This window comes from Hymenobacter armeniacus (genome assembly GCF_014699055.1).
Classification (GTDB): Bacteria; Bacteroidota; Bacteroidia; order Cytophagales; family Hymenobacteraceae; genus Hymenobacter; species Hymenobacter armeniacus.
Window position 1 is genome coordinate 1 of the sequence record NZ_JACXAC010000001.1, and the last position, 56,607, is coordinate 56,607.

Annotated in this window: 52 protein-coding genes (1 of these 52 only partly in view); 26 read left to right on the forward strand and 26 right to left on the reverse strand. The window is 63.9% G+C overall.

What is annotated here, in order from left to right:
• Positions 1–311: 311 nt before the first annotated feature.
• The 6 genes from IC234_RS00005 (at position 312) to IC234_RS00030 (ending at position 6,157) form a co-directional block, all read left to right on the forward strand.
• A complete protein-coding gene (locus IC234_RS00005) occupies positions 312–2,369 on the forward strand; it encodes a BatA domain-containing protein (RefSeq protein WP_190921789.1) in 2,058 nt (685 codons plus the stop codon).
• 75 nt (positions 2,370–2,444) lie between these two features.
• On the forward strand, positions 2,445–3,002 hold the full coding sequence (locus IC234_RS00010) for a DUF4199 domain-containing protein (RefSeq protein WP_190921790.1): 558 nt from the start codon (positions 2,445–2,447) through the stop codon (positions 3,000–3,002).
• A 37-nt stretch (positions 3,003–3,039) separates the two neighbouring features.
• Positions 3,040–3,564: a DUF4199 domain-containing protein gene (locus IC234_RS00015; RefSeq protein ID WP_190921791.1), complete on the forward strand. Its 525-nt coding sequence runs from the start codon at positions 3,040–3,042 to the stop codon at positions 3,562–3,564.
• Positions 3,557–4,537 (forward strand): glycosyltransferase family 2 protein, encoded by a 981-nt coding sequence (locus IC234_RS00020; RefSeq protein ID WP_198979138.1) that lies wholly within the window; start codon positions 3,557–3,559, stop codon positions 4,535–4,537. Before IC234_RS00015 ends, IC234_RS00020 begins: the two co-directional genes overlap by 8 nt.
• A 39-nt stretch (positions 4,538–4,576) precedes the next feature.
• Positions 4,577–5,713, forward strand: coding sequence for a glycosyltransferase (locus IC234_RS00025; RefSeq protein ID WP_190921792.1), 1,137 nt, complete (start codon positions 4,577–4,579; stop codon positions 5,711–5,713).
• A 24-nt stretch (positions 5,714–5,737) separates the two neighbouring features.
• Entirely contained in the window at positions 5,738–6,157 is a 420-nt protein-coding gene (locus IC234_RS00030; RefSeq protein WP_190921793.1) for a DUF1801 domain-containing protein, read from the forward strand.
• On the opposite strand, the gene IC234_RS00035 is transcribed toward IC234_RS00030, so the two are convergent.
• Genes IC234_RS00035 through purB form a run of 3 tightly spaced genes read right to left on the reverse strand, consistent with a single transcriptional unit; the run spans position 6,154 to position 9,194 of the window.
• On the reverse strand, positions 6,154–7,299 hold the full coding sequence (locus IC234_RS00035) for a glycosyltransferase family 9 protein (protein ID WP_190921794.1): 1,146 nt from the start codon (positions 7,297–7,299) through the stop codon (positions 6,154–6,156). The genes IC234_RS00030 and IC234_RS00035 overlap by 4 nt on opposite strands.
• 17 nt (positions 7,300–7,316) lie before the next feature.
• Positions 7,317–7,805, reverse strand: a complete 489-nt coding sequence (locus tag IC234_RS00040; protein WP_190921795.1) for a DUF6252 family protein — start codon at positions 7,803–7,805, stop codon at positions 7,317–7,319.
• Positions 7,806–7,853: 48 nt separating this feature from the next.
• Positions 7,854–9,194: an adenylosuccinate lyase gene (gene purB / locus IC234_RS00045; protein ID WP_190921796.1), complete on the reverse strand. Its 1,341-nt coding sequence runs from the start codon at positions 9,192–9,194 to the stop codon at positions 7,854–7,856.
• A 334-nt stretch (positions 9,195–9,528) separates the two neighbouring features.
• Between purB and IC234_RS22095 the strand changes: the two genes are divergently transcribed.
• Entirely contained in the window at positions 9,529–11,655 is a 2,127-nt protein-coding gene (locus tag IC234_RS22095; protein WP_190921797.1) for a transglycosylase domain-containing protein, read from the forward strand.
• 73 nt (positions 11,656–11,728) lie between these two features.
• Here IC234_RS22095 and IC234_RS00055 read toward each other — a convergent pair whose 3' ends face one another.
• The 4 genes from IC234_RS00055 to hemG all read right to left on the reverse strand — a co-directional run bounded on the left by IC234_RS00055 (position 11,729) and on the right by hemG (position 17,534).
• A complete protein-coding gene (locus IC234_RS00055) occupies positions 11,729–14,296 on the reverse strand; it encodes a T9SS type A sorting domain-containing protein (protein ID WP_190921798.1) in 2,568 nt (855 codons plus the stop codon).
• Between the two features lie 67 nt (positions 14,297–14,363).
• On the reverse strand, positions 14,364–15,284 hold the full coding sequence (locus IC234_RS00060) for a TerC family protein (RefSeq protein ID WP_190921799.1): 921 nt from the start codon (positions 15,282–15,284) through the stop codon (positions 14,364–14,366).
• A 36-nt stretch (positions 15,285–15,320) separates the two neighbouring features.
• On the reverse strand, positions 15,321–16,064 hold the full coding sequence (locus IC234_RS00065) for a polyprenol monophosphomannose synthase (protein ID WP_190921800.1): 744 nt from the start codon (positions 16,062–16,064) through the stop codon (positions 15,321–15,323).
• 132 nt (positions 16,065–16,196) lie between these two features.
• Complete coding sequence (gene hemG, locus IC234_RS00070) at positions 16,197–17,534, reverse strand: protoporphyrinogen oxidase (RefSeq protein WP_190921801.1); 1,338 nt, start codon at positions 17,532–17,534, stop codon at positions 16,197–16,199.
• Positions 17,535–17,584: 50 nt separating this feature from the next.
• On the opposite strand from hemG, the gene IC234_RS00075 reads away from it, so the two are divergent.
• Positions 17,585–18,103, forward strand: coding sequence for a D-glycero-alpha-D-manno-heptose-1,7-bisphosphate 7-phosphatase (locus IC234_RS00075; protein ID WP_190921802.1), 519 nt, complete (start codon positions 17,585–17,587; stop codon positions 18,101–18,103).
• Positions 18,104–18,205: 102 nt separating this feature from the next.
• Here the strand turns inward: IC234_RS00075 and IC234_RS00080 are convergent, their stop codons facing one another.
• Positions 18,206–18,361: a hypothetical protein gene (locus IC234_RS00080; protein ID WP_190921803.1), complete on the reverse strand. Its 156-nt coding sequence runs from the start codon at positions 18,359–18,361 to the stop codon at positions 18,206–18,208.
• Positions 18,362–18,457: 96 nt separating this feature from the next.
• Positions 18,458–19,855, reverse strand: a complete 1,398-nt coding sequence (locus tag IC234_RS00085; protein ID WP_190921804.1) for a type III PLP-dependent enzyme domain-containing protein — start codon at positions 19,853–19,855, stop codon at positions 18,458–18,460.
• A gap of 314 nt (positions 19,856–20,169) precedes the next feature.
• Between IC234_RS00085 and IC234_RS00090 the strand changes: the two genes are divergently transcribed.
• From IC234_RS00090 to IC234_RS00110, 5 genes are all read left to right on the forward strand, one after another.
• Positions 20,170–21,144, forward strand: coding sequence for an arginase (locus IC234_RS00090; protein WP_190921805.1), 975 nt, complete (start codon positions 20,170–20,172; stop codon positions 21,142–21,144).
• Between the two features lie 135 nt (positions 21,145–21,279).
• Entirely contained in the window at positions 21,280–23,073 is a 1,794-nt protein-coding gene (gene argS / locus IC234_RS00095) for an arginine--tRNA ligase (protein ID WP_190921806.1), read from the forward strand.
• A gap of 132 nt (positions 23,074–23,205) precedes the next feature.
• The gene (locus tag IC234_RS00100) at positions 23,206–23,787 is read left to right on the forward strand and encodes an LOG family protein (protein WP_190921807.1); all 582 of its coding nucleotides are present in this window, start codon (positions 23,206–23,208) and stop codon (positions 23,785–23,787) included.
• A gap of 130 nt (positions 23,788–23,917) precedes the next feature.
• Positions 23,918–24,505 carry a glutathione peroxidase gene (locus tag IC234_RS00105; protein ID WP_190921808.1) on the forward strand — a complete coding sequence of 196 codons (588 nt, stop codon included), beginning with the start codon at positions 23,918–23,920 and terminating at the stop codon, positions 24,503–24,505.
• A 174-nt stretch (positions 24,506–24,679) separates the two neighbouring features.
• Positions 24,680–25,576: a 1,4-dihydroxy-2-naphthoate polyprenyltransferase gene (locus IC234_RS00110; protein ID WP_190921809.1), complete on the forward strand. Its 897-nt coding sequence runs from the start codon at positions 24,680–24,682 to the stop codon at positions 25,574–25,576.
• Positions 25,577–25,655: 79 nt separating this feature from the next.
• Here the strand turns inward: IC234_RS00110 and IC234_RS00115 are convergent, their stop codons facing one another.
• Positions 25,656–26,999: a carboxylesterase family protein gene (locus tag IC234_RS00115; protein WP_190921810.1), complete on the reverse strand. Its 1,344-nt coding sequence runs from the start codon at positions 26,997–26,999 to the stop codon at positions 25,656–25,658.
• 110 nt (positions 27,000–27,109) lie between these two features.
• Complete coding sequence (locus IC234_RS00120; protein ID WP_394354863.1) at positions 27,110–28,813, reverse strand: DEAD/DEAH box helicase; 1,704 nt, start codon at positions 28,811–28,813, stop codon at positions 27,110–27,112.
• 161 nt (positions 28,814–28,974) lie between these two features.
• Here IC234_RS00120 and IC234_RS00125 point away from each other — a divergent pair, with 161 nt between their 5' ends.
• The 5 genes from IC234_RS00125 (at position 28,975) to IC234_RS00145 (ending at position 33,016) form a co-directional block, all read left to right on the forward strand.
• Entirely contained in the window at positions 28,975–29,715 is a 741-nt protein-coding gene (locus IC234_RS00125) for a class I SAM-dependent methyltransferase (RefSeq protein WP_317173301.1), read from the forward strand.
• Between the two features lie 42 nt (positions 29,716–29,757).
• Positions 29,758–30,090 (forward strand): hypothetical protein, encoded by a 333-nt coding sequence (locus tag IC234_RS00130; RefSeq protein WP_190921812.1) that lies wholly within the window; start codon positions 29,758–29,760, stop codon positions 30,088–30,090.
• Positions 30,087–30,776, forward strand: coding sequence for an ATP-binding cassette domain-containing protein (locus IC234_RS00135; RefSeq protein ID WP_190921813.1), 690 nt, complete (start codon positions 30,087–30,089; stop codon positions 30,774–30,776). The genes IC234_RS00130 and IC234_RS00135 overlap by 4 nt, the downstream gene beginning before the upstream one ends.
• A 54-nt stretch (positions 30,777–30,830) precedes the next feature.
• Positions 30,831–31,985: a CaiB/BaiF CoA transferase family protein gene (locus IC234_RS00140; RefSeq protein WP_223827406.1), complete on the forward strand. Its 1,155-nt coding sequence runs from the start codon at positions 30,831–30,833 to the stop codon at positions 31,983–31,985.
• Between the two features lie 122 nt (positions 31,986–32,107).
• Positions 32,108–33,016, forward strand: coding sequence for a hypothetical protein (locus IC234_RS00145; protein WP_223827407.1), 909 nt, complete (start codon positions 32,108–32,110; stop codon positions 33,014–33,016).
• A gap of 43 nt (positions 33,017–33,059) precedes the next feature.
• Here IC234_RS00145 and trpS read toward each other — a convergent pair whose 3' ends face one another.
• From trpS to IC234_RS00180, 7 genes are all read right to left on the reverse strand, one after another.
• A complete protein-coding gene (trpS, locus tag IC234_RS00150; RefSeq protein ID WP_190921814.1) occupies positions 33,060–34,034 on the reverse strand; it encodes a tryptophan--tRNA ligase in 975 nt (324 codons plus the stop codon).
• Positions 34,035–34,135: 101 nt separating this feature from the next.
• A complete protein-coding gene (locus IC234_RS00155; RefSeq protein WP_190921815.1) occupies positions 34,136–34,882 on the reverse strand; it encodes a queuosine precursor transporter in 747 nt (248 codons plus the stop codon).
• A 38-nt stretch (positions 34,883–34,920) separates the two neighbouring features.
• On the reverse strand, positions 34,921–35,832 hold the full coding sequence (locus IC234_RS00160; RefSeq protein WP_190921816.1) for a ribonuclease Z: 912 nt from the start codon (positions 35,830–35,832) through the stop codon (positions 34,921–34,923).
• 138 nt (positions 35,833–35,970) lie between these two features.
• The gene (locus tag IC234_RS00165; protein WP_046246220.1) at positions 35,971–36,345 is read right to left on the reverse strand and encodes an STAS domain-containing protein; all 375 of its coding nucleotides are present in this window, start codon (positions 36,343–36,345) and stop codon (positions 35,971–35,973) included.
• A 70-nt stretch (positions 36,346–36,415) separates the two neighbouring features.
• Positions 36,416–37,285 (reverse strand): DUF4198 domain-containing protein, encoded by an 870-nt coding sequence (locus IC234_RS00170; protein ID WP_190921817.1) that lies wholly within the window; start codon positions 37,283–37,285, stop codon positions 36,416–36,418.
• Between the two features lie 3 nt (positions 37,286–37,288).
• A complete protein-coding gene (locus tag IC234_RS00175) occupies positions 37,289–38,047 on the reverse strand; it encodes a hypothetical protein (protein WP_190921818.1) in 759 nt (252 codons plus the stop codon).
• Between the two features lie 30 nt (positions 38,048–38,077).
• Positions 38,078–39,916, reverse strand: coding sequence for a glycosyltransferase (locus IC234_RS00180; protein WP_190921819.1), 1,839 nt, complete (start codon positions 39,914–39,916; stop codon positions 38,078–38,080).
• Between the two features lie 175 nt (positions 39,917–40,091).
• On the opposite strand from IC234_RS00180, the gene IC234_RS00185 reads away from it, so the two are divergent.
• Positions 40,092–40,721 (forward strand): nitroreductase family protein, encoded by a 630-nt coding sequence (locus IC234_RS00185; protein WP_190921820.1) that lies wholly within the window; start codon positions 40,092–40,094, stop codon positions 40,719–40,721.
• Between the two features lie 95 nt (positions 40,722–40,816).
• Here IC234_RS00185 and IC234_RS00190 read toward each other — a convergent pair whose 3' ends face one another.
• On the reverse strand, positions 40,817–41,704 hold the full coding sequence (locus tag IC234_RS00190; RefSeq protein ID WP_190921821.1) for a YitT family protein: 888 nt from the start codon (positions 41,702–41,704) through the stop codon (positions 40,817–40,819).
• A gap of 168 nt (positions 41,705–41,872) precedes the next feature.
• Positions 41,873–43,744 carry an alpha-amylase family glycosyl hydrolase gene (locus IC234_RS00195; protein WP_223827408.1) on the reverse strand — a complete coding sequence of 624 codons (1,872 nt, stop codon included), beginning with the start codon at positions 43,742–43,744 and terminating at the stop codon, positions 41,873–41,875.
• 192 nt (positions 43,745–43,936) lie between these two features.
• On the opposite strand from IC234_RS00195, the gene IC234_RS00200 reads away from it, so the two are divergent.
• Together IC234_RS00200 and IC234_RS00205 are read left to right on the forward strand one after the other, a co-directional pair.
• A complete protein-coding gene (locus IC234_RS00200) occupies positions 43,937–44,626 on the forward strand; it encodes a hypothetical protein (RefSeq protein ID WP_190921822.1) in 690 nt (229 codons plus the stop codon).
• Positions 44,627–44,701: 75 nt separating this feature from the next.
• Entirely contained in the window at positions 44,702–45,109 is a 408-nt protein-coding gene (locus tag IC234_RS00205; RefSeq protein WP_190921823.1) for a DUF6960 family protein, read from the forward strand.
• 171 nt (positions 45,110–45,280) lie between these two features.
• Here IC234_RS00205 and IC234_RS00210 read toward each other — a convergent pair whose 3' ends face one another.
• The gene (locus tag IC234_RS00210; protein ID WP_190921824.1) at positions 45,281–46,627 is read right to left on the reverse strand and encodes a YfcC family protein; all 1,347 of its coding nucleotides are present in this window, start codon (positions 46,625–46,627) and stop codon (positions 45,281–45,283) included.
• 56 nt (positions 46,628–46,683) lie between these two features.
• Here IC234_RS00210 and IC234_RS00215 point away from each other — a divergent pair, with 56 nt between their 5' ends.
• Positions 46,684–46,929: a hypothetical protein gene (locus IC234_RS00215; protein ID WP_190921825.1), complete on the forward strand. Its 246-nt coding sequence runs from the start codon at positions 46,684–46,686 to the stop codon at positions 46,927–46,929.
• A 51-nt stretch (positions 46,930–46,980) separates the two neighbouring features.
• Positions 46,981–47,979, forward strand: coding sequence for an alpha/beta hydrolase family protein (locus IC234_RS00220; protein ID WP_190921826.1), 999 nt, complete (start codon positions 46,981–46,983; stop codon positions 47,977–47,979).
• 393 nt (positions 47,980–48,372) lie between these two features.
• Here the strand turns inward: IC234_RS00220 and IC234_RS00225 are convergent, their stop codons facing one another.
• The 3 genes from IC234_RS00225 to IC234_RS00235 form a co-directional block, all read right to left on the reverse strand.
• A complete protein-coding gene (locus tag IC234_RS00225; RefSeq protein WP_190921827.1) occupies positions 48,373–48,861 on the reverse strand; it encodes a hypothetical protein in 489 nt (162 codons plus the stop codon).
• A 226-nt stretch (positions 48,862–49,087) separates the two neighbouring features.
• Positions 49,088–49,351, reverse strand: coding sequence for a hypothetical protein (locus tag IC234_RS00230; protein ID WP_190921828.1), 264 nt, complete (start codon positions 49,349–49,351; stop codon positions 49,088–49,090).
• Positions 49,352–49,387: 36 nt separating this feature from the next.
• A complete protein-coding gene (locus IC234_RS00235) occupies positions 49,388–49,942 on the reverse strand; it encodes a DUF6252 family protein (RefSeq protein WP_190921829.1) in 555 nt (184 codons plus the stop codon).
• A 651-nt stretch (positions 49,943–50,593) separates the two neighbouring features.
• Here IC234_RS00235 and IC234_RS00240 point away from each other — a divergent pair.
• Entirely contained in the window at positions 50,594–52,132 is a 1,539-nt protein-coding gene (locus IC234_RS00240; RefSeq protein WP_190921830.1) for a glycosyltransferase family 39 protein, read from the forward strand.
• 19 nt (positions 52,133–52,151) lie between these two features.
• On the opposite strand, the gene IC234_RS00245 is transcribed toward IC234_RS00240, so the two are convergent.
• The gene (locus IC234_RS00245) at positions 52,152–52,673 is read right to left on the reverse strand and encodes a 2'-5' RNA ligase family protein (protein ID WP_190921831.1); all 522 of its coding nucleotides are present in this window, start codon (positions 52,671–52,673) and stop codon (positions 52,152–52,154) included.
• A gap of 192 nt (positions 52,674–52,865) precedes the next feature.
• On the opposite strand from IC234_RS00245, the gene IC234_RS00250 reads away from it, so the two are divergent.
• Both IC234_RS00250 and hutI read left to right on the forward strand, forming a co-directional pair.
• On the forward strand, positions 52,866–53,993 hold the full coding sequence (locus tag IC234_RS00250; RefSeq protein ID WP_223827409.1) for a spore photoproduct lyase family protein: 1,128 nt from the start codon (positions 52,866–52,868) through the stop codon (positions 53,991–53,993).
• 84 nt (positions 53,994–54,077) lie between these two features.
• A complete protein-coding gene (gene hutI, locus IC234_RS00255; protein WP_190921832.1) occupies positions 54,078–55,340 on the forward strand; it encodes an imidazolonepropionase in 1,263 nt (420 codons plus the stop codon).
• Positions 55,341–55,415: 75 nt separating this feature from the next.
• On the opposite strand, the gene IC234_RS00260 is transcribed toward hutI, so the two are convergent.
• A protein-coding gene (locus IC234_RS00260) for a hypothetical protein (RefSeq protein WP_190921833.1) crosses the window boundary here: on the reverse strand, positions 55,416–56,607 show its 3' portion. The gene runs 542 nt beyond the window's last position; only the last 1,192 of its 1,734 coding nucleotides appear in the window; its start codon lies beyond the right edge, outside the window — the gene reads right to left on this strand; the stop codon is at positions 55,416–55,418.

Genomic DNA, 56,607 nt, shown 5'->3' on the forward strand with positions numbered 1-56,607 from the left:
GCCGCCAACCTTTTCCTTGCCCGTCCCCGCGCCGCTTTCCCCAGCGGCCCGGGGACGGTTGCGTTTCCGCCCACCCCCACCCCCACCCGCCGCGGCCCGAAAGGCCCGGGAAGGCCTGCCCGCTTTTCGCCCCGCGCCGGCCGGGGAACTATACTACCCTGCTCCTACGCTGCCTAGCGCCCTACGGCATTTTGGAAACTGGACAATAATTTCGAGAAAAGAATGAGGAGATTCTTTTGCAGTATGTTTGGTCAGGTGCAGTTCATTTGTAAATGATTCACTGTTTTACCAAAGTACTTTAGGAATATATCATGCAGTTATTATATCCGTGGTTTTTGTTGGGGCTGGGAGCGACTATTATTCCGATTATTATTCATTTGCTGCAGTTGCGAAAGCCGCAACGAGTTCTTTTCACCAATATTGCGATTATCCGAGATGTTGAACTCACGACGGTTCGTCACCGGCGGGTTCAACAACTACTGATTCTATTGGCCAGGATATTGGCTATATCTGCTCTGGTGGTGGCGTTTTGTCAGCCTATACTGCCGGTAAGGGACGAGGGGCGCGGAGCAGTGAGTCAATCAGTTGCTATTTGGATAGATAACTCTTTTAGCATGCAGGCGCCGCAAGCCGCTGGTGAGCGGTTGTTTGATGGCGCGGTGGGCCAAGCCAAGATATTGGGTCAAGCGCTTGGTCAGTCAGGAAATATTCGACTCAAGCAAGCAGGTAGGAGGACGTTATCTAAAGATGCTTATTTGGATGAGCTTGCTAATCTGCGTTTAAGCGGAAAGACGATTCGTGCTAATTCAGGGGATAATTCTGAGGGTAGCGTTTACATCTTTTCAGATTTTCAGCGCAACCAGTTTAGTGCTAAAAATATAGAGGCATTAGCGGAAGGAAAACAAACGTTGTTGGTGCCCATGGTGGCTGAGCCAACGGGCAATGTTTATGTTGACAGTTTGTGGGTAGAAGACGCTTTTGTGCGAATGCGTACCAACGTGGGGATGCACATCAGAGTCAGAAATGGCGGGAATGCTGCGGTGAATGACTGCCCGGTGAAGGTATACCTTGGGGCAAAGCAGGTGGCAGCTTTTCGGGTGGCCGTTGAGCCTGGGAAGTCGGCGGTGACGGTGGTGCAGGTTCAGTTGGCAGATGCCGGGACCGCGCTGGGGCGCGTGGTGATTGAAGAGCAGCCCGTGACTTTTGATAATACTTATTATTTTACTCTACAGCCAGCTGCTGCTATTCGGGTGGTCGAGATTGGGGAGGAACCCGCTACTGAACAGGCCTACGGTAACGAACCCTTGTTTGCCTATGTCTTCGCAAAAGCCGGGAGGGTGGATTTCGGTGTGTTGAAGCAGGCTAACTTGGTTATTGTGCGTGAGCTGGGGGGGATAGATGCCGGATTACGTGAAGCGTTGGGCCAAGTGGTGAGGCGTGGAGGAAGCGTGGTGGTAGTACCTACGTCGGGCAAAACGGCGAGAAACTCATACCAAGCCTTGTTTAAGGAACTTGGGATTGGGGAGGCGCAGTGGGAGAATGGCGCTGCAGTGCCTGAATTGCGGGAAGTGGCTATGCCGAGCGGTCAGGAACCGTTTTTTCGAAACGTATTCGGGGCGCAGCCGCGGGCGGTGACCATGCCCCGCGTTGCGCCGGTATTGCGATGGGCGCGAACGGGCACTGACATTCTGCGGATGCGGGACGGGGAAAGTTATCTGGCAGAATTTGCGACGGGCAAGGGAAAAGCATACGTGTTTTCGGCACCACTGGCGCGCCCTTATTCGGACTTTGCAGAGCACACGCTGTTTGTCCCGGTAATGTACCGGCTGGCGATGTTGAGCTACCGTAACGAGCAGTTGCCTGCTTATCGGTTGACGCAGCCTGGACTGAACCTGCAACTGCCGGAGCAGTCGACAGTGGCCAAGGGGGCCGGTTCTGCTGCGGATGAAGCGGGCATCCGGCTAGTGAAGGATAGCCTGGTGCTCATTCCCGGACAGCGTCGGCAGGGCAATGAGGTGCGCTTGGAATTACCGGCAGGCATGGACATGCCCGGGTTTTACCAAGTGCGGCGCGGGGAGAAGGTGCTGACGACTTTGGCATTTAATGCCGACAAGGCAGAATCTGAGCTGGCGGCATACTCGGCAGATGAGTTGCGTCAGCTGATTGGGCCCAACCACCCGAACATTCGCGTGGTGGAAAGCGGCGCCGACGGTGCTGGCTTGCGGGCACTGCAGGCCGAGCAAACGGGCACCCCGCTGTGGCGGTATTGGGTGCTGCTGGCGTTGCTGGCGCTGCTGGCGGAGGTGCTGCTGGTACGCTTCGGGCGGCGTGGAAACGGGGCACTGGCTCGTCCGGCTGCGGCGGCATAGCGCGGCGGGCACGATGGCCGGGTGCGGCGAACCTGCGCACGCGCGTAACTTGCCGCTTCAATCAACTGGTGACTCATGGCCGTTTCCTCCCCTGAACCTGCTTCTCTCTACAGCCCCAATCCGGGCAGGCTGGTTGTTGGCTTGGCGCTTCGCTTCGGCATTGGGGTAGGGCTGCTGTGTGTGCTGTGGATGGTGGGGCTGCAACTAACTGGCAACAACGGCTTTGGCCCCAAGCAGTTGCTGGCCCAACTGCTCGTGCCGATGGTGGCCGTGGCCAGCCAATGGATGCTGCGCCGCACGGTGAAACCTAGCAAGCCTGGTTTGGGCCGTTCCCTGGGCGTGGGCGTGCTGACGGTGCTGCTGGCGGCGGTGGTTTCGGCCGTGGGCACGCTGGCGTTGGCCGCGGGGGCCGGACCAACGGCCGTGGCCCGGCACCGCGCCGAGGTGAAGGAAATTGTGCAGGCGCAACAACGGCTGGCCGACAAAGGAACGTTGACGGCTGCGCAGCGTGCACAGCAACTGCAAAAGGTGGATGGGCTGACCGTGGGCGACATGGCCAGCAGCAATTTCCTGCAGGTGCTGGTGCTGGGGCTGGTGCTGGCGGTGCCGGCGGGGATATTTCTGCGAGAATAATTCTTTTTACCTTTCGCCTCACATTTAACTCACTGCCATGGAAGCCAATTCTACGCCCGTTACCACCACCTCCGTTGCCCTGCGTTACGGGCTGCTCACAGGGTTGGTAAGCATTATTGTGTCGTTTGCGCTCAACGTGCTGCACCTGGAGCAAAGCCCTGCCCGCTGGTTGTCGCTGTTGATACTGGCCGGCGGTATCTGGCTGGCGCAACACTTTTATAAGCAGCACAACGGCGGCTACATGAGCTACGGCGAGGGCATGGGCATCGGCATGCTGCTGGCGTTGGTGTCGAGCGTAATCGGCGCCATTTTCTCCTACATCTACGTCAGCTTTGTGGACAACGACGCGATTACGCGGATGCTGGACAAGGCCCGCGCCGACATGGAGAGCCGGGGCGGCGTATCGGACGAGCAAATCGACCAAGCCATGCAAATGACGGCTAAGTTTATGACGCCGGGATTCATCGCGCTATTTGTGGTGCTGTTTTCGCTGCTGTTTGGACTGGGTCTTTCGCTGGTGATTTCGGCTATCGTTAAAAATTCCAAACCCGAGTTTGAATAAATCAGCCACTGCTGCCTTTCCGGTGGAGATATCCATCGTGATTCCGCTGCTCAACGAAGCAGAATCTTTGCCGGAACTAACCCGTTGGATTGCGCAGGTGCTGCGCCCGCGCGGGCTGACCTATGAGGTGATTTTGATTGACGACGGGTCGACGGATACTTCTTGGGAAGTGATTGAGGCGCTGGCGGCCGACGATGCGGCGCTGCGGGGCATTCGATTCAACCGCAACTACGGGAAGTCGGCGGCGCTGAACGTGGGGTTTGAGGCGGCGCGGGGCCGGGTAGTGTGCACCATGGACGCCGACCTGCAGGACTCGCCCGAGGAGTTGCCCGAACTGTACCGCATGATTGTGGAAGACAAGTTCGACCTCGTGAGCGGGTGGAAGCAGAAGCGGTACGACCCGCTGTCGAAAACCATTCCGACCAAGCTCTTCAACGGCGCCACGCGGCTGATGTCGGGCATCCAGCTGCACGATTTCAACTGCGGGCTGAAGTCGTACGATTCGCGCGTGGTGAAGAGCATCGAGGTGTACGGCGAGATGCACCGCTACATTCCCGTGATTGCCAAGTGGAACGGCTTCCGCAAGATTGGCGAGAAGGTGGTGCAGCACCAGGAACGCAAGTACGGCTACACCAAATTTGGCCTGGAGCGGTTCATCTTCGGGTTTCTGGACCTGCTGAGCATCACGTTTGTGGGGCGCTTCCGGCGGGCACCGATGCACTTTTTTGGCACCCTGGGCACGTTGTCGTTCATGCTTGGGCTGTTGATAACCTTGTGGCTGACGGGCGAAAAGGTGTGGCTTTCGCTGCACAACCTGAAGGCGCGGCAGGTGACGGAGCAGCCGCTTTTCTTTCTGGCCCTGACGGCCGTGGTGGTGGGCGTGGTGCTGTTTGTGGCGGGCTTTCTGGGCGAGATGATACAGCTCAACGGACCACGCCGCAACGATTATCTGGTGCGCGAAACCGTGAATTGATTTTTTCACCTGGCGCGCCGGAGGGTAGCAAGCTGGCTTATGAGAGTAGTGATAATTGGGCCGGCGTACCCGCTGCGGGGCGGGCTGGCAACGTACAACGAGCGCCTGGCGCGGGCGTTTAAGCAGGCCGGCGACGAGGCGCGCATCGTGACGTTTTCCCTCCAATACCCGGACTTTCTGTTTCCCGGCCAAACCCAGTTCAGCACCGAGCCCGGCCCGTCCGATTTGGAGATTGAAGTCAGCCTGAACTCGGTGAACCCGCTTTCGTGGTGGCGCGTGGGCCGGAAATTGCGGTCCGAGCGCCCCGACGTGGTGATTTTTCGGTTTTGGCTGCCCTTTATGGGGCCGGCGCTGGGCACGGTGGCGCGGCTGGTGCGCGGCAACGGCCATACCCGCGTGGTGGCCATCACCGACAACGTGATTCCGCACGAGAAGCGGCCGGGCGATGGGCCCCTGACGCGCTACTTCCTGAGCGCCTGCCACGGCTTTGTGACCATGAGCCGCAGCGTGCTCGACGACCTGCGCGGGCTGGGCTTCGGCACGAAGCCGGCCCTGTACCGGCCGCACCCGCTCTACGACAACTTCGGGCCGATTAAGCCCAAAGCGGAAGCCTTGGCCGCTTTGCACCTGGCCGACACAGTGGGGTATGTGTTGTTCTTCGGCTTTATCAGGGCCTACAAAGGGCTGGATATTTTGCTCGAAGCCTGGGCCGATGCCCGCGTGGCGGCGCTCCCCATTAAACTGATTATTGCCGGCGAATTTTACGAAGACGCCGCGCCGTACGAGGCGCTCATCCGGCAGCATGGTCTTGAAGGCCGGATTGTGCGCGCCACCGATTTTATTCCAAACGAAAAGGTGGTGGATTATTTCTGCGCGGCCGACCTGGTGCTACAGCCCTATAAAAATGCCACGCAAAGCGGCGTGTCGCAGATTGCCTACCATTTTGAGCGGCCCATGCTGGTAACCGATGTGGGCGGCCTGGCCGAGCTGATTCCGGCCGGCGTGGTGGGCTACGTGGTGCCGCCCACCCCAACCGCCATTGCCGATGCCATCGTGGATTTTTACGCCAACCGGCGCGAAGCCACCTTCACCGCTGGCGTGCGCGAGCAGAAGAAGCAGTTTTCGTGGCCGGTGATGGTGGCGGCGCTGAAAGAAGTGGCGGGCAAGCAGAGGTAATTCACTCCATAAACTACGTTGCTCATGAACGCTGCCACGCCAACCGATTCTTTCGAAGCATTCATTGCCGCCCTGCCGGCTGAGCGGCAGGAACCGGCGCGCCAGCTGTGGCAGCTGGTGCGCGCCACTGTGCCGGCGGGCTACACCGAACACATTGGCCGGAAATTCCTGGAGTTTCGGGCGGGCAAGGAAATGTGCTTGGCCTTGGCCAACCAAAAGAGCTACCTCAGCCTGCACGTGATACCCGTGTACATGATGCCGGGCTTGCGCGAGCGGTTGCTGGCCGCCGCGCCGAAGCTAAAAATGGGCAAGGGCTGCCTGAACTTCAAACGCCTGGAGGAACTGCCGACGGCGGCGCTGGCCGAAGTCATCGCGGCTACCTCGATGGCTGATTTTCTGGCGCAGATGCAGGCGGCGCGCAGTGCCGGGCGTGCAACAAGCTAGGCGGCGGCCGTCTTGAGCGGCACGCTTTCGCGCACGGCGGCCAGCACCTTTTCGGCCGGCAAATCCTCCATGCAACTGGTGCCCAGGCGGCAGGTGCCGCGGTAGAAGCACACACACTGCTTGTCGGGGCCCACGAGTTGGCCGCGGCCGTACAGGTCGAATTCGTGGGAGTTGAAGATGTTGTTCATCAAGATGGTGGGCTTGCGCAGGGCAATGCTGATGTGCATGCCCATGGTGACCTGCGTCACGATGCCGTCCATCTGGTGCATCAGGTTGATGAACTGGGGGAGGGGGAAGGTGCCCAGGTAGGCCGCGCCCGTGGCGGCGTGCAGCTCGCGGTTGCGGGCGTCCTCGGCCTCGCCGCCCAGCAGCACGGGCGTGTAGCCGGCCGCCTGCAGGCCGTGGATGAGCTCAATCCACTTTTCGGTACTCCAGAGGCGGGTGGTCCACCGGTCGCCGCAGCCGGTGTTGAGGCCGATGCGGGGGCGGGCGGCGGGCAACGCAGCCCAGTAGTAGCCTTTGTCCTCGTGGGTGTCGAACACGTATTCTTCGCCGCGGAAATCGAAGCCGCAGAGCTCGAAGATTTCCTGCACGTAGGGCTTGGTGTTGGCCAGGCTGGTTTGGTCGAACACGCCGGTGAGGAATTTGTGCTCGGCCAGCTCGTTCACGGGCCAGGCCACGCCGTCGTAAGGGCGCAGGGCGTAGCCGTATTTCTCTTTGGCCTCGATGGTGTTCAGCAGCACGCAGGCTTCCTTTTCCTTGTCGAGGTTGATGACAACGTCGAACTGGCGGCCCTGCAGCTGCAGCGCGCTGGCGAAATCGAACTTCAGAATCTCCTCAATCTCGCCCTGGGGCAGAATGGCCGGCGTATGCGTGAGCCAGGTGATGTAGCAGCCCGGCCGCTCCTGCCGCAGGCGCCGCAGCAGCGGCGTAGTCCGGATGACGTCGCCGATGGCCCCGAGCTTGATGATGAGCACGCGGCTGGTCACGGGCGCATACACGGGGCAGCCCTCGCACACGTAGCCGTCGGTTTTGTTGGGACGGCAGGGCAGGTCGCCGCGGAAATGGCGGCAGTCGGGGTTGACCAAGGTGTGGTGCAGCAAGTGGGGCACGGCGGCGAGGGGCAGGAGATGAAAGGGCAAAAGTAGCCCGACGGGGCTTACAAGCCCACGCTGAATTTGCCGTTGCTGACCGACTTGGAAGCCCCCGTATTCGGATTAATGCCCGTGAACGTGAACGTGCCGGTCACCTCGGTAGCCGACAGCGCCGTGACCACAATGGTGCCCGCCCCCGTCACCGTGCCCGAGCCCGTGGCACCGGCAAAATACACGCCCACCGTGCCGCCCGAGCTGGCGGTGTAAGCGGCCGTGGCGCTCGAATTAGGTCCGAACGTGTAGGTGCCCACGGCGTTGGGGAATTCCAGCGAAAGAAAGGTGGCACTGCCCGGGACGGTGCCCGACACCGAGAGCGTGTTTGAGAACTTCTGCGACTGCAGGGTGGTGGTTTTTAGCGTGGCGCCGTCGGCGGTCCAGCTCATTTCGCGGGTGGGTGCGGCCGCCGGGTCGTCTTTCTTGGAAGAAGAGCAGGCCGCAAGTGAAGTGAGCGCCACTAGCAGGGCCGCACGGCTGAAAAAGGAGCGTAGGAACATCGGCGTTGGGAAGGGAATAGAGGAAGTGGTAGTTAATGCAAATTGCCGCTACCGGCCCACGTAGCTGTGCGGGGTCACGCCTCGCAGCTCGGCCCTCACGCTCTCGCTCACGTCGAGCCCGTTGATGAACTCGCCGATGCTGGCGGCCGAAATAGCCTCGCCGGTGCGGGTGAGGGCCTTGAGGGCGTTGTAGGGGTCGGGGTAGGCTTCGCGGCGCAGGATGGTCTGGATGCCTTCGGCTACCACGGCCCAGTTGGCTTCAAGGTCGCGGTGCAGGGCCGTTTCGTCGAGGGCCAGCTTGCCCAGGCCGCGCTGCAGGGCGCCCAGCGCGATGAGGATGTGGCCCAGCGGCACGCCCAGGTTGCGCAGCACCGTGGAGTCGGTGAGGTCGCGCTGCAGGCGCGAGATGGGCAGCTTGGCCGCAAAGTGTTCGAGCAGGGCGTTGGCCACGCCCAGGTTGCCCTCAGCGTTTTCGAAGTCGATGGGGTTGACCTTGTGGGGCATGGCTGACGAGCCCACTTCGCCCGCCTTGATGGTTTGCTTGAAATAGCCCAGCGAGATGTATTGCCACACGTCGCGGGCCAGGTCCATCAAGATGGTGTTGAGGCGCTTGAGGGCGTCGCAATGGGCGGCCAGGTGGTCGTAGTGCTCAATCTGGGTGGTGGGGAAAGAGCGGGCCAGGCCGAGCCGGTCGTTTACAAACGTAGTGGCGAAAGCGTGCCAGTCGGTGCCCGGGTAGGCCACGGCGTGCGCATTAAAATTGCCGGTGGCCCCGCCAAACTTGGCCCCGAACGGAATCTGGGCCAGTAGGGCCACCTGGGCGTCGAGCCGGGCCACAAACACGGCAATTTCCTTGCCCAGGCGGGTGGGCGAGGCGGGCTGGCCGTGGGTGCGGGCCAGCATGGGCACGGCGTCCCACTCCTGAGCGCGGGCGGCCAGGGCGTTGCGTACCTGGGCGTAGGCCGGCAGCAGTACGCCCATCAGCGCGTCGCGGAAGCTGAGCGGAATGGCTGTGTTGTTGATGTCCTGCGACGTAAGGCCGAAGTGGATAAATTCGACAAACGCGCCCAGACCGAGCTTGGCAAACTCGTCGCGCAGCCAGTACTCCACCGCTTTCACGTCGTGGTTGGTCACGGCTTCGTGGGCTTTCACCGCTTCCGCGTCGGCTTCGCTGAAGCCCTCGTAGAGGCGCCGCAGGCCCGGGAAAGCGTCGGCCGGCACGGCTTGCAGCTGGGGCAGCGGCAGCTCGGCCAGGGCGATGAAATACTCGACTTCGACCAGCACGCGGTAGCGGATGAGGGCCATTTCGGAGAAGCGCGTGGCCAGGGGAGCCGTGGCGCGGGCGTAGCGCCCGTCGAGGGGCGAGAGGGCGGTGAGGGGGCTGGGCATGGCGCAAAAGTACGGGCCAGAAGAGCGGTGCCGCGCGGCTGGCTCCCCATTGCCAGAGAAGAGGCGTTGCCGCGGCGGCAGCTGGCGCCGCCGGGCAGGGCGAGAGCCCATTGAACGATACGCAGGCAGTTTGCATTTCATCCTTTCGGCCCGATTATCCGACCCGTCGAGGGCCGGCAACCGGGGCTAAGCCCCTCAGCCGTTGCGGAAACGGCGGCGCCCCCGGCTTTGTGGGTAGCCGAGCCGTCCGTTCCGGCGTCGCAGCCGTATTCCTGCTACGCCTGCGTTTTCCTTACCTTTGGCGTTGGCTAAGCCGCCCACTTTATTGATTTCCGTGCGCATTTCCCCTTCCACCAAACGACTTGTATTCGGCATTTTAGGCGGCCTAGCGGTGCTGCTGCTGCTGGCATTTGCCGTGTTTCAGTGGAAGCGCCAGCAGCTGCTGGACTACGCGCTGAAAGAGGTTAAGGCCAAAATTGAGCGCAAATACCCGGTCATTCTCACGCTGGGGCCGGCCAAGTTCGCGGGCTTCAAAACCGTTGAAATCGCGGGCCTGGGCCTGGTGCCCACCGCCAACCCCACCGATACCCTGCTCACCGCCCGCCGCCTGCAGGCCAGCCTGAGCGTGCGCTCGCTCTTCGCCGGCCGCCCGGTGTTCAGCGACCTGCAAATCATCACGGCCCGCCTCACGCCCCACAAAACGGCCACCGCCGATAACTACGGCTTCCTGATTAAGAAACAGAAGCCCAGCGCCGCCCCGCGCGACACCACCAAAGGCACCAACTACGGCCTGCTGCTGAACCAGGCCCTCGAAACGGTGTTCGACAACGTGCCCGGCGAAGCCAATTTCAAGGATTTCACGGTGAGCTACGCCAGCCTGCGCCACACAGCCATGCTGCGCCTGCCCGAGCTCAAGATTCAGGACGGCGACATCAGCGGCAGCCTCACGGCTACCATCGACTCGGTGGCCAACCAGCTGGGCATCAGCGGGCACATCGAGCCCGGCGACTATGCGCTGAACGCCAAGGTGTTCGGGATAGGGGGCTCGGTGCAGCTGCCCTACGTGCCCCGCCGCTTCGGGGCCCTGGTGAGCTTCGACACGGTGCAGGTGCGCCTGGACAGCAAGGATTTTGACGACGACGACACCGGCGGCACGCTCACGGTGCGCGGCTCCCTGGCCGCCCGCAATTTTAGCCTCTACCACCCCAAGCTGGCGGCCAACGAAATTGAGGTGAAGCGCGGCGGGCTCGACTTCGTGGCCAAATTGGGCCGTGGCACCGCCGCCCTGGAAAAAGGCAGCCAGATTACGGTGAACAAAATCGTGCTCTACCCCGAAATCAGCGTGCGCATGAAGCCCAGCCGGGCCGTAAGCATCAACGTGACGTCGGCCGAGACGGAAGCCAACGACTTCTTTGCCTCGCTGCCCACCGGCATTTTCGACGAGGTGCGCGGCACCCAGGGCACCGGCACGCTCACCTACCGCATGAGCGGCAGCCTCGACATGGCCCAGGTCGACAGCCTGAAGTTCGATTCCAGCCTCAAGGGCAAGAATTTCAAGCTCACCAGCTTCGGCGAAGAAGACCTCAACAAGCTGAATACGCCCTTTGTGCAAACGGTGTACAACGACAAGGGCGACTCGGTGCGCACCTTCGTGGTGGGCCCGCCCAACCCCGATTTTGTGCCCTACAACGAGGTGTCGCCCTACCTCATTCACGCCATCACCACGGCCGAAGACCCGCGCTTCTTCACGCACAAAGGCTTCATGGAGAAGGCGTTTGTGAAATCGGCCATCCAGAACATTAAGGAGAAGCGCTTTGCCCGCGGCGGCAGCACGCTCAGCATGCAGCTGGTGAAGAACGTGTTTTTGACCCGCCAGAAAACCGTGGCCCGCAAAATCGAAGAGGCCCTCATCGTGTGGCTGCTCGAAAACACGCACTTGGCCAGCAAGCAGCGTATGTTTGAGGTGTATTTGAACATCATCGAGTGGGGCCCGAGCAAGTACCGCTGGCCCAGCGGCAAGCGCGGCGTGTATGGCGTGAAGGACGCGGCCCTGTTCTACTACGGCAAGCGCCCCAGCGAGCTGAACCTGGCCGAAAGCCTCTACCTGGCCAGCATCATCCCCAAACCCAAGTACGCGCGCTATTCCTTCGATGCCTACGGCGACCTGCGCCGCAGCACCCGCTACTTCTTCCGGCTCATTGCCGACATCATGGCCACCCGCGGCCTCATCACGCCCAACGACCGCGAGAACCTGCCCTACGGGCTGAGCCTCAACGGTCCGGCGCGGCAGTACATGCGTTTCTCGGCTCGCCCCGACACCACCCGCGCCACCGTGGCCGCCGATTCGAGCCAGTTTGAGCCCCTCAACCTGATTGACCTGCTCAACACCGGCGCCGCCGCCCCCGACGCGGGCGTCAACTCCAACGCCGCCGACCCCGAAGCGCCCAAAGCGCCCAAGTAGCCGCCCGCCAACAGCACAAAAAAGGGGATGAGCCACGGCGGCTCATCCCCTTTTTTCTGGCTGAAAAAACGGCTTATTCCACCGCAATGCGGCGTGCCACCGTGCCCGAGGCATACTGCACGCGCAGCAGGTACACGCCGGCGGGCAGTCCCGCCAGGTCCATGGTTTGCTTGGGGGCGCTGCCCGCCGCCTGGTGGCGCACGGTGCGGCCGAGGGCATCGGTGAGGTCGAGGGCAATGGGGCGGGCGCTGAGGTCGGGGGCAATGTGCAACTGGCCGTGCGCCGGCACCGGCCAGGCAGCGGTGCGCTCGGCCACGGCGGTGGGCGCTTGCACCGCCAGCACGTTGGCGGCCGTGATGCGGGCCACGCCCACGCGCGGCAAGCCGGCCACACTGATGAACTGGCCCGCCAGCACAATGGCGCCGTTGGGCTGCACCTCCACGGCGCGCACCACGTTATTGGGGTTGGCCGTGGGGCCAAACGAGGTGTCGAGCTGGCCATTGTCGAGCACCCGCGCCAGGTTGACGAGCGTGCCGACGCCGGGCACGGTTGCATTAAAATTGCCGCCCAGCAGCACGCGGCCGTTGGGCTGAATGGCCAGCGTGCGCACCGTGCCCGCAAGCACGGTGTTGGAAAAAAAGCTCGGGTCGAGCGCGCCGGTGGCCAGCAAGCGGGCCACGCCGTAGCGCGACAGACCCCCGACCTGGTTGAAGTAGCCGCCCACCAGCAGCCGGCCATCGGCCTGCTGGGCCAGGTCGAACACCTGCCCCGGCGCGATGGTGGTGCTGGCAAGCGTGTAGGCCGTGGTGTTGAAAAAACCGGCGTCGAGCGCGCCGGTGCTTTCGTAGCGCACCACGCGGTACACGGAGCCTTGCGTGCCCGTCCGGAACCGGCCCGCCACCACAATGCGGCCATCGGACTGCACCAGCACGGCATTGGCGTCGGCGGCGTTGCCCAGCGTCCCGTTCACAACGGGGCGGGCAAAGCTGGGGTCCACGGCGCCGGTGCTCGTGAGGCGCACCACCCCGTTGAAGGAAAGCCCGTTGGCCGTGCCGCTCAGGTAGCCGGCCACCAATATGCGGCCGTCGGCCTGCACGGCCAAGCCGTTGACGGTGGACACGTAATAGCCGGGCCCCGAAACGAAAGGCGTGAACGTGGCATCGGGGGCACCGCTGGCGTCGAAGCGCAACACGCTCAGGGCGGTGCCGGCCAGCACCTTGCCGTCGGGCTGAAGGCGGAGGCTGGTCACGGCGTCGGACAGCGCGCCCGTGGCGGCCCCGAATGCGGCGTCGAGGGTGCCGTTGGGCAGCAGGCGCACCAGGCGGTGCACGGGCTGCCCGTTCAGCTCGGTGAAATCGCCGCCGAGCAGCAGCTTGCCGTCGGGCTGCAGGGCCAGGGCGCTGGCAAAGCCCGGGTTTTGCAGGCGGGGCAGAAAGGCCGTTTCGAGGGCGCCGGCGGGCGTGAGGCGCACCACCGGCTGCTCCAGGTTGTTGAACGTGCCAAACTCGCCGCCCACCAGCAGGCTGCCGTTGGGCTGCAGGCCCAGCGTGGCCGGGGCCTGGCTGGGGCCGGTGCCCACCTGAAAGGTCAGGTCGGCGGTGCCGTCGGGGTTGAGGCGGGCCACGTGGTTGCCCACGGCCCCGGTGAAGTAGCCGCTCACAATGATTTTGCCATCGGCCTGTAGCAGCACGGCGGGGTCGGAGGAGCTATTCGACACGTCGCCGTCCTGAAACAGCGACACCGCAAAGTTGGCGTCGAGCCCGCCCGTGGGTTGCAGGCGTACCAGGCCCGCATACGCCGTGGCGCCGGCGCCGGACAGCGCCAGGTAGCCGTTTGCCAGCACCTTGCCGTCGGGCTGCAGCACGAGGCCTTCTACGAACGAGTTGGCCAGCAGGGGCGAGACAAAGGAGGCGTCGACGCTGCCGTTGGCATTCAGGCGCACCAGGCTCTGCGTGAACTGGCCGTTGAAGCTCGTGAAGTCGCCGCCAATCAGGATTTTGCCGTCGGGCTGCACCGCAATGGTCTCCGGAAACGCCCCCGCCCCGAAGCCCGTGCCCACGTTGAACGTGGCATCGACGCTGCCGTTGGCGTTGAGGCGCACCACCCCGGCCGCCGGCACGCCGTGGTAGGTTTCAAACGACCCAGCCACCAAAATCTTGCCGTCGGGCTGCACCGCAAAGGCCTGCCCGAAGCCGTAGCCCTGGCTGCCGCTCGGGCCCGCGCCCCCGCCAAAGCTGGCGTCGGCGGTGCCGTTGGCGTTCAGGCGCAGCAATTCGGGGCGCGTGAGGCCGCCGGCCGTCACCGTGTTGCCATTGCCCACCAGCAGGTACTGGCCCGTGGGCAGGCCCAGCACCTGCGCCACGCCCCCCACGCTGCCCACGTTCTGCGAAAACGGCAGGTCCACGTTGCCCAGGTCGTCGAAGCGGGCAAAGGAGTTGGCGGCCGCGCCGTTGGCCCGCGTGAAGTAGCCGCCCAGCACGCGCTTGCCGTCGGCCTGCGGTGGCCCCATGTAGTACACTTTGCCCGTGGTGTAGAGCGAGAGGGGAGAAGTGAAACCCGGGTCCAGCGTTTGGCCGGCCGCGGGTTGGCAGAAGCGCAGGCCCAGAAGAAATCCCGCTGCTAGGAGTCGAAGTGTTTTCATGCAGGCATGATGGCGTGGGGGTGAAAAAGGTTGTCCGGCCCGGGCAAAAGGTGCCCGCCCGCTAAACTTATTCTTCGCGCTTGGGCCACAGCACCGAAGCCAACGTGCTCAGCAGCAGCAGGCCGCCCACCACGCCCAGCGCGTAGGGCATGGGAATGGGCAGCACGTTTTCGAGCAGAATCTTGCTGCCGATGAATACCAGAATCAGCGACAGGCCGTAGTGCAGGTAGTGGAACAGCCGCATCAGGCTGGCCAGGGCAAAGTACATGGCCCGCAGCCCCAGCAGGGCAAACACGTTGGAAGTAAACACCACAAACGTGTCGCGCGTGATGGCCAGAATGGCCGGAATGGAGTCGGCGGCAAATACCACGTCGGTGGTTTCCACCATCACCAGCACCACAAAGAGGGGCGTGGCGAAGCGCAGGCCTTCTTTTCGCACGAAGAACTTGCCGCCTTCCAGCTGCCGCGTGATGGGCAGGTGGCGGCTCAGGAACCGCACCACAGGGTTGTTTTCGGGGTCTATTTCGGCCGACTCGCCGGCCACGCCCATCTTGATGCCCGTGTAAACCAGGAAGGCCCCCAGCAAATACACCAAAAAGTGAAACTTGGCCAGCAGCGCCCCGCCCACCAGGATAAACACGGCGCGCAAAATCAGTGCGCCCAGCACGCCCCAAAACAGGATGCGGTGCTGGTACTGCCCCGGCACTTTGAAGTAATTGAAAATGAGCAGGAAGACAAACAGGTTGTCCACGCTCAGGGCCTTCTCCACCAGGTAGCCCGTCAGCCATTGCAGGCCGGCCTGGTGGCCCATGGTGCGGTACACCAGCACGTTGAACCCCAGCGAGAGCGTGACCCAAAACACGCTCCAGCCCAAGGCTTCGCGCAGCTTAATCTCGTGGGCTTTGCGGTTGAACACCAGCAAATCGAGCAGCAGCAGCCCAATGACGAACGCCGTAAAAGCCAGCCAAAACAGGGGAGTGTTTTCCATGCGCCGGCGCAAGATACGCCGTGGCCTCGGCTGCGGCTATGCCTTGCCCACGGGCTTGAGCGGGTGCAGCCAGCTGCTCACCTTCATTTGCAGCACGCCGAAAAAGGCTTCCTCCACAATGCCTTTCGACATTTTGGAGGTGCCGCGGGTGCGGTCGGTGAAAATGATGGGCACTTCCTTGATGCGGAAACCCAGCTGGTAGGCCAGCCATTTCATCTCAATCTGAAAAGCGTAGCCCACGAAATGGATTTTCTCCAGCTCGATGGCGCGCAGCACCCGCGCCGTGTAGCACTTGAAGCCGGCCGTGGCGTCGCGGATGGGCATGCCCGTGACGAGGCGCACGTACCACGAGGCGAAATACGACATGAGCACCCGCGACATGGGCCAGTTCACCACGTTCACGCCCTGGATGTAGCGCGAGCCGATGGCTACGTCGTAGCCCTCCTGCGCGCAGGCGTCGTAGAGGCGCACCAGGTCGTCGGGGTTGTGCGAAAAATCGGCGTCCATCTCGAAGATGTACTCATAGTGGCGCGCCAGCGCCCACCGAAAGCCGTGGATGTAAGCCGTGCCCAGGCCCTGCTTGCCGCTGCGCTCCTCCAAAAACAGCCGCCCCGGAAACACCGCCTGCAGGCCGCGCACGATGGCGGCCGTGCCGTCGGGCGAGCCGTCGTCGATAATCAGCACGTCGAAAGCCCGCGGCAACGACATCACCTTGCGGATAATCAGCTCCGCATTTTCGCGCTCGTTGTAGGTGGGGATTAGGACGAGGCTTTCGCTCATGGGGGCAAAGATAGGGTTTCGCGGTACGAAGCTGCATGGTAGCGCGGGCCCCTGAGCGGCTTTTTGCCAAGCTGAAAAGAAGCTATAAAGGTATTTGGAAGGCGCTATGCCGGCAAACGTCCGGGCAAGGGGCTATTGCTCAGCGGCCAACTGCTCGGCCGTGCGGCGGGCGTGGCGCACGCAGTCGGGCACGCCCACGCCGGCGCGCCAATTGGCCACGGCCACAATGCGCTCGGCTTCCAGCTCGGCCGCGGCCGCGTGCGCCCCCACTATGCGCTGGTCGAACTGCGGAATGCTGCGCGGCCAGCTGTAGCGGAACTGCCAGCGCGGGGCCCCCGTGATGCCGTACAGCTTGCTCAGCTCGGTGTGCACGGCGGCTTTCTGGGCTTCCTCGGGCTGCCGGGCGGCGTCTTCGTACTGCGCGCCGCCCACGAAGGTGGTGAACAGCACCTGCCCGGCCGGCACGCGGTTGGGGTAGATGCTGCTGGTCCAGATGGAACCGGCCGCGTAGGTGCCTTCCACTTTGGGATTGAGCGCGCCGAAGCCGTTGAGCGGGTGCGCCACGGCGGCCCGGTCGTAGGCCGAATACACGGCGCTCATGGGCGGGTAGTGCACGGCCGCCAGCGCCGCCGCGGCTTGCGGAAACAGCGGTTGCAGCAGCGGCGCCACCGCATAGGTGGGCAGCGCCAGTGCCAGGTGCGAGTAGCCGGGCGCCGCTTCCAGCCCCTGCGGCCCTTTCAATTCCAGCTGGTAGGTGCCATCGGCCGCCCGCGAAATGGCCGTGACCGTGGTACCCGCCTGGTAGCCGCTGAGCCGGGCCGCCAGCGCATCGGCAATGGTTTGAATGCCTTTTTTGAGCGTGACGATGCGGCGGCGGCCGGCGCCTTTGCTCGTTTTGGCAAAGCCGCGCAGCACCGAGCCAAACTGCTGCTCCAAGGCCGCCAGCTGCGGAAAGGTCTTGTGGATGAGCAGCTGCTCGGGGTCGCCGGCGTAGATGCCGGCCATGAAGGGATTGACGGCGTAATCCACAATTTCGGGCCCGAAGCGGCGGCGGAAAAAATGCGCCACCGTTTCCTGCGGGTCGAGGGGCGCGGCGGGCGTGCGGAATTCTTTCAGCAGTTGCCACTTCGCTTTTAGGCTGAAAAAGCCGTTGGTGAGCAGGCTGGGCGGGGAACCGGGCAGCACCTGGTAGCGGCCGTCGCGCAGCACGTAGCGGTGCTGGCTCACGGCGGCCGCGTCCTGAATCTGGTCGGTCAGGGCGAGGTCGGCCAGCAGCTCTTCCAACTCGGTGCTCATCTGCAGCGAGTTGGGGCCCACTTCCAGCAGGTAGCCTTCGGGCGTGGGCAGGCTGTGCAGGTTGCCGCCGGGCCGGGTATCGGCCTCAAACAGGTCGTAGGGCACGCCGGCCTTTTGCAGGTACCAGGCCAGGGTGAGGCCGCTGATGCCCCCGCCGATGATGCCGATTTTCATAAAGTCGTAGCGCAAATGAGCCTGCAAAGTTCGCCCGTAGCTTTGCTGCAATGACAACAAAAAACAAAGCCATATTTCTGGACCGCGACGGCGTGCTGAACGAAGAAATTGGCACCTACGTGTGGCAGCCCGAGAAATTCATCATCTGCCCCGGCGTGCCCGAAAGCCTGGCCCGGCTCAAAGCCGCCGGCTACCACCTGATAGTCGTCACCAACCAGGCCGGCATTGCCAAAGGCCTCTACACCGCGGCCGACGTGCACGCCTGCCACGCCAAGCTGCAAGCTGCCTGCGGCGGCATCCTCGACGCGCTGTATTTCGCCGACGCCCACCCCAGCGTGAGCGAATCCGTCCTGCGCAAGCCCAATTCCGGCATGCTGGAAAAAGCCATGGCCCGCTTCCGCCTCGACGCGGCGCAGTGCTGGATAGTGGGCGACCGCCTGCGCGACATGGAAGCCGGCGCCGCGGTGGGCGTGCGCGGCATTCTGGTGGGGGAGGAGGAAAACGCGGAAGGATTCGCGCCGCACGTGGCCGATTTGCGGGCGGCTACGGCCCTTATTTTGACTGCATAAATGCAACAAAATCAAGTCATGCCGAGCACAGCCGGGGCATGACGGACGAAAAAGGCCGGCTTTCCACGCGGGAAGCCGGCCTTTTCATTTCAACTCCGATGCTTACTGGCGCTCTACTTGTTGGGCAGTGCTGGCCGTGATGGGCGAGGAAACGCGGTTGGCCTCCTTAGTGCTGCTGTAGGCGGGGCACTTCTGGCGGTTGCAGGCGCCGAGGGTGAGGGCGGCAGCACAGGCGGCGAGCAATACGAACTTTTTCATAATTTATATTAATACGGGTGAGGGATGACGGGCTGAGCTTCAAAGATAAGCAGGGAGCTCAATATTTCGCTACGTCTTCCTAACGCCGAAATTGAATTATTCGTATCCGAGGATGCGCATCATGCTGCCGGCTTCCTGCTGGGGCGCAAAAACGGTATCGGTGAGCGTGCCATCGGCGGCGCGGTCGAGAATGACGTGCTGCGGGGCCGGAATGAGGCAGTGCTTGATGCCGCCGTAGCCGCTGAGGCTCTCCTGGTAGGCGCCGGTGTGGAAGAAGCCCACGTAGAGCGGCTGGGCATCGGCGGGCTTGCGCTCGGGCAGAAACACCTGGTAGATGTGCTTCTCGGCGTTGTAGTAGTCCTGCGAGTCGCAGGTGAGGCCGCCGAGCTGGCAGCGCTTGTACGATTTCTGCCAGCCGTTCACGGCCAGCATGATGAAGCGCTGGTTCAGGGCCCAGGTGTCGGGCAGGTTGGTGATGAACGAGCCGTCAATCATGTACCACAATTCCTTGTCGTTCTGCAGCTTCTCGTCGAGAATGCTGTAGATGATGGCGCCGCTTTCGCCCACCGTGAAGATGCCGAACTCGGTGAAAATGTTGGGCTCGGGCACGCCTTCTTCCTTGCAGATACGCTGAATGGTGCGCAGAATCTCGGCCACCATGTAAGGGTAGTCGTACTCGGGCTGGATGCTGGTCTGGATGGGGAAGCCGCCGCCGATGTCAATCGTGGTGAGGGTAGGGCACACCTTGCGCAGCTCGCAGTACTTGTGCACGAAGCGGCTCAGCTCCGACCAGTAATAGGACGTGTCCTTGATGCCGGTATTGATGAAGTAGTGCAGCATGGTGAGCGTGAAGCGCGGGTCGTCCTTGATGCGCTGCTCGTAGAGCGGAATCACGTCGGCGTAGCGCACGCCCAGGCGTGAGGTGTAGAACTGGAAGCGCGGCTCCTCGTCGGAGGCCAGGCGCATGCCCAAGTTCACCTTCTCATTTACGTGGTCGTGGTAGTACTCGATTTCGTTGGGCGAATCGATGATGGGCATGCAGTTCACAAACCCGTCGTTAATCAGGTCGGCGATTTCCTTCTTGTAAGCCTCGGGTTTGAAGCCGTTGCAGATGATGTGCTTCTGCTTGTCGACCTTGCCCTGGGCGTGCAGGTTGCGGATGATGCTGATGTCGAACCACGACGAGGTTTCGAGGTGGATGTCGTTTTTCAGGGCCTCTTCCAGCACGAAGCGGAAGTGCGACGACTTGGTGCAGTAGGCGTAGGAATAGGAGCCGGTGTAGCCGGTTTTCTCAATGCCCTCGGCAAACCATTGCTTGGCCCGCTGAATCTGGGAGCTGATTTTGGGCAAATACGTGAGGCGTAGCGGAGTGCCGTATTTTTCCACGAGGCCCATCAGGTCGATGCCGTGAAATTGCAGCTCGTGGTCCTGCACGGTAAAGTCGGCCGTAGGAAAGTCGAAAGTCTGAGAAATGAGGTCGTGGTACGTATCCATTCGGTTTTGAAAACGGCGAAAAAGCCCGACCTTTGCGGCGGGCCGTACAAAAGTACCGCCGGGTCGGGATAACGGCCGGGAACCGCTTGATGTTCTCCCGCTATCCCGCCTCGCATCGTGACGATGGAATATTAGCGACTTGGCTACGGCAGATGCTTCTGCCGCAAGGCAGCGCTCGAAGTGTTTCTAGTTGTCAGTTGCTGGTTGCCAGTTGTCAGGTCGTTCATCGATTCTAACAACTGACAACCAGCAACTGACAATTAAAATCCTTGGAACGATGCCGCCATCCTGCTATCCCAAATTCCCACCCTCCGATGAAACGCATCAAACTTCTGGAAGTCCGCTCCGAGCTCGGGGCCGGCACCCGCGGCTCCGGCATGGGCATCGACGCCCTGCGCGTGGCCTGCCTCAACAAAGGCTCCGACTATTTCCGCCGGTTCAACTCCGTGGTGGTGCCCGATTTGAACCACGTGCTGTTCGATAAAACGCCGTTCCCCTTCGCCAAGCACATCGACGCCATCTACACCGTGCAGAAGGGCATTGCCGCCGCCGTGGAGCAGACCCTGCGCTTCGGCGAGTTCCCGCTGGTGCTGGCCGGCGACCACAGCTCGGCCAACGCCACCATTGCCGGCATCAAGGCCGCCTACCCCACCAAAACGCTGGGCGTCATCTGGATTGACGCCCACGCCGACATTCACTCGCCCTACACCACGCCCAGCGGCAACGTGCACGGCATGCCCCTGGCCGCCTCGCTCGGCGTCGACAACCTCAAACACCAGCGCAACATCCCCGACGCCGAAACCATCTTCTTCTGGCGCCGCCTGCAAAACCTAGGCGAGCCCGGCCCCAAACTCAAGCCCGAACACCTGGTGTACGTGGTGGTGCGCGACACCGAAGAGGAGGAAGACGCCCTCATCGAGGAACTGGGCATTAAATGGATAAAGCTGCCCGAAATCAAGGCCAAAGGCTCGCGCCGCCTCACCCGCGAGATTTACGAGCACCTGCGTTTCTGCGACCTGGTCTACATTTCCTTCGACGTCGACAGCCTCGATTCGAGCTTCAGCATCGGCACGGGCACGCCCGTGGAAGACGGCCTCTACCTCTCCGAAGCCGAAAACCTCTGCCAGGACCTGCTGGAAAACGACCGGGTGGTGTGCTTCGAAATGGTCGAAATCAACCCCACGCTGGACAACGGCAACACGATGGCCAAGAATGCCTTCAACATCCTGGAAAAGGCGACGGATGCCATTGAGAAGCGGCTGCGGCTGGAAGAGGTGGTGAGCCGGTAGCGGCGCCAGCGCAAGCTTCGGTTTGGTATTCAACCGTTGGGACAAAGCAGCGCGGTAAGAAGCCGAACCGTGCTTCCTCTTTTTTTGGAGAAGAGGACAGGGGGTGGGGTTCTCGTGAGAACGTACCTTTGCCCCGTGCAACAGTTAGAATCCTCCCTCAAAACCGCCCTGCAAAACGCCGCCCAGGCCGTTTTTGGCGTTGAAGTTCCCACCGCCAGCCTCACGCTCCAGCCCACGCGCAAGGAGTTTGCCGGCAGCTTCACCCTCGTCACGTTCCCGCTCACCAAGGCTTTGGGCAAAGGCCCCGAGCAAATCGGCCAGGCCCTGGGCGAGTGGCTGAAAACCCACGAGCCCCGCGTGCGCGGCTACAACGTGGTGAAAGGCTTCCTGAACCTCGAAATTGCCGATGCTGAGTGGCTGAGCCAGTTTGCGCAGCTGCGTGCCCAGCCCGCCACCGCGCCCGTGGCCACCGACGGCCCGCGCAACGTGGTGGTTGAATACTCCTCGCCCAATACCAACAAGCCCCTGCACCTGGGCCACCTGCGCAACAACTTCCTGGGCTACTCCGTGGCCGAGATTCTGAAAGCCACCGGCGCCACCGTCACCAAAGCCAACCTGGTGAACGACCGCGGCATCCACATCTGCAAGTCGATGATTGCCTACCAGCACTTCGGCCACGGCGAAACCCCCGAGCAGGCCGGCATGAAGGGCGACCACCTCGCCGGCAAGTACTACGTGCTGTTTGAGAAGCACTACCGCGAGGAAATCAAGCAGCTCGAAGCCGAAGGCGTGGCCACCGACATTGCCAAAAAACAGGCCCCCCTCATGGCCGAAGCCCAGCAGATGCTGCAAGCCTGGGAAGCCGGCGAGCCGGATGTAAAAGCCCTCTGGAGCCAGATGAACGGCTGGGTGTACGAGGGCTTCGACGAAACCTACAAAACCATTGGCGTCGATTTCGACCAGTACTACTACGAGTCCGAAACTTACCTGCTGGGCAAAGAGCGGGTGGAAGAGGGCCTGACCAAAGGCGTGTTCTTCAAGAAAGAAAACGGCTCGGTGTGGGTCGATTTGCAGGCCGAGGGCCTCGACGAAAAGCTCCTGCTCCGCGCCGACGGCACCAGCGTCTACATCACCCAGGACCTGGGCACGGCCGAGCTCAAGTACCAGGATTTCGGCTACGACAGCAGCATCTACGTCATCGCCGACGAGCAGAACTACCACATGCAGGTGCTGCAAGCCACGCTCAAAAAGCTGGGCAAGCCCTACGCCGACGCCATCCACCACCTTAGCTACGGCATGGTGGATTTGCCCTCGGGCAAGATGAAATCGCGCGAAGGCACCGTGGTGGACGCCGACGAGCTGGTGCGCGACGTGGTGGCCGCCGCCAAAGCCGCCACCCTCGAAAAAGGCAAAACCGAAGGCCTCAGCGATGAAGAGCTCGAAGAACTCTACCACATGCTGGGCCTGGGCGCGCTGAAATATTACCTTTTGAAAGTGGACCCCAAGAAGCGCATGCTCTTCAACCCCGAAGAGTCGGTAAGTCTCGAAGGCCACACTGGCCCATTCATTCAGTATTCACACGCCCGCATCGCCGCCATTCGCCGCAAAGCCACCGAGCTGGGCATTGACGAATCGGCCGATTGGAGCGGCATTGCCGGATTGGAAGCCACTGAGCAGGAGCTGATTCAGGAACTGGCCCGCTACGCTTCCGTGGTCGCCGAAGCTGCCCGCAACCTCTCGCCTGCCGTCATTGCCCAATACGCCTACGACCTGGCCAAGGCCTACAACCGCTTCTACGCCGAAGTGTCGATTTTCCAGGAAGCCGACGCGGCCAAGCGCAGCCTGCGGGTGGCGCTGTCGGCGCGGGTAGGGGAGCAGATTAAGGCCGCGATGGGCCTGCTTGGCATTCAGGTGCCCGAGCGCATGTAATTGCCAGAACGATGTAGAGACGCGACACTTCGCGTCTCCCTGCTGAACGATGACAGCAGAACCACCTGCCAGAGGCGCCGACGGGGAGACGCGAAGTGTCGCGTCTCTACAATCGTTCAATTTGACTAAACTATGAAAAGTATTGCCGTGTACTGTGGTTCCAGCGCCGGAACCAACCCGAATTACATCACCCAGGCGCAGGCCCTGGCCAAAGCCATGGTGGCCCGCGGCCTCACGCTGGTGTACGGCGGCGGCCGCGTGGGCCTGATGGGCACCATCGCCGATGCCGTGCTGGCGGAAGGCGGCCAGGTCATCGGCGTCATCCCCGATTTTCTGGATGCCAAGGAGCTGGCCCACAAGGGCTGCACGGAATTGCACGTCGTAAAGTCCATGCACGAGCGCAAGCTCATGATGGCCGACCGCGCCGATGGCTTCATTGCCATGCCCGGCGGCTACGGCACCCTCGAAGAGCTGTTTGAGGTCCTGACCTGGGGCCAACTCGGCCTGCACCAAAAGCCGGTGGCCCTGCTCAACGTGGCCGGCTACTACGACCTGCTGCTGCAATCCCTCGACCGCATGCGCGACGACCAGCTCCTGCGCGCCGAAAACCGCGCCCAACTCCTGCAGTCGGCCGACCCGGAAGCGCTGCTGGCCCAGATGGCGGCCTACCAACCGGTGCAGTTGGAGAAATGGCTGACGCCGCCCACCACCTAAGGCCGGCGCCATTCGCTTGCTCGCCACCTGGCGGCACCCCTGCGCAAACCCCCGACCCGCGCTACCAGCCAAAACCCTATTGACCTTCGGCTGGTTACGCAGGCAAATGCTAATTCCGTACCTTCAACCCATGAAAAATTCCCTTATTCTCACCCTGGCCGTGGCCGCCTCGGCCCTGGCCTTTACCGTCGCTAAGCCGACCAACCCCGCTGCCATGACACCCGCCAACGAAACCGCCAAACCGGCCCCTTCCGTGTACGATTTCACGGTGAAGTCCATCGACGGCAAGGACGTGAAACTGAGCCAGTATAAGGGCAAGAAACTCCTCATTGTGAATACGGCTTCCAAGTGCGGCTTCACCCCGCAGTACAAGGAGTTGGAGGAGCTGTCGAAGAAGTACGCGGGCAAAGTGGTGGTGCTGGGTTTCCCCTCCAACAGCTTCAACCAGGAGCTGGCCTCGAACGCCGAAGTGGCCTCGTTCTGCGAGAAAAATTACGGCGTGACGTTTCCGCTCTTCGAAACCGTGGCGGTGAAAGGCGACCAGGCAGCTCCGTTGTACAAGTACCTGTCGGACAAGACCAAGAACGGCGCGGTTTCCGACGCCCCGAACTGGAACTTCTGCAAGTACCTGGTGAATGAAAAAGGCCAGGTGGTGAAGTTTTACGGTTCGAAAGTGACGCCCCTGAGCCCCGAGTTGCTGGCCGACATTGCCAAGTAGTTTTTGCTTTATCATGACTTGAAAGAACGTCATGCAGAGCGCAGCGCAGCATCTCGCGTGCCGCACTAATGAATAATCGTTGACCGATTCGATTAGTGTTGCAACGAAGCGAGCAAGATGCTTCGCTACGCTCTGCGTGACGTTCTTTTGCATTCTAAAATTACCCCTTTGCCCATGTCGCCCTGGATTTCCGCCTTCCGCCCCCGCACACTGCCGCTGGCCCTGGCCAGCATCCTCACGGGCGGTTTCCTGGCCAAAGCCAATGGCCACTTCGACGGCCTGGTGGTGGGCTTGGCGGCCCTCACCACCATCCTGCTCCAAATCCTCAGCAACCTGGCCAACGACTACGGCGACTCGCAAAACGGCGCCGACAGTGTGCACCGCCAGGGCCCGCAGCGTGCCGTGCAAAGCGGGGCCATCACCCCCGCGCAAATGAAGCGCGGCATGTGGATTTGCGGACTGCTGGCGCTGGGCAGCGGGCTGGCGCTGCTGTGGGTGGCGCTGGGCGCGGCCGGGCTGGGGTTGTTCTTGGGATTTCTGGCGCTGGGGCTGGCAGCCATCTGGGCGGCGGTGAACTACACGGCGGGCGCAAACCCCTACGGCTACGCGGGGTTCGGCGATATTTCGGTGTTTCTGTTCTTCGGCATCGTGGGCGTGTGCGGCACCTACTTCCTGCAGGCCCGTAGCCTGCCGCTGCAAGTGCTGCTGCCCGCTGCCGCGCTGGGCTGCTTCGCCACGGCTGTGCTGAACGTGAACAACATCCGCGACATCAACTCCGACGTACTGGCCGGCAAAATCACCATTCCGGTGCGGCTGGGCGCGGTGCATGCCCGGCGCTACCACTGGCTGCTGCTGCTGCTGGGCCTCGGGTGCGCCACGGTGTTTGTGGCGCTCACCTACCATTCGCCCTGGCAGTGGCTGTATGCGCTGGCCGTGCCGCTGTTTGCCTTCAACGCCATTCAGGTGTGGCAGCGGCAGGAATCGATGCAGATAGACCCGCTGCTGAAGCAAATGGCCCTGAGCACGCTGGTGTTCACGGTGCTGTTTGGCGTGGGGCAGGTGCTGGGGTAGGCACGCCGGAACCACTGAGAAGTGCTTCGCGGCAGGCATTATCGCGGCGGCTATTCCGCAAGCAACTGCTTTCGTGGAATTACTCGGCTTTGCTTACCTGACGTAGCGACAGCACGCCGGGAACCTCCACCGGCGCCGGCAAGCTGCCCGTGCGCGCAAAGCCGGCCCACAACTGCCGCACCTGCCGGGCCGCCTCGTTGAATTCTGCCCACTTGGTTTGCCCCAGCAGGGGCGTGGCGGCCCAACTGGCCTCGGTGCCCAGCAACAGCGGCAAATCGATGGTATGAGCCGCGCCAAACGGGCTGCCCGTTGGCTGAAAATGCACCAAGAAATGATAGGCCCGCCCGCCCGCCTGCGCGTGCCGCCGGGCAAAAGCAATGGCCGGATGCAAGTAAATGGCGTTGGAACTGAGCGTGGTGAGGAGCCGCACCACCGGCGCTCCGAGCAGCGGCAGCCGCAGCAGCCGGTTGAGCGACGGCTCAATGACGGCAAAAAAGCGGGTTTCCTCAGCTGTGGCGCCGATGAGGACGTCGAACTGCGGGGCCACCGCCGCCCAGGTTTCCTCCACAGCCGTTTCGGGTGGCAGGGGCGGGGCGCCGTATTGCGGGCCGAAAGGCATTCCGCTCTTCAGCCCAAACCGGCGCACGCTTTTCGTCACGGAGCTTTCGCGGGCCAGCACTTCCCCGACAGGGCCAAGCGCCGACAGCGGGCCCGCCGCGGCCACCATGGCCCGGCTCATGGCGCGGCGGTGGCGCGTGATGCCCAGCGGGGCACTGTGCAGCACCACCCTTCGGAACAAGCTGCTCGCCTCGGCCGTCAGCATGAGTTGCGCAATGGCATCGGCGCCGGAGGAGTGGCCCAGCAGCGTTACCAAGGCGGGGTTACCGTGCAGCCCGGCAATGTTGCGCTGCACCCACCGCAGGGCCTCCAGCAGGTCTAGTAGTCCCAGGTTGGGCGGCGTGCCGCCTTCGCTGCCCAGGAAGCCCAGCAGGCCCAGCCGGTACGTTACGGCCACAAATACCACGCGCTGCTCGGTCACCAGCGCGGTGGGGTCGTAAATGGACAAGTCGCCGGCTCCCGTCACGTAAGAGCCGCCGTGTACCCACACCAACACGGGTAGTTGCTCGGCCGGGTCAGCATCGGCCGGCAGCGTCACGGACAGCCGCAGGCAGTCTTCGCTGAAGGTTAATTCCTGGTACAAATCACCCAGCACTTCATCCAGCCGGGCATCGGCCACCTGCGGGCACGCCGGCGCGGGGGCCGTGGCCACAATGGGCGACGCCGCCACCGGCTCCGGCTCCGGATACTGAAACCGTTTGGCGCGGGCGTACCGGATGCCGGTAGCGCGCACCACCCGCCCGTCGCGCCGGGCCACAATGGTGCCGGCCGCGGTCTGGAATTGAGGAAAATCCGAAGGATACATACGGAGTGGTTGACGGAGCTGCACACAAAAGCGCCCCGGTACGCCACCCGCCCGGCCCGCAGAAGGGCGCTGGGCGGCGACGTGCCGGGGCGGCTCAATACGCCTTCCGGTTACTCGGCGGCGGGGCTGGCAGCCATGGGAGCGGTATCACCGCCTTCGGGCTTGGGCCCGCGCTTGCGGTTGCGGCCACCGCGGCTGCGGCGGCGCTCGCCTTCGGCACGGGGCGGCCGGGCCTCGCCTTCGGGCCGGGGCTCGCGGGGCGGACGGGCTTCGCCTTCGGCACGAGGTGCGCGGGGCTCGCGGGGCGGACGGGCCTCGCCTTCCGGGCGAGGGGCGCGCTCGGGGCGGGGGCCCCGGTCGCGGCGCTCTTCACCTTCGGGGCGGGGCGGGCGCTGATAGGGCACGGCCGGGGCCTGGCCGGCATCCAATGCCGCGAGGGCATTTTTGGCGGCGGCCAGACGCTCCAGGTGCTTGGGGTCTTTGGGGTCGGGCGCGTCGCGGCGGGGCTTGCCGCCGTCGCGGCCACCATCCCGGCCGCCACCTTCGCGGCGCGGGCCCCGGTCACCTTCGGCGCGGGGGCCACGGTCGCGGCCGCCGCCACCGCCGTGGCCGCCGCGGGCCGGGCGGCCGCCAATTTTGCCTCCCAGGCCGGCAAAGCGCTTGGGGTCAAACTCGGGCGCTTCGCCCAGGCCCAACTGCTCGGTGATTTTCTGTTTCTCGATGTCGCGCTCGATGAGCTTTTCAATCTTCACCACCCGGTCCTGGTCCTGGTCCGAGATGAAGGTGATGGCCGTGCCTTTGGTGGCCGCGCGGGCGGTACGACCAATCCGGTGCACGTAGTCCTCGGCCGCGCGGGGGATGTCGTAGTTCACCACGTGGCTCAGCGAGTCGATGTCGATGCCGCGGCTGAGCACGTCGGTGGCCACCAGAATGGGGAACTGCTTGTTTTTGAAGGCCCGCATGATTTCCTCGCGCTCTTCCTGGGTGCGGTCGGAGCTGATGCCGCGGGCTTCCACGCCCAGCTTGTTCACCGCTTTCACGATGCCGCCCACGGCCGCTTTCTGGCTGGTGAAGAGCACCATGCTCTGCACGTCCTGGGTTTTGATGAGGTGCTCGAGCAGGTAAATTTTCTGGCGGTCGTAGGCCATGTAAAACTGCTGGTCGATGCCGGCGGCGGGCTTCGACACGGCCAGCCGGATTTCGTCAGGATTTTTGAGAATCTGCTGCGAGAAGTCGCGGATTTTGCTGGGCATGGTGGCCGAAAACAGCAGCGTCTGGCGGTCCTTGGGCAGCTGGCGCACAATGTTCAGGATGTCGTCCGAAAAGCCCATGTCCATCATCTTGTCGGCCTCGTCCAGCACCAGGTACTTAATCTGGTCGAACTTCACATAGCCCATTTGCAGGTGGGCAATGAGGCGGCCGGGCGTGGCAATGATGATGTCGGCCCCCGAAGTAAGAGCGCGCTTCTGCTGCTCCCAGTTCTCCGATTTGCCACCGCCGTAGATGGCTATCGAGCTGGCTTCCACGTAGTAGCCGAAGCCCATCACCTGCTCGTCAATCTGGGTGGCCAGCTCGCGGGTGGGCACCAGAATGAGCGTGGTGGTGTGGCCGTGCTTGGCGTGCGAAATCTTGTCGAGCAGCGGCAGCAGGTAGGCGGCGGTTTTGCCGGTGCCGGTTTGGGCGCAGGCAATCAGGTCTTTGCCCTCGATGATTTTGGGGATGGCCTGCTCCTGAATGGGGGTGGCCTGCTGGTAGTTCATGGCGTCGACGCCGGCCAGCAGGTCGTCGTGCAGCTTGAATTCGTGAAACGTCAAGGTTCAGCTAATAAGAGTTGTAAAAGGCTGACCGTGATGCCGTGGCCAGCAAACCGCTTGATTTGAGGTAAAGATACGGCGGAGCCTGTCTCTGCGCACTGCGCAGCCCGGCTGCGCGCGGCATCACTTTCTTTACGAATTCCAACGCCCGCCCCATGCCCATGCTCGACCGTTTTTCCGCCCAGGCCGCCGACTACGCCCGGTACCGCATCGACTACCCCGCCGAACTCTACGACTGGCTGCTGCCCCAGGTAGAAAGCCGCGAGCGGGCCTGGGACTGCGCCACCGGCAACGGCCAGGTGGCCGTGGTGCTGGCCGAGAGCTTCGTGCGCGTGGATGCGACCGACCTCAGCTCAACGCAGCTCGCCCAGGCCACGCCCCGGGCCAATGTGCACTACCAGCCGGCCCAGGCCGAGCACACGCCCTTCCCGCCGCAGCGCTTCGACCTCATCACGGTGGCGCAGGCGGTGCATTGGTTCGACCACGCCGCCTACCACGCCGAAGTGCGCCGCGTGGCCCGCCCCGGCGCCTTGCTGGCCGAATGGGGCTACAACTTCTGCCGCACCGACAGCGCCGCCCTGAACGCGGCGCTCGACCGCTTCCACGACGAAACCTCGGCGCCGTACTGGGACGCCAACCGCCGGCACATCACCGAAGAATACGCCCGCATTCCCTTTCCGTTTGCCCATGCGCAGCACGCGCGCTTTGCCGAAAAGCGCCGGTGGACGGTGGCCGACATGCTGGGGTACCTGGGCACGTGGTCGGCGGCGGCCAACTACGCCCGGCAGCACCACGGCGCCGACCTGACGGCCTTGGTGGCCGACGAGCTGCGGCAGCTGTGGGGGCCGGGGGCGCGGGAAATCACCTTCCCGGTATTTGCGCGGACCGGGCGGGTAGAATAATTGGCGCATTGCCGCGTTAGCCCGCCCAACCAACTGCTTTTAATGACCAACCTGGCTACTCAACTGCAGGCCATAGGCCTGTTTTACCGCAGCGTGGCGCCGTTTATGCTGGGCATTTCGGGGCTGATGCTGCTGGCCGTGCTGCTGCCGGCCCTGCGCGAAGGCTGGGGCGAGGGCCTGCTGCCCGCGCTCATGCTCACCAAGCTGGCCACGGCGCCGGTGGTATGGTACCTGTCGGAGCAGTTGCGGCCGGGGCAATACTGGTTTTATTTCAACCTGAACGTGTCGCGGCGGCGGTTGTGGGGCGGCGTGGTGGCCCTCGATGCGGTGCTGTTTCTGGGCGGTGCCTTACTCCTGCGCGCGGTGCTGGCATGAGTAAATTCCATGTAAACCAGTCTGGTGTGCAGGTGCTGGAGGCCGATGGCATTCGCATCGTGTTCGGGCAGCGGCAGGTGCTGGCCAGCATCTACCTGCAGGTGCAAACCGGCCAGATTGTGGGCCTGCTGGGCCGCAACGGCAGCGGCAAGTCGGTGCTGCTGCAAACCATTTTCGGGGCCCGGGCCGTAGCCGATGCCTCCGTGCGGGTGAACGGCCGGCGCGTGGTGCCCGCCTTCCGCGAGCCGGGCCTGCTCAACTACCTGCCGCAGGAGGCGCTGGTGCCGCCGTCGCTCTCGCTGGCCAAGGCGGCCCGGCTACTGGGCGTGGACGTTGACCAGGCCACTGCCCGGTTTCCGGAGCTGCGTTCGCAGCTTGGCAAGCGGGTGGGAGAGCTGTCGGGCGGGTCGGCGCGTTTGGTGCAGGCGCTGCTGCTGTTGCACCAGCCCACGGCTTTTTCGCTGTTCGATGAGCCGTTTTCGGGCGTGATGCCGGTGCACGTCGAAACCCTGGCCGAAGAAATGCAGCGCCTGAAATCACGCAAAGGCCTGCTCATCACCGACCACCGCTACGCCGAGGTGCTGCCCCTCTGCGACGTGGTGTACCTGCTGCACCAGGGCCGCCTACTGAAGCTGGAAGGCGACGTGCGCGGGCAGCTGCGCGACCACGGCTACCTCGCTGCCTGACCTAACTTGCGGGCGCGGCGGCGCAGGGCTTGCCTTTTTTCAGCCTCAATGCATATGTCTCAGTTGCCTCCCTTTGCCCATCTGCGCGTGCTGGAGCTGGCTTCGGTGCTGGCGGGCCCGCAGGTGGGGCAGTTTTTTGCCGAGCTGGGGGCCGAGGTCCTCAAAATAGAAAGCCCCGTCGGCGACGTCACGCGCACCTGGAAAACCAGCGCCGAAACCGCGGCACCGGCCACCACGGAGGCCTCCGTTTCGGCGTATTTCGCGGCGTCGAACTGGGGCAAACAGTCGCTGGTGCTCGACCTGACCACCGCCGCCGGGCAGGCCGCCCTGCACGCGCTGGCCGAGGGGGCCGACGTGGTGCTGGCCAGCTACAAGCCGGGCGACGCCGAAAAGCTGCGGGCCGACTACGCCACGTTATCGGCCCGCAACCCGCGCCTGATTTACGGCCACCTCACCGGCTACGGCCCCCACAATCAGCGTACCGGCTACGACGCCGTGCTACAAGCTGAGGCCGGCTTCATGCACCTCAACGCCGCCGGCGCCGGCCAGCCGCCCCAAAAAATGCCCGTGGCCATGGTCGACCTGCTGGCCGCGCACCAACTCAAGGAAGGGCTGCTGGTGGCCTTGTGGCAGCGCGAGCGCACCGGTCGGGGCGCGTTGGTGCAGGTCGACCTGCTGAGCAGCGCGCTGGCGTCCTTGGCTAATCAGGCGGCCACGTACTTGGTCACCGGCCACGACCCGCAGCCGCTGGGCTCGGGCCACCCCAGCATTGTGCCCTACGGCACCGTGTACCGCGCCGCCAACGGCCGCCAGCTGGTGCTGGCCGCGGGTTCCGACGGCCAGTTTCGGCAGCTGTGCGCGGCGCTGGAACAGCCCGCCTGGGCGGAAGACGCCCGCTTTCAAACCAACGCGGCCCGGGTGCAGCACCGCGCCGAGTTGGAAGCGCTGCTCACCCAGCGCATCGGGGCCGTAGACGGCGACGTGCTGCTGGCCGAGCTGGAGCGCCGCGGCGTGCCGGCCGGCGCCGTGCGCTCGGTGGGAGAGGCCCTGGCGCATCCGTCGGCCGCGGCCATGCTGCTGCCCGCGTCCGGGAATGGCCCGGCCGGCCTGCGCACGGTGGCCTTCCGGGGTTCGGGGTGGTCGGCCGTGGCTGCCCTCGGCCCGCCGCCCGCGCTGGCCGCGCCGCCGCCGGCCGAGCCGGGCTTGTAACTATGGCCCGGCTTAGTTGCGTACCCCTGCAGGACGCCCTAAGCACGGCGCACCGCTGCTGGCGGCGTCCGAGCGTTGTTTTATTTCTCGCGCCGCCGTTTTCCGGGCGTAATTCTTTTCACATGGCCAAGTCAACCACCCAACGGGGCACCGAGCCCGAACTGTTCGCCCCCGCCGAAACCGCCGCCACGCCGGCGCCCGAGCAGCCGGCCCCGGCCAAAAAGAAAGCCAAAACCGCCAAAGCCGCCAAGCTCGCTGCCACCGCCGCGCGCGTGCCGTCCGAAGCCGGGCACAGCGGCGCCACGGCCACCAACAACCAGCCCACCGCCGAAGCCGGCTCGCCCACCGAGGCGCCCGCCGACCGCCTCGACCAGATTTTTGAGGGCCTCAAGCAGAAGTCGGTGGCCAAGCAGGCCATCTACCGCAACACCCAGGCGGCTTTCGACTGCCTGCGGCTGGTGTCGCAGGAGTTGGTGGTGGAACTCAGCCGCAAGCTCACGCCCCTCGATTCGAGCGTGGTCATTGAGTACCGCTCCATCAACGACATGGAATTCCACATCAAGTTTTCGGGCGATTTGCTGGTGTTCGTGATGCACTCCAACGTCGTGACCTTTCCCGACGACTACGGGCCCATGCCCAGCGCCTACGTCAACGCCGACTTCCGGCGGCGCTTCTTCGGCCACATCATGGCCTATAACTTCATGGCCGACAGCATCAAGTACCAGCGCATGAATGACCCGGGCTACTTGGTGGGCCGCCTGCTGGTCAACATCGAAAACCACTACTACCTCGAAGGCGTGCAGCAGCTGGAGCTGCCCGACAACGACATGTCGGACAACATCATCAGGCCCGACGCCATGCGCCTCTTCGTGGAAAGCGCCATGATTGCGGCCGTCAACAACGACCTCATTGCCCCGCTGCTGCCCGAAATCCAGAAAATCAGCGTCAAGCAGAAAGTCGAAAACCAGCAGGTGAGCCGCGGCAGCAAGGTGGGCTTCAGCTTCTCGCACCAGCAGGTGCACGAGGGGTAAACCCACCGGTCATTGCGAGCGCAACGAAGCAATGACCGGTGCGCTACTTCCCGTAGCCCACTTTCTGCCGCACTTTGGCCAGCACGCCGGCGCCGTATTCCTGGGCGCGTTTCGCGCCGATGGCCAGCGCCGCATCCAGCTCCGGCAGGTTGTTCATGTAGAAGTCGAACCGCTCGCGCTCCACCGCAAAACGGCGCAAAATCAACTCGTACAGCTCCTTTTTGGCGTGGCCATAGCCGTAGCCGCCGGCTAGGTAGTTCTGGCGCATCGTCTCAACCTCGGCCGGCGAGGCCAGCAGCGAGTAGAGCTTGAACGTCACGTCCGTGTCCGGATTTTTGGGCGCTTCGAGCGGGGTGCTGTCCGAAATGATGCTTTTCACGGCTTTCAGCAGCTCTTTTTCGGGCGCAAAAATGTCGAGGATGTTGCCGTAGCTCTTGCTCATCTTGGCGCCGTCGGTGCCGGGAATGGTCATGAGCTGCTCGTCGACGCGGGCCTGGGGCAGCACCAGCGTTTCGCCGTAGCGGTTGTTGAAGGCGCTGGCAATGTCGCGGGCAATTTCCAGGTGCTGAATCTGGTCTTTGCCCACGGGCACCACCTCGGCGTCGTAGAGCAGGATGTCGGCCGCCATCAGCACCGGGTAGGTAAACAGGCCGGCGTTCACGTCCGAGAGCTTGTCGCTTTTGTCCTTGAAACTATGCGCGTTGGCTAGCATGGGGTAGGGCGTAAAGCAGCTCAGGTACCAGGTTAGCTCGGTTACCTGCGGCACGTCGGACTGCCGGTAGAAGAGGTTTTTCTCGGTGTCGAAGCCGCAGGCCAGCCACGCGGCGGCCACGGCGTAGGTGTTGGCGCGCAGCAGCTCGGGGTCGCGCACGGTGGTGAGCGAATGCAGGTCGGCGATGAAATAGAGCGAGTCGTTGACCGGGTTTTTCGACAGCTCGATGGCGGGCAGGATGGCGCCCAGCAGGTTGCCCAGGTGGGGGCGGCCCGTGCTTTGGATGCCGGTAAGGATGCGGGACATTGCGTAGTAGCGAGTAACCAATAGCGGCTAGCCATTGGTTGATGAATGAGCGAGATAAGCGCGCAGGCGCGCAGCCGACCGATGGCCGTGAGCGCGCAAAATTACACGCTGACGTTCTCCACGGCTTCTTCCTGCAGCTCGGCCGTTTCTTCCGGGCCCAGGTAGCGGTCAATTAGAAAATGCGCCAGGTAGAGCACCGGCGTGAGTAGAATGGCCGCCGCGAATTTGTACCAGTAGTTGGTGTTGGCCACCGAGATGACCTGGTCGAAGCTCCAGTTGCCGAACAGGTAAAACGCCACGTAGAGCACCACAAACGAGTCGACGAGCTGCGACACCAGCGTGGAGCCCGTGGCCCGCAGCCATACGAAGCGCCCGCCCGTGGCCCGCCGAATGGCCGCAAAAATGGTGGCATCGAGCACCTGCCCCACCGCAAACGCCACAATGGAACCGGTGATGATGCCCAGCCCCTGCCGGAAAATGCTTTGGTATGCAAAATCGATGTTGAACGGCCGGCCCAGGTTGTCGGTTTTGTTCACATCGAGCCAGAATGCCGCCGGCGGCAGTTTGGTGGTGAGGTAGATAACGCCGAAGGCGAACAGGATGAGGGCCATGGTGAGGTAGCTCACGCGCAGCACCCCGGCCTTGCCAAAATACTCGTTGATGATGTCGGTGGTCACAAACACCACCGGCCAGATGAGCACGCCCGCCGTGAGGTTGTCGTCGCGGCCCATCAGCGGCAGCAGCGAGAATATTTTCACCCCAATGATTTCGGCCAGCAGCGCATTCACGATGAAAATGCCGCTCAGCACGAGGTACAACTGCTGCTTTTTGTGCGCGAAGGGAGTCATGGGTAAAGCGTGGTCGGCGGGGGCGGGGAACAAGCGGGTTACAGGCTCACCAGCAGCCCTTCGGTGGCCAGCTCGGCCGACGGAAACAGGGCGTGGGCCTCGTGCAATAGCGGCTCCAGCGCCTTGTAGCGGCTGGAGAAGTGCCCCAGCAGCAGGCGTTTGGCGTGCGCGTCGAGGGCCAGCTGGGCGGCCTGGCGGGCGGTGCTGTGGTGGGTTTGGGCGGCGCGCTCGCGCAGGTCTTCCAGAAACGTGGCCTCGTGGTAGAGCAAGTCGACGCCTTGAATGAGGCCGGCCAGCGCGGGCGTATACAGCGTGTCGGAGAAGAAGGCGTAGCGGCGCGGCACCGGCGGCGGGCCGGCCACGTCGGCGTGGCGCAGGCCGGGCTGGGTGGCATCGGCTTCGAGGTCGAGGCCCTGGGCCAGGCGCGCCAGCTGCTCGGGGCGCAGGCCGGCGGGAAGTCTGTCCTTCAGCAGGTTGGCCCGACGGGGCTTTTCTGCAAACAGGTAGCCCGCGCACGGAATGCGGTGGCGCATGGGCAGCGAGGCCACGCTGATGGCGTCGTCCTCGTACACCACGGCGTGGGCTTCGGTATTCACGGGCGTAAACTCCATGGCGAAGGCCAGGTGCATGTTCGAGACGCGGGCCTGGGTGATGAGAACCTCGTCGAGGCCGGGCGGGCCAACGATGCGCAGCGGCTGGGTGCGCCCTTGCAGGTGCATGGTGCCCAGCAGCCCAAACAGCCCAAAATAATGGTCGCCGTGCAGGTGCGAGATAAAAACGGCCCGCAGGTGGTGGGGCCGCACGCGGTGCTCCAGCATCTGCCATTGCGTGCCCTCGCCGCAGTCGATGAGGTAGGACGCCGCGCCCACCGTGAGCACCTGCGCCGTGGGGTGGCGGCCCGCCACGGGCGTGGCCGAGGCCGAGCCCAATATCTTCAGCTCGAAAGTCAAGGGTTAGCGGGTAGCCGTTAGCCTGTTAAGTGAAAAGGAGGACGATGCAGGCGCCATGGAAAAGAAATTGGCTGTTGACTGTAGCACTCCGCGAAGAAGGCTAACAGCTAACAGCCAATAGCTAGAAGCTAAAAAAACCTACTCCTTGTCGGTCAGGTCGCGCTCGATGGCGTGCAGAAACACGCGGTCGATGCCTTCTTCTACCGTGGGCAGGATGTGCAGCACCGACTCCAGTTTGCTGATGGTGATGAGCTTCAGCACATGGTCTTGCAGGCCGGTGAGTACCAGCAGGCCGCCCGTGGAGTTGCACAGCCGGTTGGCAATCAGAATGGAGCTGAGGCCCGACGAATCCGTGTACTTCACGTTGGTGAGGTCCAGAATGAGGTTGTTGATGCCTTCAGCGTTCAGCTTCACGAACTCCGATTTGAGGTCGGGCGCAACGGTGGTGTCGAGCTTCTTCTCCTCAATGGTGATGATGGTGTAGCTTTCTTTTTTATCAATCGTGTACTTCATACAGCGTAAGCAAGGAGAGTAAGGGAACGGCGAAGGTAAATAAAAAACCCAAAATCTTGGGTGAAGCCGGCTAATGTTTTGCGCCGGAGCGTAGCCCGGCAGTAAGCGGCCCCGCAAAGGTGAGCGAGGCCCAGGTAGATTGCCAATCGGCGCGGTCGCGCAGTCGGGTAGGAGCAGCCGTCATGTCCACGGCCGCCAGCAGGTAGGGGCCGGGTCCGGATAGTCGTAACAAGATTCGGCCGTTTTGGTTGGCGCGGGTGGTGAAATGCGTGGTGGGCAGCCCGCCCGGCTGGCGCTGCCACACCTGCACGGCCGCCCCAAACGCGGGCTTGCCGGCGCGCAGCACCCGCACCGTGAGCGACTTATCGGCGGCTACGCGGTAGGGGTTTTGCTCGGGCACCAGTTCCAGGGGCAGGCCGTAGACGTGCCGCCAGGCCGTGTCGGCAAGGGCAGGGGCGGGGTCGCCCACGTGCACCAAGGCTTTGGCGCAGCGGCGGTAGGTTTCGCGGCCGGGCTGGGCCATCTGGTCGTTTTCCTGGCGCAGCTTCAGGGCGTAGTCCAAGCCTTCTTCGCGCAGGTAGGCCGTGAATTCGGCCGCTGGCAGCTCAAGAAAGGAGTTGGTGGAACGCATGAGCAGCATGTGGGTGCCGGGCTGCGCAAAGGCGAAGCCGGTGCGGAAAGTGTCGGTTTCGGCGGCGTTTGTGGGGGTGAGGTCGGTGGTGTCGGCTGGGGTGGGGCCGTAGCGCACGAGGCGCAGCACTTTAGTGGCCTTGGTGGTCCAGGGCTTGCCCGCAAAATCGGCGCCGATGAGGGGCCGAATGCTGACCGTGGCGCCCGGCGAGAGGTGGAAGCGCGGGGCCTCGAGCCAGAACTCGTGGGCGAGGCTAGCGGTGGTAAGGCTGCTTGCAAACAGGGCCAAAACGACAAGATTGGTGCGCATAACCTAAGTAGGGAATGAAGATAATCGCAGTCGGTTTCGCACTAGCCTGGGTAGGTTTGCAATTAACATGGCATTGGCCGGGGCAGCGCGTTGCAACGCCAATTCTTCTTGCTCGTTGAGTTTTCTTAACTCATCTAGCGAGACTTCATGTAAATATTCGTATTCGCGGCCTTCAAAAAAATACGTGTAGTGCGCCGTGAATATCTTTTCTTCATCGTCTGAACGGGAAGCACAAGGCTTGACGCGTGCACAAATAGCCGGTGCTACCTGTATATCGTCGGCAATAGCAATGGATTGGGTGCAATAAGAAATGCCTTTACGTAGCATTTGCAGGCCGCTGACCAGACAACTGATGGTTGGAATTAGGGCCCATAGTGGATACGGAGCGCCAGAAGTCCCGCTGATACGAGAAAAACGGGGTTGATTTTTAACGTACTCAACCTGAACCGCAGTGCCTGGTGCTACGGTGTGCGAACTTGAATAAGAATGGCCCTGGTATAGGTGGCCTGCTGTTCGAAAGCGGTAGTTGATTTCCCAGATGGACTCTTCATCATCGCCATCTGAGAGGCTAGTAAGGTTAGCGCTGGTTATAATGCCCGACGTTTGCGCAACGGGCTGGGCAAGAAACCACACGCTTGAAAAATCTACTATCGGCCAGAGAAAGCATGTCAACACTACTCCGGTAGCGCTAAAGGCCAAGCCAGCTAGAAAACTGAGGCTGCCAAAGAAAATTTGCAGCTTTTCGCTCAATGTCAGTCGCATGTCGGCACACGGAGAAAGTCGGGCATCAACTTACTGCCGTTCCAGCGCCAGCGCGTAGGCCCGGTCGTAGTGCACGCGCAGGTTTTTCCAGTCGAAGAGCTCGGCGGAGCTTTCCACGGCGTTGCGCTGCATGATGCGCTCGCGGCGGTTGAGCAGCACGAAGTCCCACATCATGTTGCAGAGCTCTTCGGCCGACTCGTCGAAGGATTTTTCCTGGCGGTGCACCACAAAAATGCCTTTTTGCTCGGGCTCGGGGATGGTTTCGAGCACGTAGTCGCCGAAGCCCGACAGGTCGGAGGTGATGGCGGGCACGCCGCGGGCCACGCACTCGAGCGGGGTGTAGCCCCAGGGCTCGTAGTAGCTCGGGAACACGCCCAGGTGGCAGCCGCGCACAAACTGTCCGTACTCCATGCCCAGCAGCGGCGAGGCCGGCGACACAAAGTCGGGGTGGTACACCATCTTCACCCGGTCGTGCTTGTGGTTGAGTAGGTTGGCCCGGCGCATGAAGTTCAGGATGTCGTCTTCCTGGTCGTTCACTAGGTTGTGGGTGATGACGGGCGGCAGGGTGTTGGTCTTCCAGGTTTGCAGGGTGCGGCGGTAGCGCAAGCGCCAGTAGTCGTCCACCATGGAGCTGAGTTCGGGCAGCTTGTGGTCCTGGCTGGCGGCGGCGGCGTAGAACAGGCGCTCGCCCACTTGGCGCTCAATGGCCTGGCAGGTTTCGTGTACTTCATCGAGCAGGGCGCGGCGTTCCAGCACCTGCGGGTTGATGCTGGTGTAAGGGCGCTTGGTGATGAAAAACATTACCACCTGGCCTTCCATGCCGCTTTGCTGCAGGCGGTGGTTGAGGCGGGCCAGGGCTTCCAGGGTCAGGTCGAAGCCTTTGTTGTGGTACTCGTAGCGGCCGGAGGTGAAGAAATACAGCGTCTTGTCCAGGTCGAACGCATACGACTGGAAAAAGTGCGCCATCACGAATTCATGAATCTTGGCCTTGTACTGCTGGTGCAGGTTCTGGAACTCGTGCAGGGCCACGAAGCGCTCGATGTTGAGGCCGTTGGGCAGCACCGCGTCCGGAATTCGGTCGAGCAAGTAGATGCACTCGCGCACCGTCAGCTCGCTCACGGTGGTGAACACGTGGCTGCCGTGGGCGGCGGCGCGCTCCATTTTCACGGCGGGCTCGATGTTGAAATGCCGGGCCTCGTTTTCCCAGTTCACCCACATGAGGTGGTCGTAGAAATCGGGGTCGTTCATGGCCAGGTAGCGGCCCAGCAGCGTGGCGTGGGTGGTGAAGAGCAGGTGGGCAGGCACGTGCAGGCGGCGCAGCTCCGGAATGGCCACGCCGGTCATCCACTCGTGAAAGTGGCCCAGCAGGCGTTGCGCGGGCGTTACCTGGGCCGCCACGTGCTGGAAGAAGATGGTGGTGAGGTGGCCGAAGGCGATGACCTGATGCAACAGGTCGTCGGTATCGGGCGAGGGAATACCGTGGCGCTGCCACAGGTCGGCTTTCAGCTCGCCCAGTTTGGGGTAAGCCTGAAACGGGTTGATGAGCACCACGCGGGGCCGGCCCGTCACCAGCCAGGTGCCGTAGTTCACGTCGTAGCCCTGGGCGCGCATGGTGCGCACGGCCGCCCCAAAGGGGTCGGAGGCGGTGTGCACGGTGAGGTCGTCGAAGGGCTCAAACTCGCCCTGGGCCATGTTCGGGAAATACGGGCCTAGCAGGCAGTACCGGTTGCCCCAGGCGGGCATGGTGGCGGGCACCTTGGAACGAATGACGGTGTAGATGCCACCCACCTGGTTGCAGACCTCCCAGGCCACTTCAACGAGCAGCGAATCGGGAAAGAGGGCTTCGGGGGCGTTGGGGGTGGTTTGCATAGGGGTGGGCACGGGAGGGCGGGGGCTAAGAACGCGGCGAAAGGTAAGCCGGCCGGCGCTGTAGATGCCACTGCGGGCCGCCTTTTTTACGGGCGTCGGCGCCCGGCCTAAACTTCGACCCACCAAGTCTGTTACGGGCCTTGCAATTTCTCATGCATTTCCCTGCCCGCATTTCATGGCCGATTCCACCAACGTGCTTGCCCTCGAAACCCCCATTTTGCCGGTGCTGGCCCAGCGCCGCAGCCCCCGCGCCTACAGCCCCCAACCCGTGCCGCCCGAAGCCCTGCGCCAGGTTTTTGCCGCGGCTTCGTCGGCGGCTTCGTGCTTTGGCGAGCAGCCCTGGCGCTACCTGGTGGGCGCGCAAGCCACTAGCCCGGAGGCGTTTGCCGGCATCTTAGCCAGCATGGGCGAGTTCAACCAGGTGTGGGCCAAAAACGCGCCCGTGCTGGGCGTGAGCATTGCCAAACTCACGTTCTCGCACGACGGCAACCCCAACGCCTGGGCCCGGCACGACGTGGGCCAGGCCACGGCCACCCTGGCCATTCAGGCCACCGAGCTGGGCCTGCAGGTGCACCAAATGGCCGGCTTCTCGCCCGATAAGCTGCGCGCCGCCTTCAGCATTCCGGCCGACTACGAGCCCGTGGCCGTGTTCACCCTCGGCTACCCCGGCGACCCGGCCAGCCTGCCCGATGGGCTGCGCGAAAAAGAGCTGGCCCCGCGTACCCGCAAGCCGCTGGCCGAGTTTCTCTTCGAAGGCGCCTGGCCCGGACTGGCCGAGGAGCGCTACGACCAGGCGCCCGTGTAAGACTTTTCACGTCGCCGTCGGCACGCAACGGCCCGTCTCGCTGCGCCAAAAGTGCCGCAAGACGGGCCGTTGCGTGCCGATTTTACAAGCCAAACCTAGTGCAGCGGCCGCTTCTTGATGATGCCGCCGTGTGCGTCGTCGATGCCGTACTGCACCACAAACGCATTGGGGTCGATGCGGCGGATTTCGGCGTGCAGCTGCGGCAGCTCCAGGCGCGTAACAACGGTGAACACGATGTCGCGCTCATTGAGCTGCTCGCCGCGCTTGCCGAAGCCGGCCTTGCCCTGGTAGAGCGTCACGCCCCGCCCAAGGCCCTCGGTGATGGCCAGCCGAATGGTCTCGCTGTGCTCCGACACGATGGTGACGCCCGTGTACTGCTCGATGCCGTTGAGCACAAACTCCATCACGCGCGACGCCGCGAAGTAGGTGAGCATGGAGTACAGCGCCGGCTCGGTGCCGAGCACCCACACGGCCACGCCAAAGATGATGACGTTGAGAATCAGAATGATGTCGCTGACTTTGAGCAGCGTCAGGTGGCGGCTCACGAGCAGGGCGGCTATCTCGGTGCCGTCGAGCACGGCGCCGCCGCGCATGGCCAGCCCAATGCCCGCCCCAATGAACACCCCGCCGAACACGGCCGTGAGCAGGCGGTCGGGGGTGATGTCGGGGAAGGGCACGAAGGCCAGCACCAGCGCCAGCCCGCCGATGCCGATGGCGCTGCGCACGGCAAAGCGGCGGCCCATCTGGCGGTAGCCCAGCGCCACAAAGGGCAGGTTGATGACCAGAATGAGGGCGGCCAGCGGCAGGTGGAGCAGGGCCGCCAGCAGCATCGAAACGCCCGTCACGCCGCCGTCAATGAAATGGCTGGAAAGCAGGAAGGCCTTGAGGCCAAAGGCTGCGGCAATCACGCCCGCGATGATAAAAGCCGCGTTTTGGACTTCGGAAGCGGGGCGATTGATGGTAGTGGCAGGGGTGTGGGCCATACGGCAAAGGAAAGGCAAATAGGAAGAAACACCGCCCGAACCCGGCGTTTGGGTGGCGAAAGGGCTTTACATTTTGGGCCGAGAAAAGCAAAAATGCCGCGTCGGCAGTCACACTTCTTGAGCGTGACTGCCGGCGCGGCACGGCGTTGGGAGTATTTCCCAAGCGCCCTAATCCTGCGACAAAATGAGCACCGCATACGGCGCCACGCCGATGCTGCCGTGCCAAGCGTAGCCGTCGTATTCGCCCGCTTCGGCGTCTAGCCCGAAGCTGTCGAAGTCGGAGAACTCGCCGTCGTAGCCGCGCCAGTCGCTGTTGAAGCGCACCGTCCAGTGGCCGGGGCCGGGCAGGCCGATGGTATAGGCCTCGTGGGCCTGATTGGCGAAGTTGGCCAGCACCACGGTGGTGTCGCCGGGGCCGCCGTCGCCGTCGGCCCAGCGGGCGAAGGCCACCAGCTTCTGGTCGTCGTTGACGTGGAACACGCGGGTGTGCTGTCCGCCCAGGCCGCGCGTGAAGCCATGGAAATTGCGGCGCAGCGCAATCAGGTCGCGGTAGAGGCGCACCAGGCCGGCGCGGGTTTCCACGTGCGCCCATTCCAGCGGCTCGGCGTCGTTGAACTCGCCGGGCGCCAGAAACTCCTGGCCCTGAAACAGCATGGGAATGCCCGGCGCCGTGAGCACCAGCGCCGCGCCCAGGGTGGTGCGCTTCTTGGCAAAATAATGGTCGGCCGCGCCGGGCATGATTTCCTCGGCCACGCGGCTCTTGCCGTTGGCCACCTCGTCGTGGCTTTCGGTGTAAATGACGCGGCGGAAGGCGTCGCCGTTGTAGCTCACGGCCAGGGCGGCGGCCACGGCCGGCATGTTGCGGTCGGCGTCGTGGGCGGCGGTGAGGGCTTCCACCACGGGGTACACAAACGAAGAATCCCACTGCGAATCGAAGCCCTGGCCGCCGTTGACCACACTTTCGGTGATGCCGGCGTTGCCGCGCATGTCTTCGGCGATGGTGATTTTCCAGGGCATGGTCTGGTCGATTTCCTCGTTAATCCAGCGCATCAGGCTCCAGCCTTCGGGCAGGTCGGCGCCGGGGTCTTCCTCGCCGTGCACGTTGCGAATGAAGGCGATGGCGTCGGCGCGCAGGCCGTCGACGCGGTATTCCTGCAGCCACATCAGGGCGTTGTCGCGGATGTACTGGCGCACCTCGGGGCGGCCGTAGTCGGGGCGGTTGTGGCCCCAGGGCGTTTCGGCCTTCCAGTTGTTGTAGAAGTAAATGCCGCCGCCGTCGTTCTCGCTCCAGCCGTCGAATTGCCAGAGGTCGAGGTCGCCGGGGCCGAAGTGGTTGTACACCACGTCGAGCACCACGGCAATGCCGTGCCGGTGGGCCTCCTTCACCAGTTCCTTGAACGCCACGGGCCCGCCGTAGTCGCTTTCGAGGGCAAACGGGTTGGAGGGGTTGTAGCCCCACGAGCGGCTGCCCGGAAACTCGGTGGCCGGCAGCAACTCGATGCAGTTGATGCCCAACTCGCGCAGGTAGGGCAGCTTTTCGGCCACGTCGGCGAAGGTGCCCACGCGCTCCTGGTCGGGGGCGTTGAAGGTGCCCACGTGCAGCTCGTAAATCACCAGCTCGTTCCAGGCCGGCATCTGGAAGTTGTCGTCGGCCCAGTCGAAATTCGGGTCGTGCACCACCGAGGAGCCGGCCGAGTTGGTTACCTGCCGGGCGTAGGGGTCGTTGCGGTCGAACTGCTTTTTGCCGTTGGTGAGGCGGTATTTGTATTCGTCGCCGGGCTTGGCGCCGGGCACGTCGGTGGCCCAGTAGCCGTCGGCTTCGTGCTGCAGCGGGTGCTGCTCGGGGTTCCAGTCGTTGAACGAGCCGATGACCGCAACGGTCTCGGCGTGGGGCGCCCACACCCGGAAGGTGGTGCCGCCGGCGTGGGGCACGGCGCCCATGCCGGGCTGGGGGCCGGACGTGGCGGCAGGCTGGGAAGCAGAAGCTTTGGAAGCGGTTTTGGCGCGGGGCGCGGGTGCGGAAGCGGAAACGGTAAGCATTGAAAAAAGCAAAGCCACACTGCCTAGGCAGCCGAAAATGCGGCCGATGCTGAACAGCTGGTAGCTCAACCATACGAAGCTGCCAAACTTTTGGCTAGCTTGCACCGGCGCAGGGCGGGCATGGCCTGTCAATCAGACCGCTAGCTGCCGCCTTCCTGCCGCTGCATTGCTACTGCTTGCTGATTTACGGCCATGAACATCGCCCCGCCTGCCGCACCCGCCGAACGCATCACGCTGTACCACCGCCGCCACGCCCGGCAGCAGGTGGGCAAGTCGTTTGGGCATTTTGGGCCGGCCGTGGTGCTGCTGTTCGGCATTGCCCCGGTGCTCAGCGGCGAGGAATCCTTCACCGCGTTGCGGGCGCTGGAAGTACTGATAGGCGCCGCCTACCTCGCGCTGATGGTGCGCGAGTGGGTGCACCTGCGCCACCACCCGCACCACCGCGAGCCCGTGGCGTGGCTGGAGCTGGCCGCGGCTGCCATTTTGGCCCTGGAGAGCTACCACATCTGGCACCGCCACCACGAAGCCGCGCTGGCGGGCCACCCGCACAAAACCCCGATTCTGCCGCTGCTGTACGCCGGCACGGCCGTCATGTTTGCGGTCATGGCCTTCCGCATGAAGGAGATGGACGGCCGGCGGTTTTTGCACCTGCACGGCAGGGGCTTTGCCCTGCGCACCAACCGGCTGGGGCGCAAGCACGAGCTGCGCTGGGCCGAGGTAGCCGCCGTGGAGCCCGACGGGCCCGCCGACGTGCTGGTTCGCTGCACCAACGGCCGCGCCCGCCGCATTTCCTTTGCCCACCTGCACGAGGGCGCCGCGCACCGCGACCGCCTGCTGGCGCACGCCGCCGCGCAGCTGGACGCCGCGCCAGCGGCGGACTAACGTGCGCCGGACGGCAACTTCAACGGGCAGTTTGGGGTTTTGAGGGTAATCTTTGCCCTGCGTTTACCCTACCCAATGCCCCGTCCCAAACCCGTTGTTTTTGGCCTCTACGGCTGGTCGCCCGACTACGGCTTCCGCTACATTCACCCCGCCAACCGGCGCTCGTTTGAGCTGCTGGAACCCGTGGGCAAGCTTTTCGAAAAAATCGCCGAAGATGAGGAGGGCGAGTGGCTCACCATTCGCTACGACGAGCAGCAATTCCTCGTGCGCCCCGAGCTGTTTAAGGAAATCTACCACAAGCCCCCGTTCAGCTTCGGCGATGCCGTGGAGGAAGTGACGCCCCAGCCGGGCCAGTACCGCCACTTCGGCCACGTGTCCGACGTGTTCTGGGACGAAGCCAGCGACACGGCCACGTTTCAGATTGTGGAGCGCAAGCGCAAACTGCCGCGCATTTTCCAAGCCAGCGAGCTGCGGGCCGATTAAGCACGACCAATTCCCCTCCTTGCCAAGGAGGGGACGCCGCCGCGCAGCGGCGGCTGGGGTGGTTGTGGCGTTGAACGGCGTTGCCCCCTGGCCGCTGTAAGTCGTTCTACGCCATAACCACCCCCGTCCGAGCCTGCGGCTCGAACATCCCCTCCTTACCAAGGAGGGGAGTTATAGCCCCACGGCAATGCCGGTGATGATGCTGATAATGCCGATTACGACCAGCCCGAGGTAGAGTGGCCAGGCGAATTTAAGCCAGTTTTCGAAGCGCACGCCGGTGGCGGCCAGCATGGCCATGAGCGTGCCGTTGGTGGGCGTGATGAGCTCGCAGAGGCCGGCCCCGTACTGAAACGCCAGCACCATTACCTGCCGGGAAAGGCCGATGAGGTCGGAGAGGGGCGTGAGCAGGGGCATGGTGAGCGTGGCCTGGCCGCTGCCGCTGGGCACGGGCACGTGCAGCGCGGTTTGCACCGCCATCATGCCCAGGGCCGCTACGGATACGGGCAACTGGCCCAGCGGCGTGGCCAGGCCGTTCACGATGGTGTCGACGATGTTGCCCTGCTCCAGCACCACGAAAATGGTGCGGGCAAAGCCGATGAGCATGGCCGAAAACGCCATGTCGCGGAAGCCCACCACGAAGCCCTCGGCCGTGCCGGTGGCACCCAGGCCACCCAGCAGGCCCGCCGCCACGCCCAGCGCAAAAAACAGGGCGCCCATCTCCTCGAAGCCCCAGCCCTGCTGCACCACGCCGTAGGCAAAGTAGCTGAAGGCCGCCAGCAGCAACAGCAGCACCAGGCCGTGGCGGCCGGCGCCGCGGGTGTCGGCCGCTACCTCGGCGGCGGTCAGTTCCACGGGCACGCGGTGGCGCTGGGCGTGCCGGATGGTGCCCCACAGCCACAGCGCCAGCGCCGGCACCAGAAACGCCAGCCGGTAGGCCCCACCCGAGAGCAGCGGCAACTGCGCCAGCTTCTGGGCAATGCCCACCTGAAAGGGATTGATGGGGCTGAACGAGGCCCCCACAAACGCCGCCCCGGCGCTGGCCGCCACGGCCGTGAGGGCCGGAAAGCCCAGCCGCCGCATCAGCACCAGCAGCACCGGCACCAAGGCAATGATTTCCTCGCCCATGTTTTCGAGGGCGCCCATGGTGGCAAACAGCAGGCCCACCAGCGGAATGACGAGCACCTGCCGGCCCTGGGTTTTCAGCAGCAGCCAGTCGACGCCGTGGCGCAGGGCGCCGGTCTGGTCGACCACGGTGAAGGCACCGCCGGCCAGGAAGATGAGAAAGACTACGCCCGCGGCATCGGCCAGGCCCTTGGGCAGGTCCACGAGCATGTCGAGCGGGCCCACGGGCGTGGCGGGCACGCGGTGGTACGACCCGGCCACCACCACTTCGCGCTGGGCAACGGGGTCTTGGCGGCGGTCGAAACGGCCGGCGGGCAGCACGTAGCTAAGCACCGCGGCCAGCACGATGAAGCCCACCAGCAGCACCAGCGGGTGAGGAAAGCGAAAGGTGTTCATGGCACAAAGTAGGCCGCCGGCGCACGAACTTTGCAAAAGCGTCGTTTCGCTTTGCCATGACCTTCGCCGAATTCAAAGCCCTGCACCAGCGCCGCCAGGCCGAGCACCTGGCCCGGCACGGCACCCGCCTGGCCGAGCGCCAGGAAGACAGCTTCGACCTGGTGTTGTATGCGGTGGAAGGGTTTTATGCCGAAACCTGGCGCAGCCGGGGCGAGGAGCACATCCTGTTCATTCACGTGTTTCAGAAGCCGGCCGGGCTGGGCGACTACCTGCGGCTGATGCAACTGCCTGCCGGCCTCTAAAGTCCTTGCGCCGCCCCGGCACCGCTGCCGCGAGGCTTTCCAGGGGAAAATATGCGCGTTTGGGTTCTGATTCTACTGTTGCTGGCGGGGCCGTCGGCGCCGGCCCGGGCGCAAGCCGGGCGGGCACTGCGTACCCCGGCGGAGTTTGGTTACCGCCAAACGGTAGTCATGTTTGGCCGCGACAGCGTGCAGGTGCTGCTGCTCTCGAAGCCCGGCGAAGAGCAGCTGAAGAAACCCTTGCTGCTGTGGGTGCAGGGCTCGCTGCCCATGCCGCTGGTGCTCTACGACCAGCACGGGGCCTACCCGGTATTTCCCTTCCACCCCTATAAAGTGCTCGAAGGCTGCCATCTGGCCATCATCAGCAAGCCCGGCCTGCCGCTGACGGCCGACGTGACCAGCCAGAACCCCAACGAAATGTTCCGGGAGCACCAGCCGCCAGCCTACTACTGCGCCCGCAACTACCTCGACTACTACGTGCGGCGCGATGTGGCCGTGCTGCGCTACTTCAAAAAGCAGCCCTGGGTGGACGCCGGGCACGTGGTGGTGGGCGGGCACTCCGAGGGCAGCACCATAGCGGCCCACCTGGCCGCCGTGCCCGGCCTGGTGAGCCACGCCGTGTACCTGAGCGGCAATCCGTTGGGCCGCAATATGTCGATGCTGGCCGAAGACCGGCAGGCCCAGGACACGGCCGGCGTGGGCCGCACCTTCCGGCGCTGGCAGGCCGCGGTGGCCGACCCCACCCGCGCCGACTGCCTGGGCGACGACCCGCGCAACAGCATCGGCTTCGGGCGCGCGGTGCTGCCGGTGCTGCTGCGCACGCGGGTGCCCGTGTTCGTCGGATTCGGCACGCTGGATAGGGGCGTGGCCGGCGACGACTACCTGCGCCTGGAGGCCATTCGGCAGCACCGCACCACCTTCACGTTTCGGGAATATCCCGGGCGCGAGCACAACTTCTTCGGCTTCAAAAACGGCCTAATCAACTACGACGACTTTTACTGGGACCAGGTGGGCGAGGATTTTCTGCGCTGGGCGGGCTTGTGGCCGCGCTAGCGCCGGGCGGGGCTAGTTTTCCAGCCGGTCCACGTCGGGGAACTGGCCTTTGGTCTGCATGAGGTGTAGCTCGAACCGGCTGAGCGAAGCAACAACCCGTTGCCGTACCTGGCGGGAAAAGAAAGCGGGGCGGTGAACGTAAAAAACCGGTCGGAAGTGGTGCGTCACCACTCCCGACCGGTTTAGAACCGCCCCGGGGTGGTTCCGACCCACTCCCGACCGGTTCGGAACCACCCTGGACCGGTTTAGAACCGCCCCGGGGTGGTTCGGAACCACCCTGGACCGGTTCAGAACCACTCGGCAGTGGTTGGAAACCACTCCGGACCGGTTCCGCACCACCCGGGACCGGTTCCGCACCACCCGGGAGGGGTCCGGAACCGGTCGGGGGCGGGGCTAGGCCGTGGCGGGGGCCGCTTTGGCGGCTTTGGCGGCGCTCAGGCGGTTGGCGTAGCGCTTTTTCATGATGGCGAGGGGGGCCTGCACGGCGGCGGTTTCGCCGTTGTCCCGGCGCAGGTCTTCGTACACGTCGTCGGCGGTCACCATCACGTCGGCGCCGGCCAGGCGGTAGGTGTCGCTCACTTTTTGGGCCATCGGCCCGAGCACGGCCGGGATGCCGCGCAGGCCGTCCATGAGGGCCACGTCTTTCTCGAACTCGGCCAGGTCGAAGGCGCGGCGGGTGAAGCCCGGGTCGGCGCGCACGGCGTCGAGGGCGGCCTGGGTGAAGGGCACGCCGTCGAAGCCGATGTTGCGCAGGCCGCGGCTTTCCTCGGGCTGCAGGGTGATGAGGAAGGGCATCAGGTCCTGGACCTGGCGCAGAAGGTCGACGATTTTCTTGGCGTCGGCGGCAGAAAGGGTTTCCGAGATGCGGTTGCCTTGCTTCATGGGAATGGGGTAAATGGGTAAAAGATGGAGGAAAAAATGCCGGGCTGGGGCTCCCGGCCCGGTGCGGGTGTAAGTAGCAGGATGTCCTATTTTTCGATGCGCAGCTGCTGGCGACTCAGCACCTCATTGCCGCGCAGGATGTGCACGAAGCCGGAAACACAAACTGCACGGTGCGGGTGGCCACCTTGCTGGCCAGGGGGCTCACCGTGACCAGCGTGCGCTGCTCTTAGGGCGAGGCGGGCCGGTTGGGGGCGTCGTAGAGCTGCCCGTTGCTGACCGTGACGAGGCCCGCCGTGCCGGCGTCGTCGCGAAACCGGTCGTAGCGGGCCAGAAACCCGCTCACCGGCTCGGCGCAGTAATTGACAGCGGTGCCGCCCCCACCGGAGGGCGGCAAGACAACCGACGTGGTAGGGGCAGCCGGCCGTTGGGCGTGGGCTTGGCGGGGCAGGGCAGCGGCCACGGCAAGCCCGAATAGTAGCCATTTTTTCATGGTACAGTTGGGAAAGGGTTGGGAAAAAGAAAAGATTTACTGCTTGCGGTCAAAGCGTCCGCTGGTAATGGTTACCGTTTTATTTGGGTTAGACTGATTGACAGCCGTGAACTCGAACGTGCCGGCCGAAATACCCTTTTGAACGTTGGCGTATTCCAACACCACTTGGCCAATATGTTGGACATCGGTTCCATATACTTCCACGGCATTATCCGAGTAGAGCACCGCGTGATTTAGCGCGTACAAGTCACTGGTTTGAGGATAATACCCCGTGTTTTTATTCAATAGATACGTCCCTACTTTTTGGGAACGGAAGAATAAGCTCACGGTAGTGTTTTTACCGTTCATCTGCCCATTTAAGTCGATTGTGTAAATGCTGTCAAAAGAAAATCCCCCCCTCAAGGCTGGAATAGGATTGCTCAGCAGGCTGCCCCCGTACTCAGCGGCCACGAACCGCTCGCCGTTGATGAGGCAGCCGCCGGTGTTCTTGCCTTCGTGCGTGGCCGGGGGCAGGCCGGCTTCGGGGTCGTCTTTTTTGCATCCAGCGGCCAGCAGCGCGACTAGCAGCAAGGAGGAGAATAGCTTATTCATGGCGGGAAAGAATTAAGAATGAAATGACACACTAAACAGGATTGACGCAGTGAAAACCACTGGTCAGCTACGCCTGATTCAGACAGCGAGAGAATATCCGTGGAAGCGCGGCGGATGCCCGCGAATGGCAACAAGCCCTTGGGCGCGTTGGCCCGGGCTCCTTACCTGGGCGCGGCCGGCACGGCGGGGCCCATTCAGCGGGCCGCCGCTGCTGCGAAAAGCAGGCGTTTGTTTCATGGCGAAGGATGGGTAGAATCCGGAATGCCGCAGGGCCGGCCTGTAGGGCGCCAGCTTTTCTCAAACGTAGCCGATTTGCCTGCGATACGCGAATAAATATATTTGCCAATCAGACTTTTATAGGGTGTTATCGAAGAAATCGCAGACGGGATTTTGCCCTTGCAAAGCACGTGCGGGCCATTGCATAAGGAAAAGGTTGGGACTTTAGAGTCGCCGGTTAAAAGCAATTTGGTAACATGGCTCGCTGGATGGGTGCCACCTCCCCAACAGCCGCGAAAAAGCTCCGCCACCATCGCAACCGGGGCTTCGGTATAGATGGAGCGGCGCAGGCCCCTGGTGCCTGACGGAGTAAGACGATTCAGCAGTAAAAAAGTCCGCCCCGGGCATCGCGCTTTTCTGCCGACCTTGCCGCCCATGAACCGCCTCCTGCCACTCGCCTTCGCTTTGGTCAAGTTCGTGTCGGGCTACTTCCTGCTCAGCCCGCAGTACGATTTGCAGCGTGACGAATACCTCTACCTCAACCAGGGCCGACACCTGGCCTGGGGCTACCTGGAAGTGCCGCCGCTCATTGCCGCGCAGGGCTGGGCCACGCTGGCGCTGGGCGGGGGCGAGGGCTGGGTGCACTTCTGGCCCTTCCTGTGGGGCGCGGCCACCGTGTACCTGGTGGTGCGGCTGGCCGGGCGGCTGGGCGGCGGGTGGTTTGCGCAGGCGCTGGCCGGCACGTGTTATCTGGGTACAGCATTCGCGCGACTCAACCTGCTCTTTCAGCCCAACTCCTTCGAAGTCTTTGGGTTTGTGCTGGCGCTGTATGCGCTGGTGGGCTACCTGCAGCAGCCGCGCCCGCGCTACCTGTACCTGCTGGGGGCGGCGTTGGGCCTGGGCTTGCTGAACAAGTACACCACGCTGTTTTTCATCGCCGCGCTGGGCGGGGCGCTGTTGCTCACGCCGGCCCGGCGCCTGCTGCTCAACCGGCATTTTTGGGGCGCGGCGGGGCTGGGGCTGCTGCTGTGGCTGCCCAACGCGGTGTGGCAGGTGCAGCACGGCGTGCCGTTTCTGCACCACATGGCCCTGCTCAAAGCCAGCCAGCTGGTGCACGTCGAGCCCGCCGATTTCTGGAAAGCACAGCTGCTGATGAACCTGCCCGCCGTCTGGGTGTGGGCGCCCGGCCTGCTGGCCCTGCTGCTGAGCCGGGCCTTTCGGCCGTACCGAGTGGTGGGCTGGGTGGCCGTGCTGGGCGTGGGCCTGCTGGCCGTGCTGCACGGCAAGGACTACTACGCCCTGGGCTACTACCCGGTGCTGTTTGCGTTTGGGGCGGTGTGGTGGGAGGCCTGGCTGCGCCGGTTCCGTTGGAAAGCGGCGTTGCAGCCCGCGCTGGTGCTGGTGCCGTTGGTGTTTCTGGTCTTTTTTGCGCCCTTCCTGTTTCCGGTGCGGGGCCCTGCCGAGATGGCCGCCCTGAGCCCCACCTACGCCAAGCTCGGCCTCTACCGCTGGGAGGACGGCGAAGACCACGCCCTGCCCCAGGACTACGCCGACATGCGCGGCTGGCGCGAGCTGGCCGCCAACACCTGGGCCGCCTACCAGTCCTTGCCCGCCGAAGCGCGCGCCCACACCCTCATTCACTGCGCCAACTACGGCCAGGCCAGCGCCATCAACTACTTCAACCGCGGCCGGGCATTGCCGCCGGCCCACAGCCTCAACGGCAGCTTCATTTACTGGTACCCGTCGCCGGCCCAGCTGGCGGAGTGCCAGGCCATCCTCATCGTCGACGACGAGCCCGACGACGACCTGGCCCCGCATTTTGGCAGCTACCGCCGCTTCGGCGCCGTGGCCGACCCCTACGCCCGCGAGCGCGGCACCGCCGTCACCATCGGCCTGCGCCCCGATGCGGCGGTGCTGGCTCAGGTGGCGCAGGAGCACCGCGCCGCCTTGGCCGACTGGGAAGGCCCGAAGTAGGGGCAGGGCTTGCCCCGCCTTACATGTCAAACGGAAACTCGGCCAGGCTTTCCCAGGGGCCGTTGCGGTAGGCCCACAGGTGCAGCCCCGTGCCCACGGCCGCAAACGGCGCAAACGCCGGCTGCAGGGCGGCCAGCAGCTGCCGGGCGTCGTCGGGCGTCACCTTGTTTTGGATGGTGACGTGGGGCTGCAGCTTCTGCTGGTCTTGCGGCGTGAGCACGGCCGCAAACTCGGTTTGGAGGCGGCGGTGCAGGGCGCGTAGCTCGTTGTTTTCGAGGGTGAAGGCCACGCCGCGGCCCAGCGAGCGCAGCCCCGTGACTTGCAGCGGAAGCGGGGCCTGGGCGCGGCACAGGGCCCCCAGCCGCGCGCTGATGCCGGGCAAGTCGTCGCCCGGCAAATGGTGAAACAAGGTGAGGTGGGCCGCCAGGTAGTTGATGCGGGGCGGAAAGTGCAGGCGACGCAGCTCGTCGAAGTACGCCTGGGATGCTTCGTCCAGCATCAGGGTGAGAATGAGCGGGGCAGGGGCGGCTAAGTCGGGCATTAGGTGGCTGAGAAAGGGTCGGGGAGGAGTACGCAGGCACGAGGGCAACAGCTGCGGAAGAGCCGGATTTAGCTTGTTTTCAAAGATGATTTTTCTAAAAGAAAAGCCTCTGAAAACTGGTTTAAGGCCATTTCTACGGACTTTATTTCGGCTGAAAAGCGTTGACGTACCATCCGTCACCAACCCGATAGTATGCTCAATTCCGGCCCGCTTATTTCGCTTTCCGACGCCCTGCTCACCGACGTGCCCACGCCGGCCCTGGCGCCCCGCACGCACTCGGCCAAGCTGTGGCTGCCCCAGCGCGTGGTGTTCACCCCCGACGCGCTCGACGAAGAGTTTGGCCAGCAAATTCTGGCCCGCGTCTCGGCCCAAAACCTGGAAGTAGAGCTGCTGAAAAGCAACCGCCTCACCGGCCTGCGCGACCCCGGCGGCGACGTGCGCGCCACCTACCGCACCGCCAAAAACACCCTGGCCGTGGTGAAGGCCCCCGCCGGCGCCCTGCGCCTGCAGCCCACCCCGCCCTCGGCCGACTGGCAGCTCAACCTCGCCGAAGGCTGCCCCGCCCACTGCCAGTACTGCTACCTGGCCGGCTCGCTCAGCGGCCCGCCCGTGGTGAAGGCCTTCGCCAACCTGCCCCAGCTGCTGGCCAACACCGCCAGCTACGAGCGGCCCGGCCGCGTCACCAGCTTCGAGGCCAGCTGCTACACCGACGTGCTGGGCATTGAGCACCTCACCGGCAGCCTGGCCGAAGCCGTGCGCCACTTCAGCCAGCGCGAAGGCGCCCAGCTGCGTTTCGTGAGCAAGTACGACCACATCGACTCCCTGCTGGCCCTGCCGCACCGCGGCCGCACGCGGGCCCGCTTCTCCCTTAACGCCGAGCCCGTGGCCCGGCGCCTGGAAGGCGGCACGGCCTCGGTGGAAGCGCGCCTGCAGGCCATGCGGCGGCTGGCGCTGCCGGTGGCCCAGGGCGGCGCCGGCTACCCGGTGGGCGTGGTGCTGGCGCCCATCATGCCCATTCCCGACTGGCAGCAGCACTACACTGAGCTGCTAGACCGCCTGCAACAAGCCTTCGATTTCGACTGTGACCTTACCGTGGAGTTCATCACCCACCGCTTCACGCCCGGTTCCAAAGACGTGTTGCTGCAATGGTACCCCAACACCAGCCTCGACCTGGCCGAAGAAGGCCGCGCCGTGAAGCGCAACAAGTTCGGCGGCCTCAAATACGTGTACCAGCCCGAGCAGATGAAGGCCATGAAAGCGTGGTTCTACGCCGAGTGGCAGCGCCGCTTCCCCGCCGCCCCGGTGCATTACTGGACGTAAGCGTGAAGCCTGCCATTGCGAGCGCAGCGAAGCAATGACTGGGCCGGTTCTTAATTCTTCATTACGGCCAGCGTTATTTGCCGCATGCTTCCCTACACCCTCGTCATTCAGCATGCGGCCCAGGTGCTGACCCTGGCCGGCGGCCCCGCCGACCGCCCCCTGGCCGGGCCCGACCTGCACAACTGGACCATCATCGAGCGCGGCTACGTGGCCTGCCGGGGCGATAAAATCGTGGCCGTGGGCCCGATGGACGAGCTCGACCTGGCCCACATCACGCCCGAAACCCGCTTGCTCGACGCCTCCGGCCGCGTGGTAATGCCGGGCCTGGTGGAGTGCCACACCCATCTCGTGTTTGGTGGCAATCGGGCCCATGAGTTCGAGCGCAAGCTGCGCGGCGAGTCTTACCTCGACATCCTGGCCAGCGGCGGGGGCATCCTGAGTACCGTGCGCGCCACCCGCGCCGCCCCGGAGGCCGAGCTGCTGGCCAACGCCCTGCATCACCTCGACGGGTTTCTGCGCTACGGCGTGACCACGCTGGAGGCCAAAAGCGGCTACGGCCTCGACCGCGACACCGAATTGCGCCTGGTGCGGGTGGCCCGCGAGGCCGGCCGCCGGCAGCCGGTGCGGGTGGTGCCCACCTTCCTGGGCGCTCACGTGGTGCCGCCCGAGTTCAAGGAAGCCGGCCCGCGCGCCTACGTCGATTTCATTCTGCGCGAAGTGTTGTCGGACCTGAAAGGGGAAGCAGCCTACGTCGATATTTTCTGCGAGGCGGGCGCATTTCTGCTCGACGTGGCGCAGTATTTCCTCACGCAGGCCCACAAAATGGGCTTCGGGCTAAAAATTCACGCCGAGCAGCTGCACGACCTGGGCGGCTGCGAAATGGCTGCCGAGCTGGGCGCCACCAGCATCGACCACTGCGACTACCTCACGCCCGACGCCGCCGGCCGCATTGCGCGCCGCAGCCAGGGGCGCACCGTGGCGGTGCTGCTGCCGCTGGTGCCGCTGTTTTTGCGCCAAGACAAGTATGCGCCCGGCCGCGCCTTCATCGACCAGGGCCTGCCGGTGGCCGTGAGCACCGATTTCAACCCCGGCTCCTGTCCCAGCAAAAACCTGTGGCTTGCCATGTCCCTGGCCTGCCTCAAAATGGGCTTCACTCCCCAGGAGGCCGTGGCCGCCGCCACCCTCAACGCCGCCTGGGCCCTCGGCCACGCCGCCGACTGCGGCAGCCTGGAGCCCGGCAAGCGCGCCGACCTCCTGCTGCTCAACGTGGGCAGCGTGGCCGAAATCCCGTACTGGCTGGGCGAAAACCCGGTGCGCGAGGTGATTGTGGGCGGCGAGCTGCAATAAGTTGCGGGCCCGGTAGAAGCCACCAGGAGGTAGAGACGCAACATGTCGCGTCTCTACCCTGTTCAGCCTCGCTGCTTAGCGCCAGTCGTAGGACACGCCCAGCAGCACGCCCGCGCCCAGCAAGTGCCGGGGCGTGAGGCCGGAAACCGGCTTCGCCAGGGAGTTGAGGAAGTACGTGGCGCTGGGCTGGGCCAGCAGCTCCAGGCGCGGGGCCACGCGGTAGCGCACGTCGAGCCCGCCGCTGAGCGACAGGTTGAGCGCGCGGTTGGGGCCGTCGGCGCCCGGGCCCCAGGCGTGGCGGGCCGCGTCGGAGCCGGCGCTGTTGCCGCCCAGATAAAAAGCGGCATCGGCCCCGCCGCTGAAGGCATAGCTGAGTTTTTTGGTGGCCCCGAGAACGTAGCTCAGCCGCACCGGCACCGTGAGGAAACGGTAGGTATCGCGGTAAGTGCTTTGCGTGAAGACGTAAGTGGTGACAGGTGGCCGCGGGTTCGATACCACCACCGGCGGAATCGACGAGGTAATGGCTTTTACTTCGTCATAAGTCCGCTGAAGGGCGTATTCCTGGTAGCCCAGGCCGGCGCTCAGGCTCCACCGGCCGCTGAGCACGCGCCGCACTTGCAGCGCCAGCGCCAGGCCAGTGCCGGCTTGTTCCTGCTGTTCGCGCACGCTACCTGCCGTGTCAAACGACCTGATGGTGTTTGGCGTTGGCGAGCTAGGAGCGTTATATGCTAGGTCATTGGATTGGCTGAGGTGCCGGTAGGTGTAAGCTGGTCCGCCCACCACCTGCACTGCCCAGCGGCGCACAGGCACCGCCGGGAGCCGAGGCAGCGTGTCGGCCGGCAGGGCCAGGCGCAACGCTGCCATCTCCACGGGCGACAGCGTTGCGCGGCGCAAGGCCAACGGGCTCGTCCACGTGGATGAAGCTGCTTCGCGGCTCGAAATCCCGGCGTCGGCCGCTGCCTGCGTGCTGCCCATTTCGCCGTTGGCTAAGCCGCTCTGGCTGCCTGGCGTTGCTCCGATATCATTCATGCGGCCCGCCTCCTCAGAAGCGGCCGCACGAGGCGCAACCACCGCCACCGTGACAGCGGCAACGTTCACCGGACGCCCGGCCGGGCCCGGCCGGGCAGCACTTGCCGCTTCCTGGTCTTCTGTCGCTGGCTTGACCAGCGCGGCGGCAAAGCGGCGTTTCCGGGCCGAACGGCCAACCATAGCTATTCCCTCCGTGCGGCCAGTCGCGGTTTTCACGGCCGGCCGCGAAGCTGCCGTA

Bases quoted from the DNA above. Each gene is read 5' to 3' on its own strand.
- IC234_RS00060 (WP_190921799.1), bottom strand. From the start codon at position 15,284: ATGGAAAACACTCCCCTGTTTTGGCTGGCTTTTACGGCGTTCGTCATT.
- IC234_RS00195 (WP_223827408.1), bottom strand. From the start codon at position 43,744: ATGCTTACCGTTTCCGCTTCCGCACCCGCGCCCCGCGCCAAAACCGCT.
- IC234_RS00055 (WP_190921798.1), bottom strand. From the start codon at position 14,296: ATGAAAACACTTCGACTCCTAGCAGCGGGATTTCTTCTGGGCCTGCGC.
- IC234_RS00065 (WP_190921800.1), bottom strand. From the start codon at position 16,064: ATGAGCGAAAGCCTCGTCCTAATCCCCACCTACAACGAGCGCGAAAAT.
- IC234_RS00090 (WP_190921805.1), top strand. From the start codon at position 20,170: ATGAAACGCATCAAACTTCTGGAAGTCCGCTCCGAGCTCGGGGCCGGC.
- IC234_RS00210 (WP_190921824.1), bottom strand. From the start codon at position 46,627: ATGAACACCTTTCGCTTTCCTCACCCGCTGGTGCTGCTGGTGGGCTTC.
- IC234_RS00135 (WP_190921813.1), top strand. From the start codon at position 30,087: ATGAGTAAATTCCATGTAAACCAGTCTGGTGTGCAGGTGCTGGAGGCC.
- IC234_RS00110 (WP_190921809.1), top strand. From the start codon at position 24,680: ATGTCGCCCTGGATTTCCGCCTTCCGCCCCCGCACACTGCCGCTGGCC.
- IC234_RS00200 (WP_190921822.1), top strand. From the start codon at position 43,937: ATGAACATCGCCCCGCCTGCCGCACCCGCCGAACGCATCACGCTGTAC.
- IC234_RS00225 (WP_190921827.1), bottom strand. From the start codon at position 48,861: ATGAAGCAAGGCAACCGCATCTCGGAAACCCTTTCTGCCGCCGACGCC.
- IC234_RS00085 (WP_190921804.1), bottom strand. From the start codon at position 19,855: ATGGATACGTACCACGACCTCATTTCTCAGACTTTCGACTTTCCTACG.
- IC234_RS00245 (WP_190921831.1), bottom strand. From the start codon at position 52,673: ATGCCCGACTTAGCCGCCCCTGCCCCGCTCATTCTCACCCTGATGCTG.
- IC234_RS00155 (WP_190921815.1), bottom strand. From the start codon at position 34,882: ATGACTCCCTTCGCGCACAAAAAGCAGCAGTTGTACCTCGTGCTGAGC.
- hutI (WP_190921832.1), top strand. From the start codon at position 54,078: ATGCTTCCCTACACCCTCGTCATTCAGCATGCGGCCCAGGTGCTGACC.
- IC234_RS00030 (WP_190921793.1), top strand. From the start codon at position 5,738: ATGAACGCTGCCACGCCAACCGATTCTTTCGAAGCATTCATTGCCGCC.
- IC234_RS00235 (WP_190921829.1), bottom strand. From the start codon at position 49,942: ATGAATAAGCTATTCTCCTCCTTGCTGCTAGTCGCGCTGCTGGCCGCT.
- IC234_RS00165 (WP_046246220.1), bottom strand. From the start codon at position 36,345: ATGAAGTACACGATTGATAAAAAAGAAAGCTACACCATCATCACCATT.
- hemG (WP_190921801.1), bottom strand. From the start codon at position 17,534: ATGAAAATCGGCATCATCGGCGGGGGCATCAGCGGCCTCACCCTGGCC.
- IC234_RS00075 (WP_190921802.1), top strand. From the start codon at position 17,585: ATGACAACAAAAAACAAAGCCATATTTCTGGACCGCGACGGCGTGCTG.
- IC234_RS00125 (WP_317173301.1), top strand. From the start codon at position 28,975: ATGCTCGACCGTTTTTCCGCCCAGGCCGCCGACTACGCCCGGTACCGC.
- IC234_RS00005 (WP_190921789.1), top strand. From the start codon at position 312: ATGCAGTTATTATATCCGTGGTTTTTGTTGGGGCTGGGAGCGACTATT.
- IC234_RS00140 (WP_223827406.1), top strand. From the start codon at position 30,831: ATGTCTCAGTTGCCTCCCTTTGCCCATCTGCGCGTGCTGGAGCTGGCT.
- IC234_RS00025 (WP_190921792.1), top strand. From the start codon at position 4,577: ATGAGAGTAGTGATAATTGGGCCGGCGTACCCGCTGCGGGGCGGGCTG.
- IC234_RS00215 (WP_190921825.1), top strand. From the start codon at position 46,684: ATGACCTTCGCCGAATTCAAAGCCCTGCACCAGCGCCGCCAGGCCGAG.
- IC234_RS00185 (WP_190921820.1), top strand. From the start codon at position 40,092: ATGGCCGATTCCACCAACGTGCTTGCCCTCGAAACCCCCATTTTGCCG.
- IC234_RS00040 (WP_190921795.1), bottom strand. From the start codon at position 7,805: ATGTTCCTACGCTCCTTTTTCAGCCGTGCGGCCCTGCTAGTGGCGCTC.
- purB (WP_190921796.1), bottom strand. From the start codon at position 9,194: ATGCCCAGCCCCCTCACCGCCCTCTCGCCCCTCGACGGGCGCTACGCC.
- IC234_RS00015 (WP_190921791.1), top strand. From the start codon at position 3,040: ATGGAAGCCAATTCTACGCCCGTTACCACCACCTCCGTTGCCCTGCGT.
- IC234_RS00190 (WP_190921821.1), bottom strand. From the start codon at position 41,704: ATGGCCCACACCCCTGCCACTACCATCAATCGCCCCGCTTCCGAAGTC.
- IC234_RS00080 (WP_190921803.1), bottom strand. From the start codon at position 18,361: ATGAAAAAGTTCGTATTGCTCGCCGCCTGTGCTGCCGCCCTCACCCTC.
- IC234_RS00105 (WP_190921808.1), top strand. From the start codon at position 23,918: ATGAAAAATTCCCTTATTCTCACCCTGGCCGTGGCCGCCTCGGCCCTG.
- IC234_RS00170 (WP_190921817.1), bottom strand. From the start codon at position 37,285: ATGCGCACCAATCTTGTCGTTTTGGCCCTGTTTGCAAGCAGCCTTACC.
- IC234_RS00250 (WP_223827409.1), top strand. From the start codon at position 52,866: ATGCTCAATTCCGGCCCGCTTATTTCGCTTTCCGACGCCCTGCTCACC.
- IC234_RS00220 (WP_190921826.1), top strand. From the start codon at position 46,981: ATGCGCGTTTGGGTTCTGATTCTACTGTTGCTGGCGGGGCCGTCGGCG.
- trpS (WP_190921814.1), bottom strand. From the start codon at position 34,034: ATGTCCCGCATCCTTACCGGCATCCAAAGCACGGGCCGCCCCCACCTG.
- IC234_RS00180 (WP_190921819.1), bottom strand. From the start codon at position 39,916: ATGCAAACCACCCCCAACGCCCCCGAAGCCCTCTTTCCCGATTCGCTG.
- IC234_RS00205 (WP_190921823.1), top strand. From the start codon at position 44,702: ATGCCCCGTCCCAAACCCGTTGTTTTTGGCCTCTACGGCTGGTCGCCC.
- IC234_RS00175 (WP_190921818.1), bottom strand. From the start codon at position 38,047: ATGCGACTGACATTGAGCGAAAAGCTGCAAATTTTCTTTGGCAGCCTC.
- IC234_RS00230 (WP_190921828.1), bottom strand. From the start codon at position 49,351: ATGAAAAAATGGCTACTATTCGGGCTTGCCGTGGCCGCTGCCCTGCCC.
- IC234_RS00240 (WP_190921830.1), top strand. From the start codon at position 50,594: ATGAACCGCCTCCTGCCACTCGCCTTCGCTTTGGTCAAGTTCGTGTCG.
- IC234_RS00130 (WP_190921812.1), top strand. From the start codon at position 29,758: ATGACCAACCTGGCTACTCAACTGCAGGCCATAGGCCTGTTTTACCGC.
- IC234_RS00115 (WP_190921810.1), bottom strand. From the start codon at position 26,999: ATGTATCCTTCGGATTTTCCTCAATTCCAGACCGCGGCCGGCACCATT.
- IC234_RS00010 (WP_190921790.1), top strand. From the start codon at position 2,445: ATGGCCGTTTCCTCCCCTGAACCTGCTTCTCTCTACAGCCCCAATCCG.
- IC234_RS00100 (WP_190921807.1), top strand. From the start codon at position 23,206: ATGAAAAGTATTGCCGTGTACTGTGGTTCCAGCGCCGGAACCAACCCG.
- IC234_RS00145 (WP_223827407.1), top strand. From the start codon at position 32,108: ATGGCCAAGTCAACCACCCAACGGGGCACCGAGCCCGAACTGTTCGCC.